Annotated in this window: 53 protein-coding genes and 1 tRNA gene (1 of these 54 only partly in view); 43 read left to right on the top strand and 11 right to left on the bottom strand. The window is 67.2% G+C overall.

Annotation, left to right across the window (positions count from 1 at the left end; all coding sequences use genetic code 11):
* The 8 genes in view from FWJ47_RS00265 to FWJ47_RS00230 are tightly spaced (at most 56 nt apart) and all read left to right on the top strand, a layout consistent with a single transcriptional unit that may run on beyond the window.
* Window positions 1-102: the 3' portion of a glycine--tRNA ligase gene (locus FWJ47_RS00265; protein ID WP_147102767.1), read on the top strand. The gene continues 1284 nt to the left of window position 1, outside the view; 102 of the gene's 1386 nt are visible here — the last part of the coding sequence; its start codon lies beyond the left edge, outside the window; it ends in the stop codon at window positions 100-102.
* 56 nt (window positions 103-158) lie between these two features.
* Complete coding sequence (locus FWJ47_RS00260) at window positions 159-1103, top strand: GNAT family N-acetyltransferase (protein ID WP_246126095.1); 945 nt, start codon at window positions 159-161, stop codon at window positions 1101-1103.
* Window positions 1087-2250, top strand: coding sequence for a tRNA dihydrouridine synthase DusB (gene dusB / locus FWJ47_RS00255; protein ID WP_147102764.1), 1164 nt, complete (start codon window positions 1087-1089; stop codon window positions 2248-2250). Before FWJ47_RS00260 ends, dusB begins: the two co-directional genes overlap by 17 nt.
* 50 nt (window positions 2251-2300) lie before the next feature.
* Window positions 2301-3623, top strand: a complete 1323-nt coding sequence (locus FWJ47_RS00250) for a deoxyguanosinetriphosphate triphosphohydrolase (protein ID WP_425465985.1) — start codon at window positions 2301-2303, stop codon at window positions 3621-3623.
* 3 nt (window positions 3624-3626) lie between these two features.
* On the top strand, window positions 3627-4169 hold the full coding sequence (locus tag FWJ47_RS00245) for a TetR/AcrR family transcriptional regulator (RefSeq protein WP_147102762.1): 543 nt from the start codon (window positions 3627-3629) through the stop codon (window positions 4167-4169).
* Window positions 4170-4179: 10 nt separating this feature from the next.
* Window positions 4180-4824 carry a biotin transporter BioY gene (locus FWJ47_RS00240; protein WP_147102760.1) on the top strand — a complete coding sequence of 215 codons (645 nt, stop codon included), beginning with the start codon at window positions 4180-4182 and terminating at the stop codon, window positions 4822-4824.
* Window positions 4825-4831: 7 nt separating this feature from the next.
* Window positions 4832-5530, top strand: a complete 699-nt coding sequence (locus FWJ47_RS00235; protein WP_147102759.1) for an energy-coupling factor ABC transporter ATP-binding protein — start codon at window positions 4832-4834, stop codon at window positions 5528-5530.
* Complete coding sequence (locus FWJ47_RS00230; protein WP_147102758.1) at window positions 5527-6204, top strand: energy-coupling factor transporter transmembrane component T family protein; 678 nt, start codon at window positions 5527-5529, stop codon at window positions 6202-6204. The genes FWJ47_RS00235 and FWJ47_RS00230 overlap by 4 nt, the downstream gene beginning before the upstream one ends.
* Here the strand turns inward: FWJ47_RS00230 and FWJ47_RS00225 are convergent.
* Entirely contained in the window at window positions 6197-6694 is a 498-nt protein-coding gene (locus FWJ47_RS00225) for an aminoacyl-tRNA deacylase (RefSeq protein ID WP_170228410.1), read from the bottom strand. The genes FWJ47_RS00230 and FWJ47_RS00225 overlap by 8 nt on opposite strands.
* Window positions 6695-6752: 58 nt before the next feature.
* On the opposite strand from FWJ47_RS00225, the gene dnaG reads away from it, so the two are divergent.
* The 20 genes from dnaG to FWJ47_RS00125 all read left to right on the top strand — a co-directional run bounded on the left by dnaG (window position 6753) and on the right by FWJ47_RS00125 (window position 31828).
* Window positions 6753-8666 carry a DNA primase gene (gene dnaG, locus FWJ47_RS00220; protein ID WP_147102754.1) on the top strand — a complete coding sequence of 638 codons (1914 nt, stop codon included), beginning with the start codon at window positions 6753-6755 and terminating at the stop codon, window positions 8664-8666.
* Window positions 8667-8742: 76 nt separating this feature from the next.
* Complete coding sequence (locus FWJ47_RS00215; protein WP_147102753.1) at window positions 8743-11421, top strand: phosphoenolpyruvate carboxylase; 2679 nt, start codon at window positions 8743-8745, stop codon at window positions 11419-11421.
* A gap of 104 nt (window positions 11422-11525) precedes the next feature.
* On the top strand, window positions 11526-12533 hold the full coding sequence (locus FWJ47_RS00210; RefSeq protein ID WP_147102751.1) for an ATP-binding cassette domain-containing protein: 1008 nt from the start codon (window positions 11526-11528) through the stop codon (window positions 12531-12533).
* Window positions 12530-13396: an ABC transporter permease gene (locus tag FWJ47_RS00205; protein WP_147102749.1), complete on the top strand. Its 867-nt coding sequence runs from the start codon at window positions 12530-12532 to the stop codon at window positions 13394-13396. Before FWJ47_RS00210 ends, FWJ47_RS00205 begins: the two co-directional genes overlap by 4 nt.
* Window positions 13397-13425: 29 nt before the next feature.
* Window positions 13426-14205, top strand: a complete 780-nt coding sequence (locus FWJ47_RS00200) for an SIR2 family NAD-dependent protein deacylase (protein WP_147102746.1) — start codon at window positions 13426-13428, stop codon at window positions 14203-14205.
* A gap of 42 nt (window positions 14206-14247) precedes the next feature.
* Window positions 14248-14622 carry a DUF4870 domain-containing protein gene (locus FWJ47_RS00195; protein WP_147102744.1) on the top strand — a complete coding sequence of 125 codons (375 nt, stop codon included), beginning with the start codon at window positions 14248-14250 and terminating at the stop codon, window positions 14620-14622.
* Between the two features lie 5 nt (window positions 14623-14627).
* Complete coding sequence (locus FWJ47_RS00190; RefSeq protein ID WP_147102742.1) at window positions 14628-14909, top strand: acylphosphatase; 282 nt, start codon at window positions 14628-14630, stop codon at window positions 14907-14909.
* A gap of 11 nt (window positions 14910-14920) precedes the next feature.
* Window positions 14921-15877, top strand: coding sequence for a superoxide dismutase family protein (locus FWJ47_RS00185; RefSeq protein WP_147102741.1), 957 nt, complete (start codon window positions 14921-14923; stop codon window positions 15875-15877).
* 162 nt (window positions 15878-16039) lie between these two features.
* The gene (locus FWJ47_RS00180; protein ID WP_147102739.1) at window positions 16040-19030 is read left to right on the top strand and encodes a DUF4040 family protein; all 2991 of its coding nucleotides are present in this window, start codon (window positions 16040-16042) and stop codon (window positions 19028-19030) included.
* The gene (locus tag FWJ47_RS00175) at window positions 19027-19602 is read left to right on the top strand and encodes a sodium:proton antiporter (RefSeq protein WP_147102737.1); all 576 of its coding nucleotides are present in this window, start codon (window positions 19027-19029) and stop codon (window positions 19600-19602) included. Before FWJ47_RS00180 ends, FWJ47_RS00175 begins: the two co-directional genes overlap by 4 nt.
* Entirely contained in the window at window positions 19599-21203 is a 1605-nt protein-coding gene (locus FWJ47_RS00170; protein ID WP_246126094.1) for a monovalent cation/H+ antiporter subunit D family protein, read from the top strand. The genes FWJ47_RS00175 and FWJ47_RS00170 overlap by 4 nt, the downstream gene beginning before the upstream one ends.
* A complete protein-coding gene (locus FWJ47_RS00165; RefSeq protein ID WP_147102734.1) occupies window positions 21203-21616 on the top strand; it encodes a Na+/H+ antiporter subunit E in 414 nt (137 codons plus the stop codon). The genes FWJ47_RS00170 and FWJ47_RS00165 overlap by 1 nt, the downstream gene beginning before the upstream one ends.
* Window positions 21613-21879, top strand: a complete 267-nt coding sequence (locus FWJ47_RS00160; protein ID WP_147102732.1) for an MrpF/PhaF family protein — start codon at window positions 21613-21615, stop codon at window positions 21877-21879. The genes FWJ47_RS00165 and FWJ47_RS00160 overlap by 4 nt, the downstream gene beginning before the upstream one ends.
* A complete protein-coding gene (gene mnhG / locus FWJ47_RS00155; RefSeq protein WP_246126093.1) occupies window positions 21879-22256 on the top strand; it encodes a monovalent cation/H(+) antiporter subunit G in 378 nt (125 codons plus the stop codon). The genes FWJ47_RS00160 and mnhG overlap by 1 nt, the downstream gene beginning before the upstream one ends.
* A 67-nt stretch (window positions 22257-22323) precedes the next feature.
* Window positions 22324-23547, top strand: a complete 1224-nt coding sequence (locus FWJ47_RS00150) for a YihY/virulence factor BrkB family protein (protein ID WP_147102729.1) — start codon at window positions 22324-22326, stop codon at window positions 23545-23547.
* A 444-nt stretch (window positions 23548-23991) separates the two neighbouring features.
* Window positions 23992-25851: an ABC transporter substrate-binding protein gene (locus tag FWJ47_RS00145; protein ID WP_147102727.1), complete on the top strand. Its 1860-nt coding sequence runs from the start codon at window positions 23992-23994 to the stop codon at window positions 25849-25851.
* 135 nt (window positions 25852-25986) lie between these two features.
* Window positions 25987-27510 carry an ABC transporter permease gene (locus tag FWJ47_RS00140; protein ID WP_147102725.1) on the top strand — a complete coding sequence of 508 codons (1524 nt, stop codon included), beginning with the start codon at window positions 25987-25989 and terminating at the stop codon, window positions 27508-27510.
* Complete coding sequence (locus tag FWJ47_RS00135) at window positions 27507-28658, top strand: ABC transporter permease (RefSeq protein ID WP_147102723.1); 1152 nt, start codon at window positions 27507-27509, stop codon at window positions 28656-28658. Before FWJ47_RS00140 ends, FWJ47_RS00135 begins: the two co-directional genes overlap by 4 nt.
* Window positions 28655-30619 carry an ABC transporter ATP-binding protein gene (locus FWJ47_RS00130; protein ID WP_246126092.1) on the top strand — a complete coding sequence of 655 codons (1965 nt, stop codon included), beginning with the start codon at window positions 28655-28657 and terminating at the stop codon, window positions 30617-30619. The genes FWJ47_RS00135 and FWJ47_RS00130 overlap by 4 nt, the downstream gene beginning before the upstream one ends.
* 15 nt (window positions 30620-30634) lie before the next feature.
* Window positions 30635-31828, top strand: a complete 1194-nt coding sequence (locus FWJ47_RS00125; protein ID WP_147102721.1) for an amidohydrolase — start codon at window positions 30635-30637, stop codon at window positions 31826-31828.
* Between the two features lie 3 nt (window positions 31829-31831).
* Here FWJ47_RS00125 and FWJ47_RS00120 read toward each other — a convergent pair whose 3' ends face one another.
* The gene (locus tag FWJ47_RS00120; RefSeq protein ID WP_147102719.1) at window positions 31832-33898 is read right to left on the bottom strand and encodes a S9 family peptidase; all 2067 of its coding nucleotides are present in this window, start codon (window positions 33896-33898) and stop codon (window positions 31832-31834) included.
* 43 nt (window positions 33899-33941) lie between these two features.
* Window positions 33942-35447 carry an SLC13 family permease gene (locus FWJ47_RS00115; protein WP_211358936.1) on the bottom strand — a complete coding sequence of 502 codons (1506 nt, stop codon included), beginning with the start codon at window positions 35445-35447 and terminating at the stop codon, window positions 33942-33944.
* Window positions 35448-35579: 132 nt separating this feature from the next.
* On the opposite strand from FWJ47_RS00115, the gene typA reads away from it, so the two are divergent.
* The 5 genes from typA (at window position 35580) to FWJ47_RS00090 (ending at window position 40884) form a co-directional block, all read left to right on the top strand.
* On the top strand, window positions 35580-37505 hold the full coding sequence (gene typA / locus FWJ47_RS00110) for a translational GTPase TypA (protein WP_147102717.1): 1926 nt from the start codon (window positions 35580-35582) through the stop codon (window positions 37503-37505).
* Window positions 37506-37511: 6 nt separating this feature from the next.
* Window positions 37512-37964 (top strand): hypothetical protein, encoded by a 453-nt coding sequence (locus FWJ47_RS00105; RefSeq protein ID WP_147102715.1) that lies wholly within the window; start codon window positions 37512-37514, stop codon window positions 37962-37964.
* A 45-nt stretch (window positions 37965-38009) separates the two neighbouring features.
* Entirely contained in the window at window positions 38010-38336 is a 327-nt protein-coding gene (gene fdxA / locus FWJ47_RS00100; protein WP_147102713.1) for a ferredoxin, read from the top strand.
* 101 nt (window positions 38337-38437) lie between these two features.
* Entirely contained in the window at window positions 38438-39571 is a 1134-nt protein-coding gene (gene dapC, locus FWJ47_RS00095; RefSeq protein WP_147102710.1) for a succinyldiaminopimelate transaminase, read from the top strand.
* A 32-nt stretch (window positions 39572-39603) separates the two neighbouring features.
* A complete protein-coding gene (locus FWJ47_RS00090; RefSeq protein ID WP_147102708.1) occupies window positions 39604-40884 on the top strand; it encodes a citrate synthase in 1281 nt (426 codons plus the stop codon).
* Window positions 40885-40989: 105 nt separating this feature from the next.
* Here the strand turns inward: FWJ47_RS00090 and FWJ47_RS00085 are convergent, their stop codons facing one another.
* Genes FWJ47_RS00085 through FWJ47_RS00070 form a run of 4 tightly spaced genes read right to left on the bottom strand, consistent with a single transcriptional unit; the run spans window position 40990 to window position 46345 of the window.
* Window positions 40990-42087, bottom strand: coding sequence for a hypothetical protein (locus FWJ47_RS00085; protein WP_147102706.1), 1098 nt, complete (start codon window positions 42085-42087; stop codon window positions 40990-40992).
* Window positions 42088-42095: 8 nt separating this feature from the next.
* Window positions 42096-43043, bottom strand: coding sequence for a 2,3,4,5-tetrahydropyridine-2,6-dicarboxylate N-succinyltransferase (gene dapD / locus FWJ47_RS00080; RefSeq protein ID WP_246126091.1), 948 nt, complete (start codon window positions 43041-43043; stop codon window positions 42096-42098).
* Window positions 43044-43086: 43 nt separating this feature from the next.
* Window positions 43087-45222: a TRAP transporter permease gene (locus FWJ47_RS00075; protein WP_211358935.1), complete on the bottom strand. Its 2136-nt coding sequence runs from the start codon at window positions 45220-45222 to the stop codon at window positions 43087-43089.
* A gap of 37 nt (window positions 45223-45259) precedes the next feature.
* Window positions 45260-46345: a TAXI family TRAP transporter solute-binding subunit gene (locus FWJ47_RS00070; protein ID WP_246126090.1), complete on the bottom strand. Its 1086-nt coding sequence runs from the start codon at window positions 46343-46345 to the stop codon at window positions 45260-45262.
* A gap of 256 nt (window positions 46346-46601) precedes the next feature.
* On the opposite strand from FWJ47_RS00070, the gene FWJ47_RS00065 reads away from it, so the two are divergent.
* Complete coding sequence (locus FWJ47_RS00065) at window positions 46602-47312, top strand: SDR family oxidoreductase (protein WP_147102701.1); 711 nt, start codon at window positions 46602-46604, stop codon at window positions 47310-47312.
* Between the two features lie 51 nt (window positions 47313-47363).
* Here FWJ47_RS00065 and FWJ47_RS11955 read toward each other — a convergent pair whose 3' ends face one another.
* Together FWJ47_RS11955 and purU are read right to left on the bottom strand one after the other, a co-directional pair.
* Window positions 47364-47513, bottom strand: a complete 150-nt coding sequence (locus tag FWJ47_RS11955) for a hypothetical protein (protein WP_170228409.1) — start codon at window positions 47511-47513, stop codon at window positions 47364-47366.
* Window positions 47513-48376 carry a formyltetrahydrofolate deformylase gene (purU, locus tag FWJ47_RS00060; RefSeq protein WP_211358934.1) on the bottom strand — a complete coding sequence of 288 codons (864 nt, stop codon included), beginning with the start codon at window positions 48374-48376 and terminating at the stop codon, window positions 47513-47515. The genes FWJ47_RS11955 and purU overlap by 1 nt, the downstream gene beginning before the upstream one ends.
* Window positions 48377-48436: 60 nt before the next feature.
* Here purU and FWJ47_RS00055 point away from each other — a divergent pair.
* From FWJ47_RS00055 to FWJ47_RS00045, 3 genes are all read left to right on the top strand, one after another.
* Window positions 48437-48508 (top strand) — tRNA-Asn (locus FWJ47_RS00055).
* Window positions 48509-48612: 104 nt separating this feature from the next.
* Complete coding sequence (locus FWJ47_RS00050) at window positions 48613-49185, top strand: LOG family protein (protein ID WP_147102697.1); 573 nt, start codon at window positions 48613-48615, stop codon at window positions 49183-49185.
* A gap of 66 nt (window positions 49186-49251) precedes the next feature.
* Window positions 49252-50082 carry a siderophore-interacting protein gene (locus FWJ47_RS00045; RefSeq protein ID WP_147102694.1) on the top strand — a complete coding sequence of 277 codons (831 nt, stop codon included), beginning with the start codon at window positions 49252-49254 and terminating at the stop codon, window positions 50080-50082.
* Between the two features lie 41 nt (window positions 50083-50123).
* On the opposite strand, the gene FWJ47_RS00040 is transcribed toward FWJ47_RS00045, so the two are convergent.
* Window positions 50124-50567 (bottom strand): hypothetical protein, encoded by a 444-nt coding sequence (locus FWJ47_RS00040; protein ID WP_147102692.1) that lies wholly within the window; start codon window positions 50565-50567, stop codon window positions 50124-50126.
* Between the two features lie 177 nt (window positions 50568-50744).
* On the opposite strand from FWJ47_RS00040, the gene FWJ47_RS00035 reads away from it, so the two are divergent.
* The 4 genes from FWJ47_RS00035 (at window position 50745) to FWJ47_RS00020 (ending at window position 54985) form a co-directional block, all read left to right on the top strand.
* Window positions 50745-52043, top strand: coding sequence for a YeeE/YedE family protein (locus tag FWJ47_RS00035; protein ID WP_147102690.1), 1299 nt, complete (start codon window positions 50745-50747; stop codon window positions 52041-52043).
* A gap of 113 nt (window positions 52044-52156) precedes the next feature.
* Entirely contained in the window at window positions 52157-52951 is a 795-nt protein-coding gene (locus tag FWJ47_RS00030) for a phage holin family protein (RefSeq protein ID WP_170228408.1), read from the top strand.
* Window positions 52952-52982: 31 nt separating this feature from the next.
* Window positions 52983-53771, top strand: coding sequence for a CDP-alcohol phosphatidyltransferase family protein (locus tag FWJ47_RS00025; protein WP_147102686.1), 789 nt, complete (start codon window positions 52983-52985; stop codon window positions 53769-53771).
* Window positions 53768-54985, top strand: a complete 1218-nt coding sequence (locus FWJ47_RS00020) for a glycosyltransferase (RefSeq protein WP_147102683.1) — start codon at window positions 53768-53770, stop codon at window positions 54983-54985. The genes FWJ47_RS00025 and FWJ47_RS00020 overlap by 4 nt, the downstream gene beginning before the upstream one ends.
* Here FWJ47_RS00020 and FWJ47_RS00015 read toward each other — a convergent pair.
* Complete coding sequence (locus tag FWJ47_RS00015; protein ID WP_147102681.1) at window positions 54967-56064, bottom strand: glycosyltransferase family 4 protein; 1098 nt, start codon at window positions 56062-56064, stop codon at window positions 54967-54969. The two genes, FWJ47_RS00020 and FWJ47_RS00015, sit on opposite strands and share 19 nt — an antisense overlap.
* 58 nt (window positions 56065-56122) lie before the next feature.
* Between FWJ47_RS00015 and FWJ47_RS00010 the strand changes: the two genes are divergently transcribed.
* Window positions 56123-57121, top strand: a complete 999-nt coding sequence (locus FWJ47_RS00010) for a zinc-dependent alcohol dehydrogenase (RefSeq protein ID WP_246126089.1) — start codon at window positions 56123-56125, stop codon at window positions 57119-57121.
* Window positions 57118-57531, top strand: a complete 414-nt coding sequence (locus tag FWJ47_RS00005; protein ID WP_246126088.1) for a 6-pyruvoyl trahydropterin synthase family protein — start codon at window positions 57118-57120, stop codon at window positions 57529-57531. The genes FWJ47_RS00010 and FWJ47_RS00005 overlap by 4 nt, the downstream gene beginning before the upstream one ends.

Below are 57531 nucleotides of genomic sequence, written 5' to 3'. Positions count from 1 at the left end.
GACCAGGCCGTCACCGTCCGCGACCGTGACGAGATGACGCAGGAGCGCGTGGCGCTGGATCAGGTCGAGAGCTACCTGGCCGCACGCCTTCTGGGCGCCTGACCCTTGGGTTCAATGGGGCCTGGCAACTGCATTTCCAGAGGAGTACACTCCTGCGAGTGTCTGCAATCCCTGTGGAACCTCGCCTGACCCTCGAAAACGGCTTCACCGTCCGCCCATGGCGCGACGGCGATGACCTCGCACTCCTGGAGATCTGGGGCGACCCCGAGAACCCCATGCACCACGCCGATCGTGCGCTGCTGCGGCCCAGCTCCAACGAGCCCTGGGCCCGGTGCGTGGTGGCTGAGTACGAGGATGTGCCCGTCGCCGCGGCCACGCTCTTTCGGTCAACCCTTCACCCGGACCGGCTCTCCTTCTACGCGGAGGTCGCCCCTGAGCATCGCCGCTCCGGGGCGGCCGTGCAGCTGCTGGAGCTGCTGCAGGCAGAGGCGCCCTCCTGCGGGGTGCAGTCCCTGAAGGCCCGCTGCGCGAAGGGCTCTGCGGCCCAGTGCTTCCTGAAGGACAACGGGTTCAGCAAGATCCAATGCTCCCGCAGCGTCATCGTCAGCCCCGGCTCCCTGCCTCTTCCTGATCTGGAGGGCTCCTCCCTGGAGCTGGAGGACCTGGCCACCGGGTCAGTCGAGCTCACCGAGCTGGTCGCCGACTTCTACAACGCGGTGCATGACTGGGACCGCTCCGAGATGACGATCGGCAAGGCCCAGCACATGCTGCTCTCGCCGGAGACGGGAGCCTCCGGCGCCGTCGTCCTGCGCGACTCTGCCCAGGACGACCGGATCCTCGCCTTCGCGGTCAGCTACACCGCCGAGCAGACCGACGATCCCGCTGACGTGCTCCTCGGCTGGGACCCGAAGCTGACCGAGGATGAGGCTGAGGCTGCCGCCGGGGACCTGCTCGCCATGGCCGCCGCCCGCTTCCCCGTCCGCCTCGAGGTCGACAACTCGATGGGGCCGCTGAAGCGGATCACCGATGCGCTCGTGGAGAAGGGCGATGCCGAGGCCGACTTCGAAGCCCTCATCTACGCCCGCGATGCAGACGCTGAATAAGCTCCTCCCGCCCCTGCAGCTGGGCCCCATCGTGGTCGACACCCCGGTGGTGCTGGCTCCCATGGCCGGAATCACCAACACCGCGTTCCGGCGCCTCTGCCGCGAGCACGGCGGCGGCCTCTACGTGAACGAGATGGTCACAGCCCGCGCCCTGGTGGAGCGGCGTCCGGAGTCCCTGAGGATCATCAAGCATGAGCCCGACGAGGTGCCACGCTCCGTGCAGCTCTACTCCGTGGACCCGGTCACCACCGGCCACGCGGTGAGGATGCTGGTCGAGGAGGACCATGCCGACCACATCGACCTGAATTTCGGCTGCCCCGTCCCCAAAGTCACCCGCAAAGGAGGCGGCTCCGCCCTCCCGTGGAAGATCCGCCTCTTCGAATCCATCGTCTCCACCGCGGTCCGGGAGGCGTCCCGGGCGAACATTCCGGTGACGGTGAAGATGCGCAAGGGCATCGACGAGGACCACCTCACCTTCATCGAGGCGGGCAGGGCGGCCCGTGACGCGGGGGCGGCGGCTGTCGCCCTGCACGGCCGCACCGCGCGCCAGCACTACTCCGGCACAGCCGACTGGGAGGCGATCGCACGCCTCCGGGACTCCCTGACTGACATCCCCGTGCTCGGCAACGGCGACATCTGGTCCGCGGAGGACGCTGTGAGGATGGTGGAGCAGACCGGGGTCGACGGCGTCGTGGTCGGCCGGGGCTGCCAGGGCCGCCCGTGGCTCTTCGGGGACCTGCAGGCGGCGTTCGAGGGCCGTGACGACCGCCACCGTCCTGACCTGCCGATGGTCATCGAGACCCTGCTGAAGCACGCCCAGATGCTCATCCCGTACTTCGACGGGGATGAGCGCAAAGCCATGCAGGACATCCGCAAGCACGTCGCCTGGTACTTCAAGGGCTACCCGATCGGCGGCGAGCTGCGCTCTCAGCTGGTCACCGTAGAGACCCTCGCTCAGCTGGAGGATCTGCTGGGGCGGCTCGACCAGTCCATCGGCTACCCCGGCGAGCCCGCCGAAGGCCCCCGCGGCCGCGCCGGCTCTGCCAAGAGGGTCCACCTCCCGGAGGACTGGCTGGCCTCCCAGGAGCTCAACGAGGACCAGCGTCAGATGATCAGAGCAGCAGAAGTGGACATCTCCGGCGGCTGACGCCGAAGCGGCTGGGGTGCCGGCATCGTGCGCCCGGTAGGCTGATCCTTGTGAGTGCGAGGAATGTGGAGCGGATCGAGGGGGACTACTCCGCCCTGCCGCCTGGCTATGCGGAGGCGGATGAGGACCGGTGGGTCCCTGAGCACGGCAAGTCGGTGTACCGCTCAAGCTTTGAGCGGGACCGGGCCCGGCTGCTGCACTCCTCGAGCCTGCGTCGCCTGGGCGCGAAGACCCAGGTGGTCTCCCCGGATATCGATGACTTCTCCCGGACCCGGCTGACGCACACGCTGGAGGTCGCCCAGGTGGGCCGGGAGCTGGGCCGGCAGCTGGGGTGCGACCCGGACGTCGTCGACGGCGCATGCCTCTCCCACGACTTGGGCCACCCGCCGTTCGGGCACAACGGGGAGAAGGTCCTCAACGAGCTTGCCGCAGGCATCGGCGGGTTCGAGGGCAATGCGCAGACGCTGCGGATCCTGACTCGTCTGGAGACCAAGCGGTTCCACCCGGACGGGCGCTCGGCGGGGCTGAACCTGACCCGGGCCTCGATCGATGCGGCGGTGAAGTACCCGTGGCAGGCGCATGAGGCCCCGCTGAACGCGAACGGCGCCCGCAGCCCGAAGTTCGGCGCGTATGAGGGTGACCTGGAGGTCTTCCGGTGGATGCGCGGCACCGTCGGCGGGATGCGCACTCCGATGGAGGGCCAGGTGATGGACGCCGCGGATGACATCGCCTACTCGGTCCACGACGTCGAGGACGGGATCGTCTCCGGCCGCTTCCAGCTGGGGTTCCTCGACAATGATCTGCAGCGGGCCCGGGTCATCCAGACCACTCAGGAGTGGTATCTGCCGGACACCCCGGAAGACAGGCTGGACGCTGCGATCGCTCGGCTCTCCGCCACGGATTTCTGGGTGCGTGAGTCTGACGGCTCCCGTCGCGCCCTGGCGGGGCTGAAGAACATGACCTCGGAGCTCATCGGCCGGTTCTGCCGTGCGATCTACGCGGCGACCCGGCAGGCGCACGGCAGTCAGCCGCTGGTCCGGCACGAGGCGGACCTGGTGGTGCCCGCGGAGACGCTGGAGGAGATCCAGCTGATGAAGGGCATCGCGGCGAACTACATCATGGCCTCCCGCGAGCAGATGCCGGTCTACACCCGCCAGAAGGACGTCCTGACTGACCTGCACAGCCTGCTGATGGACACCGGGGACCGGTTCCTGGATCCGCAGTTCCAGGCGGACTATCGGGCAGCCGACGACGACGCGGCCCGCCACCGTGCCATCATCGATCAGGTCGCCTCCCTCACAGACGGCGCCGCCCTGGAATGGTACGCCACCCTGGTCCATGGAAAACCCGTGGTCAACCGTCTTTTCGCCTGAACTATGGTGCTCACGCGGGACCGAATAGTGGAAGCGGCCTATGGGCTGCTCCGGGAGTATGGGCTGCAGGACATCTCCATGCGAAGAATCTCATCCTCGCTCGACGTCCGGCCCGGGGCTCTCTACTACCACGTGCCGAACAAGCAGGATCTGCTGCGGCTGGTCGCCCGGCGGGCGCTCGCCCCGCTTCAGGATGCTCCGGAGCCTCCCTTCGAGCTGATGCTCAGGCTGCGGAGCACCCTGCTGTCACTGCGTGACGGTGCTGATCTGGTGCTGATCGCCTACGCTCTCGATCCGGAGCTTCCGCCCGTGCCGGCGCTCGTCGAAGGTCTGCGGGCTGATGGTGCCGGAGCCGTTCAGGCCGGGGAGCGGGCGGCGGTGCTGATGCGGTGTGCTCTCGGCCTGGCAGCGGTGGAGCAGAACGCCCGCCTGTTCAGCAGCTCCGCCGCGGATCAGGGGGAGACCCTGTACGCACAGGCTGTCCGAGCGGTGCTGGAGCACGACCCAGAGCCCCAGTGTTTTGAACACCGTTCAACGGCGGTATAGGCTCCTGTGCATGCCCGATGAACACCGTTCAAATATCGCTGCCCCTCCCCGCGACGGCGAGGCTGCACCGGTTCGCCGAGCCCGCGCAGCCAACCCGGCGACGGATGCCGCACTGGTCGGAGTCTTTGCCGCGCTGATCGCCGTGCTGACCTTCGCTCCGCCGATTCCGGTCGGCAACGCCGGGGTGCCGATCACCCTGCAGACCCTCGGCGTCGCCCTGGCCGGGCTCACCCTGGGACCATGGCGGGGTGCGGCCGCCGCGGGCCTCTACGCTGCGCTGGGCCTGCTCGGGCTTCCGATCCTCGCCGGCTTCACCGGGGGCCTCGGCGCGCTGGCCGGCCCGTCCGCCGGCTACCTGCTCTCCTTCCCCGTGACGGCCCTGGTCACCGGCCTCATCGCCCGCGGTGTCCTGCGTCGCACGTCGGCCGGCTGGTGGGTGCCGCTGCTGTTCGTTGCCGCGGCGGCCGGCAGTGTCCTCGTCAATCACCCGATGGGGATCGTCGGCATGATGATCAACATGGAGCTCTCCTTCGGCGAAGCGTTCCTGGCCGACATCGTCTTCTGGCCCGGCGACCTCGCCAAGTCGCTGGTCGGCGCGGCGGCAGCCGCCCTGATCCACCGGGCGTTCCCGGACCTGCTGGTCCGCCGCCGGTGATGCCCGCATGACCGATGCCGTCGCCTTCGACCGGGTCCGGGTTCTTGCCGGGCACCGTGAGCTTCTGCGCGTGCCCCATCTGGAGCTGACCGAGCAGCGAGTCAGCGTGATCGGCCCGAACGGCGGAGGGAAGTCCACACTGCTGCAGCTGGTCAACGGCCTGGTCGACCCCTCAGAGGGCTACGTCACCGTGGAGGGGAAGGACACGGTCGACGACGGCGCACTGGTTCGCCGGCGGGCGGGCTTCGTCTTCGCGAACCCTCCCGCTCAGCTGGTGATGCCCACCCCGCTGGAGGATGTGGAGCTGTCCCTCCGGCGCAGCGTGAAGGGCCGGAGGGACCGGCGGGAGCAGGCTCTGCGGTGCCTGGATGAGCTGGGGATCACCGAGCTTGCCGAGCGCAGCTCCCACGAGATCTCCGCGGGGCAGCAGCAGCTGGTCGCCCTCGCCACGGTGCTGGTGCTGCGCCCCCGGATCCTGCTGCTGGATGAGCCGACCACCCTGCTGGACCGGGTCAACGCCCGCCGCTTCACCGCCATGGTGGATCGCATGCGTGCCGCCCACGGCATCCGGGTCATCACCGCCACCCATGACCTGGATCTTGCCGCACAGGCTGAGCGGTGCCTGCTCGTCCAGGACGGTGAGATCACCGCCGACGGTGAGCCCGCAGAGATCGTCGCCGAGTACATCAGGCGCACCGAGGAATGAGCGCCCCGGCCCCCGGAGCCCCGGAGGAAGGGCCGAGGCGCCGGTCCCGGCCGATCCGTCCGCGGGATCAGGTCTTCGGGCAGAGGGCGCCCGGGCACGGCTTCCTGCACCGCACCCCGGCAGGGACGAAGGTCGCAGCATTGGCGGGGATCGCCGTCGTCGTCATGGTGGTCCGCAGTCCGGCGGTGAGCGCGGGCGTGATGGCGGCCGTCATCCTGCTGGCTGCGACGGCCCGGGTGCCGCTGGGGATGCTGCTCGTGCTGCTGCGCCGGGTCTGGCTGCTGGTGGCCGCTGTGCTCGTCGCGCAGCTGATCTTCAACGACGCGGCCACCGCGGTCGAAGTGATCACCCGGGTCCTGGCGGGTGTACTGGCCGCCCAGCTGATGATCCTGACCACCACTGTCCCCGAGCTGCTGCGGGTGTTCTCCGCGCTGCTTCGCCCCCTGCGCCTGGTCGGGATCGGGCCGGGCCGGATTGTGCTGGCGGCGATGATCATGCTGCGAGCGATCCCGTACCTGGCCGACCAGTTCCGTGCCGCGGAGCAGCAGGCCCGTGCCCGTGGCCTGGAACGGGATCTGCGCGCCCGCACCGTCCCGGTGCTGCTGGCCGCGGTCGCCTACGCTCGGGACACCGGGCGGGCACTCTCAGCCCGCGGAATCGATGAGGTCAGCTGAGGGACTGCCTGGTGATGTCTCCGGTGGTGACGCCGAAGCTCTCGAAGAGCTCCGCGGACTCCACGCAGAGGTTGAGGTCCGGCTCCCCCGCACCCATGGCGATCCGGCCGCTGATGCTCTCATCCGCATAGACGGGCAGGGTCGACGTCGTTCCGAAGGGGTTGATGGAGCCGGGGCGGTAGCCGGTGGCCTCCAGGCCCTCCTCAGGGGCGGCCATCGACATCTTCTTGAACCCGGCGGCCCTGCGCAGCTTGGCCCAGTCCACCGCCCTGTCCCCGGGGATGAGAACCAGCACAAGCTCAGCCTCCGAGGCGGACTGGGTGCGTTTGGCCCGGGCCACCAGGGTCTTGACGATGTCGCCCGGCTCCACGCCGAGAGCGGCCGCCGCCTCCTCGACGGAGCGGGCGGGGCCCCGCCCGGCGAACTCGATGCTCACCCCCCGCTGGTCGGCGTCCTGCTGCACACGCTCGCGTCCGGAAAGCTCAGTCATGCGGTTCAGCTTTTCACAGTCGGGACGATGATGCCGGGGTCGTGGGAGCATGTATCCCGTGGCAGGGCTGATCAGACGCGAGGACATCGACGCCGTGCGCGAGCGTGCCGATCTGCGGGAGATCGTCGAGCAGTACGTCACCCTGAAGAAGGCCGGTGTGGACTCCTACAAGGGACTCTGCCCGTTCCATGATGAGCGCACGCCGTCGTTCCACATCCGTCCTCAGATGGGCACCTACCACTGCTTCGGCTGCGAGGAGTCCGGGGACGTGTTCGCGTTCATCCAGGGGACGGAGCACACCAGCTTCGCTGAGACGGTGGAGCGGCTGGCGAACAGGTACGGGGTGGAGCTGCGGTACGAGGACGGCGGCTCCGGGCCGGACAAGCAGGAGGCGGGCCGCAGGCAGCGGCTCCTCGACGCCCATAAGATCGCCGCAGAATTCTTCGCCCAGCATCTGAACTCGCCCGAGGCGCAGATCGCCCGTCGGGAGCTGACCTCCCGAGGCTTCACCCGCGAGCACGCGGTCCAGTTCGGCGTGGGCTACGCCCCCAAAGGGTGGGACAACCTGCTGGGGCACCTGCGCACCAAAGGCTTCAAGGACGAGGAGCTCAGGCACACCGGCCTGTTCTCCGAGGGGGGGCGGGGCTTCTACGACCGGTTCAGGGGCCGGCTGATGTGGCCGATCAAGGACATGGCCACCAACACGGTCGGCTTCGGCGGCCGCCGCCTCTACGACGACGATCAGGGCCCCAAGTATCTGAACTCCCCCGAGACGCCGGTCTACAAGAAGTCCCAGGTCCTCTACGGGATGGAGCACGCCAAGCGGAACATCGCGAAGAAGCGGCAGCTCGTCGTCGTGGAGGGGTACACCGACGTGATGGCCTGCCACATCGCCGGGGTGGACACCGCGGTGGCCACCTGCGGCACCGCCTTCGGCGAGGGCCACATCAAGATTGCCCGCAGGCTGCTCTCCGACGACGGCTCCCCCGCTGAGGTGATCTTCACCTTCGACGGCGACGAGGCCGGTCAGCAGGCGGCGATCCGCGCCTTCAACGAGGCCAGCCAGTTCAACGCCCAGACCTACATCGCCGTCGGGCCGGAGGGCATGGACCCCTGCGACGTCCGCCAGCACCGCGGCGATGATGCCGTGGCCCATGTGATCGAGTCCAAGACGCCGCTGGTGGAGTTCGTGCTGCGCCGTCGGCTGCGGGACTGGGACCTGGCTGCCGTGGAGGGGCGGATAGGCGCCCTGCGCGCAGCGGGCCCGGTGGTCGCCGGGATACGCGACGCCGCGCTGCGCTCGGCCTACACCCGTGAGCTGGCAGGCTGGCTCGGCACGGACGTATCCGAGGTGGACGCCGCGGTCCGGGCTGCGGCCAAGGGCGGTTCGCCCCGCGCCAGGCAGAGCGGGCAGCCCGGCCAGGAGGCCCCCTCCCGCGGGCAGCGCAGCGGCGTCCCCGAGGCCGCCGGGCCTGCGGAGCTCACTGAGCCGCGGTTCCAGCGCCCGGACACCCGTGATCCCGCCGTGCTGATGGAGCGGCAGGCCTTGGAGGTGATCCTCCAGCACCCGGCCCGGCTCACCGCAGAGCAGTGGGAGGAGGTCTTCAGCGTCCGGTTCACCGCCGCCGCGCACCAGGCGCTGCATGACGGCATCCGGATCGCCGCCGCGAAGGCGACAGATCCGCGCTCCTGGGTGGAGACCGTTCGGCAGGAGGTCCCCGAGCCTCTGCGTCGCCTGGTGGGGGAGCTGGCGGTGACCTCCCTTCCGGCGACCACTGAGGACAGCTTGGACCGGTACTGCCGGGAGATCCTCAATCGGCTCGTCGAGCTGAAGATCCAGCATGAGAAGGCCAACCTGCTCGGCCAGCTGCAGCGGATGGCCCCCACCGAGCAGCCGGAGGAGCATCGCCGTCTCAACGAGGAGCTCATGGTGCTGGAGCGGCGCCGTCGTGCCCTGCGGGCCGTGGACTGAGCTTCGCGCGTCCACCCGCTGAGACCGCATTCACATGTGACCTGCACCACTGTTCACCGCTGTTAGTGTGTGATCTATGACTCAGGATTCTTCCCGTACCGCCGCCAGCCATGAGGTCCCGGAGGATATGCGTCGCGACGTCGGTCTCCTCGGCGGGCTGCTCGGCCAGGTGCTGCAGGAGTACGGCACGGAGAGCTCCAGCCCGGCCAGCCTCTATGACGACGTCGAGAAGCTCCGCGGGCTGTGCATCGCCGCCGTCCAGGATGAGACCGACGAGACCCTCGCCGAGGCGGAGGCGTTCGTGGAGTCCCTGGACCCTGAGCGGGCCAAGGAGGTTGCCCGCGCCTTCACCTGCTACTTCCTGCTGGCAAACCTTGCCGAGGAGCAGCAGCGCATCCGTGCGCTGCGGGCCCGTGATGGGGAGATCCCCCTGGAGGAGCAGTCCGCTGCTGACTCCGTGGCCGCGGCCTTCACCCACCTGGCCGAAGAGGTCGGCCAGCGGGAGGCTGAGCGCCGCCTGAAGGAGCTGCGCTTCCAGCCCGTCCTGACCGCTCACCCCACGGAGGCCCGCCGCAACGCGGTCACCGCCTCCATCCGCCGCATCGGCCACCTGCTGGACGTCCGGGATGATCCGCGCACCGGGCCCGCCGCGGAGGCCCGCAGCACCCGCGAGCTCTTCGAGGAGGTGGACAACCTGTGGCGCACCGCCCAGCTGCGGGTCTCCAACCCCTCGCCGCTGGACGAGGTCCGCACTGCCCTCGGCGTCTTCGACAACTCGTTCTCCACGGTCTTCGCCGAGGCCTACCGACGCATGGACGACTGGCTGCAGGCTGACCGGGCGGGATCTGCTGCCCCCAAGGCCCCCGCATTCATCCGGCTGGGCTCCTGGATCGCCGGCGACCGGGACGGCAACCCCAATGTCACCGCCACCATCACCCGCAGGGCCGTCTCCCAGATGGCTGACCGGGTCCTCACCGACCTGGAGGAGCGGGCCCACCGGCTCGCCCTTTCGATGACCCTCGACGAGCGGTACACCCCGCCGAGCGAGAAGCTCACCGGCCTGTGGAATCGGCTCAAGCAGCTCTCGGAGGAGCTGACGACCACCGCCGCAGAGCACTCTCCGCGTGAGCCGCACCGGCAGGTGCTGCTGGCGGTCTCCGGGCGGATCGAAGCCACCCGGCTGCGCAACGCCGACCTCGCCTATGACGTTCCCGAGCAGCTGATCGAGGACCTCAGATGCGTGCAGGCTTCACTGGCTGAGGCGGGTGCCGGGCGCGCTGCCTACGGAGACCTGCAGGAGCTGATCTGGCAGGTCGAGACCTTCGGGTTCCACCTCGCCGAGCTGGAGGTCCGCCAGCACTCGGCCGTGCACAGCCAGACTCTGCAGTGGATCCAGGACCCGGAGTCCGTGGAGAAGATGGCGGTGCCGGGGGAGGAGGTTCTGGAGACCTTTCGCGCGGTCGCCTCGGTGCAGAACCGGTACGGCTCTGACGCCGCACGCCGCTACATCGTCTCCTTCACCCAGTCGGCCCAGAACCTCGCGGACGTCTACGAGCTGGCCGCCCACGCCCTCGGCGGGGAGGAGAGCGCCCCGGCGATCGACGTCATCCCGCTCTTTGAAACCTACGATGACCTGCAGAACGCCCCTCGCATCCTGGAGGAGGCGCTGACCCATCCCAAGCTGCAGGAGCGGCTGGAGCAGACGGGGCGCCGCATGGAGGTGATGCTGGGGTACTCGGACTCGTCCAAGGACGTCGGACCGGTGGCCGCGACCCTCGCCCTCTACGAGGCGCAGGAGAAGATCGCCGCCTGGGCGATCGACAACGACATCACCCTCACCCAGTTCCACGGCCGCGGCGGCGCGCTCGGCCGCGGCGGCGGGCCCGCCAACCGGGCGATCCTGGCCCAGCCGCCGCATTCTGTGGACCTGCGGTTCAAGGTCACAGAGCAGGGTGAGGTGATCTCGGCCCGGTACGGCAACCCGGAGATCGCCCTGCGGCACATCGAGCAGGTCGCCGCCGCCACCCTGATGGCCTCGGCTCCCTCCACGGAGAAGCGCAACGCGGAGGCCGCTGAGCAGTTCGCCCCGCTGGCCAAGGAGCTCGACGACGCCTCCCGCGCCCGCTTCCACTCGCTGATCAGGGCGGACGGGTTCGCGCCCTGGTTCGCCCAGGTGACTCCGCAGGACGAGATCGGCCTGCTGGCGATCGGCTCCCGCCCGGCCAAGCGCGGCCTGTCCGTGGAGTCTCTGGAGGATCTGCGGGCGATCCCGTGGAACTTCGCGTGGTCCCAGGCCCGCATCAACCTCACCGGCTGGTACGGCCTCGGCACCGCCCTGGAGGCGGTGGGAGACGTCGAGCAGCTGCGCCGGGCGTACGCGGACTGGCCGCTGTTCCGCGCGATGATCGACAACGTCGAGATGTCCCTCGCCAAGACGGATGAGCGGATCGCCAAGCGCTACCTGGCGCTCGGAGACCGGCCGGAGCTTTCCGAGGCGGTGCTGGAGGAGCTGCACCTGACGGTGAAGTGGGTGCTGGCCATCACCGAGCAGGAGCGGCTGCTGGAGAAGCACCAGGTGCTGGGCCGCGCCGTCCAGCTGCGCAACCCCTATGTGGATGCGCTGAGCCTCATCCAGCTGCGTGCCCTGAAGAAGCTCCGCTCCAAGGACCTGCAGGAGGATGAGATCGAAGATCCCCGCAATCTCCTGCTCCTCAGCCTCAAGGGAGTCGCAGCCGGTCTGCAGAACACCGGGTGAGGGATCTCGGGCCTGGCACGCGCTGACCAGGTGTGACACCACGGCGCCGAGGGAGTGCCGTTCTCAGCAGCCCTCGCCCGTCAGCATGCTCTAGGCTTGGGGGTATGACTTCTCTTTCCCCTGACCTTGCGGTGCGTACGCACGGTCTGGTCAAGCGCTTCGGCAAGAAGGCTGCGGTCGACGGCGTGGACCTATCCATTCCTCGCGGGGGCATCTACGGTGTGCTCGGCCCCAACGGCGCCGGCAAGACCACCGCCATCCGAATGCTGGCCACGCTGCTGCGCCCTGACGAGGGAGAGGCCCACGTATTGGGCCACGATGTGTTCGCCGAACCGCGCGCCATCCGGGAGAAGATCGCTCTGACGGGGCAGTTCGCCTCCCTGGATGAGGATCTCACCGGGCTGGAGAACCTTATCCTGCTGGGCCGGCTGCTCGGGTTCTCCAAGCCCGCCGCCCGCTCCCGAGGCCTGAACCTGCTGGAGGCCTTCGGGCTCTCCGACGCCTCCGGGCGCCAGGTGAAGAACTACTCCGGGGGCATGCGGCGCCGCCTGGACATCGCCGGCTCGCTGATCGTCACCCCGGAGCTGATCTTCCTCGACGAGCCGACCACCGGCATCGATCCGCGCTCCCGCAACCAGGTGTGGGACATCATCCGCACCTTGGTCGACGGCGGGGCGACCATCCTGCTGACCACTCAGTACCTCGAGGAGGCCGATCAGCTGGCTGACCGGCTCGCTGTCATCGACCATGGGAAGGTCATCGCGGAGGGCACCCCGGGTCAGCTGAAGGCCCAGGTCGGCGCCGGCGCGCTCAAGGTCCGGGTGGCCGACCCGGCAGACCGTGAGCAGGCGGCTTCGGTGCTGGCCCAGTCCCTCGGCGTCGAGGTGGTCCGTGAGGCCGACACTTCCGCGCTGAGCGCCAGTCTCGTCGAGGGGCAGTCGGCCGCGCCGGGCCTGAGCGCCCTGGACGCCGAGCAGATCAGCCTTGAGACCTTCGCCCTGGGCCAGCCCAGCCTGGATGAGGTCTTCCTGGCGCTGACCGGCCAGCCCACCGAGGACTCCGCAGACGTGAAGCCCAGTGCCGGAACCAGCTCTGAGGAGGTCACCGCATGAGCACCGAGACCCCTGCCCGCAGCGAGTCCCAGGCCATCCACTCCGTCCTGCTTCCGCGGGACCAGCGTCCGGCGCCGGCCAATCCGGTCAGCTCTTCGCTGGCCTTCGGCTGGCGGGCGATGCTGAAGATCAAGCACATCCCCATGCAGCTCTTCGACGTCACCGTCTTCCCGCTGATGATGACGGTGATGTTCACGTTCATCTTCGGCGGCGCGATGGGAGCGGTGGTCTCCGGGACTGGGGAGACCGGCGGTGCGGCGATCAGCGAGTATGTCCAGTTCTTCATCCCGGGGATCTTTGTGCAGACCCTGATCATGGTGACCATGTACACGGGGATAACCCTGAACAAGGATGTCTCCAAGGGCATCTTTGACCGGTTCCGGTCTCTGCCGATCTGGCGGCCGTCCCAGCTGGTCGGTGCGCTGCTGGGCGACCAGGTTCGCTACATGCTGGCCGGGATCATCATCCTGGGGGTCGGGTTCGCCGTCGGGTTCCGTCCGGAGAACGGAATCACCGGGGTGATCGGTGCCTTCGCCCTGCTGCTGGTGTTCTGCTTCTGCCTGTCGTGGGTGTGGACCACAGTCGCTCTCCTGCTGCCGAACGAGGAGGCGGTGATGGGGGTGTCGATGACCATCATGATGCCGCTGACCTTCGCCTCGAACATCTTTGTGCCCACGGAGACCATGCCCGACTGGCTGCAGCCGGTGGTGGATGCCAACCCGGTCTCGATCGTGGTGGCCAGCATCCGTGACCTGATGCTCGGCACCGACCAGGGAAGCCTGGGCCTGGTGGCGCTGTGCTGCGTGGTGCTGGTGGCTGTCTTCTCCCCGCTGTGCATGGTGCTCTACAACCGCAAGAGCTGAGGCTCGACGACGTCGCTAGGCTGGTGAGTATGCCTGCTGTTCATGCTGCTGGTCAGATTCCCGACGACGTTGTGCGCCTGGTCGCTGAGTCCCGCCGCCCGGTGGTGCTGACCGGTGCGGGGATAAGCGCCGAGTCAGGAGTTCCTACGTTCCGCGAGGTGCAGACGGGGCTGTGGGAGCGGTTCTCCGCCCAGGACCTCGCCACGCCGGAGGCGTTCGAGGCTGACCCTGCCCTGGTATGGACGTGGTACCGCTGGCGGCAGTCGCTGATCCGTGCCGTGGAGCCCAACCCCGGGCATCATGCAATCGCCCAGTGGCAGCAGCGGGACGGAGTCGAGCTGACGGTCTCCACCCAGAACGTCGACGACCTGCATGAGCGGGCTGGCGCGGCGGTGCTCGCGCACCTGCACGGCAGCATCTTCGCTCACCGCTGCTATGAGTGCGGCATTCCGGCGCAGCTGCCGGATGCTGAGTATGACGGCTTCGAGTCCCCGCCCGAGGCGGAGGGGCCCCCTCAGTGTGAGCACTGCGGAGGATGGATCCGCCCCGGGGTCGTCTGGTTCGGAGAGATGCTCCCGGCCGACGCTTTCGAGCAGACCGCGGCGGCCGTGCGGGCCGCAGACCTGGTCCTGGTGGCCGGCACGTCCGGGATTGTGCAGCCGGCGGCGTCGCTTCCGCTGCTGGCCCTGGAGCGCGGCACCCCGCTGATCGAGGTGAATCCGGAGGAGACGGAGCTCTCCGAGGTGATGGACCACTGCGTGCGCGGCCTGAGCGGCGATGCTCTCCCCACGCTGGTGCGCAGCCGCTAAGGTGTTGAGGAGCAAGGCACACGATCATATGGAGGGAAGGCCATGACTGAATACCCGCCGCAGAGCTCCGCCCCCGGCCCGCAGCCGGTGAGCCCCGAGGACGAGAAGACCATGGGCATCCTGATGCACGTGCTGGCGATCTTCTTCGGGTTCCTCTCGCCCCTGATCTTCTGGCTGATCTTCAAGGACCGCAGCTACGTCCTGGACCAGCAGGGCCGCACCGCGCTGAACTGGAACATCAGCGTCATCATCTACTACGTCGTCTCACTCATCCTGGCGTTCATCCTCGTCGGGTTCCTCCTGATGCTTGCCCTGGTCATATGCCATCTGGTCTTCTCCATCATGGCCGCAGTGAAGGCCAGCGAGCGGACCATCTGGAAGTACCCCCTCTCCATCCCGTTCCTGAAGCTGGCCTGAGCATCATGGCTGCAGTGTTCGCCCGCATCACCGGCAAGGTCCAGGGCGTCTCCTACCGGGCCTCCGCCCAGGAACAGGCGCAGAGCCTGGGCCTGGCCGGATGGGTCCGCAACACCTCTGAGGGCGCCGTGGAGCTGCTGGCCTCCGGCCCCGACGACGCGGTGGCAGCCCTGCTGGACTGGTGTCGGCAGGGACCCGGCGGGGCACGTGTGGAGAGCGTGGAGACCCGCGCCCCGGAGGAGCCGGAGCTCAAGGACCTGCCGGAAAGCTTCGACGTCCGACGGTAGAGTGGTTCGCTATGAACGCTCGGAACACACGAGGCGGCACGCTCGCGGCCGCGGCTGCGCTTGCCGCGCTGATGGTCACCTCCTGCGACCTCATCCCCGGCGGGGACGATGAGCCCGCGCAGGAGGAGCAGAACGGCACGGGGAACGGCGCAGCGGACAACGGCGAGGACCCCGGCCAGGACGGCGCGGCCGGGCCGGAGGAGGACGGCGCGACGCCGGGCGAGCCGGATGAGGAGGCCTTCGCCTCCGCCGAGATCAGCGACGTCGTCGGCAACAGTGTGGGCGAGGCCCGCTTCAGCGAGGCCGGCGAGGACGGTGTGCTCGTTGACGTGGAGCTCTGGGACGTCACTCCGGGCTTCCGCGCCCTGACCATCCATGAGGCCGGCGTCTGCGAGCCCCAGTCCCACAACGAGGCCGGCGAGCTCGGGGACTACTACTCCTCCGGTGACGTGCTGGCAGGGGCCGGGTCGGGGGAGACCGGCGTGGTCGAGGGCGAGGACGAGCTGGAGACCGAAGACCCCGACGAGGGCGACGAGGATCCGGACGACGCCGGGCCGGACGGTCTCGACAACGGTGAGGGGACCGACGCCGACGGCACGGGCACCGGGGACGACGACGCCGGGACCAGCCTCGATGACTACCCCGAGGGCACGGTCGAGGGACAGGCCGTCGGGCAGATCACCGGCACCGAGCAGGCCGAGGAGGAGGATGAGATCCTCCACCCGGAGCGCGCCGGCGACCTCCCCAATGTCTTCATCATGGAGAGCGGGGACGCACAGATGAGCTTCGTCACAGACCGCCTCAGCGAGGGCCTGATCACCGGTGATGAGGGCACCTCCATCATTCTGCGCGGAGAGCCCACCCACCACGGCTCCCTGCCGGAGCGGTACGCTCCCTACGGTCCGGACCAGATGTCTCAGGCCACCGGTGACCTTGGCGCTCGCACTGCCTGCGGCGTGATCGAGTGAGGATTTTGCGCACACAGGTCCGTCGCACATACGATCTCTTCTTGGTGCGCCGGGAAGACGGGTCGGCAGATGTAGGATGCTTCTACCTCCTGTAGAAGTCTTCCTCCATCGTTGTTGAGAGTCGTCTGCCCAAGTTCGCGCCACTGAAGAGGAGGACCACCGATGAGCCTGATGGTCCTGGTCCTTCTCACCCTTCTTCTGGTGCCCGCCGCTTCGGCCGTGCACACGGTGCTGGGACGGAACACCGGCTGGTTCGCTGCGGCAGGCCTCGCGGTCCTGGGCACGGCTGCAGTGACCTGGATTCCCGGGGTGCTGGACGGCGAGACTCCCTCCGAGCACCTTCCCTGGATCCCCACTGCGGTCGACGTCGGCATCTCGCTGCGGCTCGACGGCCTGGGCCTGGTGTTCCTGCTGCTGGTGCTCTTCATCGGCGCCCTGGTGATGGCCTACTCGGCCCGCTACTTCAGTCCCAAGAAGAAGACCAGCGACTTCTACCTGTGGATGCTGCTGTTCGTCTTCGCCATGTCCGGCATGGTCCTGGCGGACGACATGATCCTGCTGTTCGTCTTCTGGGAGTTCACCACTCTCTGCTCCTTCTTTCTGATCAACCGCAGCGGCGACAAGGCGCCGGCCCCTGCCCAGCGGACCCTGCTGATCACGATGGCCGGCGGCCTGGGCCTGCTGACCGCGGTGCTGTGGACGATCGTGGAGACCGGTACGACCAGCCTGTCGGAGGCGCTGGAATCTGACGTCTGGGCGGAGAACACCACCTTCACCTCGGTGGTGGCGGTGCTGATCGCCTTCGCCGCGTTCACCAAGTCGGCGCAGTTCCCGTTCCACCTATGGTTGCCGGACGCGATGGTCGCCCCCGCACCGGTCTCGGCCTACCTGCACGCCGCGGCGATGGTGAAGGCCGGCATCTACCTGCTGCTGCGCTTCTCCCCGGTCTTCGAAGGGGTCGTCATCTGGCAGACCCTGCTGATCGTCTGCGGCCTGCTCACCGCGCTGATCGGTGCCCTGTTCGCGCTGCAGCGCCATGACATCAAAGAGATCATGGCCTACTCCACGGTTTCCCAGCTCGGCTTCCTGGTTGCGGTCATCGGAGTGGGCACTCCCACGGCGATCGCCGCGGCGATCATCCACGTGGTGGCCCACGCCCTGTTCAAATCGGCGCTGTTCATGATGGTCGGCATCATCGAGCACGAGTCCCACACCAGAGACATCCGGGTGCTGAACGGGCTGCGGAAGACCATGCCGGTCAGCTTCGCCATCACCCTGGTGGGCTGCCTGTCCATGGCGGGGATCCCGCCGCTGTTCGGCTTCGTGTCCAAGGAGAACCTGCTCAAGGGCTTCCTCTCTGCGGGGGAGGACCCGGCAGGCTTCGGAGCAGGCCTGACCTGGACTGTCACGATCCTCGGCGTGCTCGCGGCGGTCGGCACCTTCGCCTACTGCGGCCGGATCGTGCTGGGCGCGTTCACCAGCTACCGCGGGGTCGGCAGGAAGGACGCCGGCTACGACGACGGCGAGCACCCGCTCATGGATGAGCACGGTGCTCATGAGGCCCCCGCCTCCTTCTACCTGCCGGCGCTGATCCCTGCGTTCGCGGGCGCGGTGCTGGGCTTCATCCCGTTCGTCTTCGACGACCTGATCACCCAGGCGACCCAGGCGGCCAGCACCTCAGACTACGAGCCGTACTTCTACCTCTGGGGCGGCATCAGCACCGACCTGATGCTCTCGGTGGCCATCATGGGCATCGGTGCCGTGGTGGTGCTGGGCCGCACTCGGGTGGACAGCCTGGTCCCGCGCACCATCCTGCCCTGGACGGGTGTGGCCGTCGCGGAGAAGATGCGCACCGGATCCATCGCCATGGGCCGGAAGGTCGGCGACCTCACCCGCACTGATGTGCACGGCGTGCACCTGACCGTGCCGGGCATCTTCCTCTTCGCGATCTTCGTGGCGGGCCTGGTCCATGTCGGCGACGTCGGCAGCTTCGACCCGGGCCACACCGTCATGGCTGACTGGGTGCTGCTGGGCCTGCTGGCCATCTTCCTGCTGGGAACCGTGCTGACCTCCTCCCGCACTGCCGCTGCGGTGCTGGCCGGCGGCGCCGGCTTCGTAGTGGGCGCCTGGTACTTCTCACTGGGCGCGGTCGATGTGGGCATGACCCAGCTGCTGGTGGAGATCCTCACCGTGGTGGTCCTGGTCCTGGTGCTGCGCAAGCTTCCGCGAAAGTTCCACAGGGTCTCCCGCACCCGCACCGCGATCTCCGCGGCGGTCGCCCTGGCCTTCGGCCTCATGGCGTTCATCGCCGCGTTCGCCCTGACGGGCCGCAGCGGTCAGTCGGATGCGGGCGAGTGGTACCTGACGGAGACCTACGAGGCAGTCGGCGCCCTGAACACGGTCAACTCGATCCTGGTGGACTTCCGGGCTCTGGACACCTTCGGGGAGCTGGTGGTCCTCGGCGTGGCCGGCTTCGCGATCCTGGCGGTGCTGAACTCCGCCTTCTCCACCACCGACAGCGAGCCGACCGAGGCGAAGCGCTGGGAGGGCACAGCCCTGGGCGACTCGGAGAACAACACGGTGGCGATGCGCACCGTCTTCAAGTGGATGACGCCCTTCATCGTGCTGCTGTCGCTGATCCTGCTGCTGCGCGGCCACTACGAGTCCGGCGGAGGGTTCATCTCGGCGCTGGTGCTGGGCGGCTTCTTCGCTCTGCGCTATCTGGTGGCTCCCTCCGACTCCTCGGTGAAGCTGCGCTTCGACTACGCGATGATCATCGTCGGCGGTATCCTCGTCGGTGCGGCCACCGGCTTCTTCGGGTTCATCGAGGGCTCCTACCTGCGGCCGATCGTCATCGCTGAGGGCCTGACCTGGATGCCGTGGGGCACGGACGCGGGCTTCGCCCTGACCACGGCGCTGGTGTTCGACGTCGGCATCTACCTGGCCGTGGTCGGCACCGTGCTCGTGGCCCTGGACCGGCTGGGCCAGGCGCAGCGCTACCCCGCGGACCTGCTGCGCAAGCACATGCGGGCCCAGGGGCAGCGCGACGAGATCGCAATGCATGCGGGTGCTGACCCAGGCGACCCGCCTCTCGAGGCCCAGGCGGAGCACGCACATAAGGCACCGTCCCCGAAGGCGGGTGATCAGGCATGAGCGTCGCCATCGCTATCGGGCTGCTCACCACCGCTGCGGTCTACATGGTCATGCAGCGCGGCATGGTGCGGATCATCCTCGGGTTCATCCTCGCCTCCCACGCGGCGAACCTGATGTTCTTCGCAGCCGGCAACACCGCCTTCCGCGGCGTCCCGTACATCGGAACCTCCGAGTACGGAGAGGGCGCTGACCCGCTGCCGCAGGCTTTCGTGCTGACCGCGATCGTCATCGCCTTCGCCATCACCATGTACATGCTGTCGCTGGCGATCACCACCATTCGCGACGACGACACCGAGGACGACGAGCAGTCGGCCGTGAAGATCCTCGGCCCTGCCGGGGCCGCTCCCTCGGCAGCCGCTGAGCGCAACATCGACTACCGGGACGATGACTTCCCCGACCGCGGTGACGAGTCCGACGTCGCGGGATCCAAGCTGGACATCACAACCACCGGCGCGGCCGGCGCCGGAACCGGGGGAGCAGACGCATCCCCAGCCAGCCCCGTCCACGACTTTGAGGGCGACATCGACGCTGACCCGAACGCAACCACCACCCAGAGGGAGGAGAACCGGTGACCGCTGAGCTCGCTGAGATCCTCCCGCCGCTGCTGCCGGCGCTCGTCGCCGGCCCGCTGATGCTCGGCGGCATCGGCGCCGTCCTGCGCAAGCATGTCGGCATCCGGCACGCCATCAGCCTGGTCACGCTGTCCCTCATGCTGGCGGCGTCCATCCTGCTGCTGATCGCCACCCATGACGGCACAGTGCTGGCCCACCAGGTCGGCGGCTGGGACTACGGGATCTCCATCCCGTTCGTGGTGGATCAGCTGTCCGCGGCGGTGCTGATGATCATCAGCATCCTCGGCATTGCTTCGTCGCTGTTCGCCATGGCCACCCATGAGGCGCGAGCCCGGTTCTTCCACCCGTTCGTGCTGATTCTCATGGCGGGTGTGGCCGGTGCGCTGATGACCGGCGACATCTTCAACTTCTTCGTGTTCATCGAGGTCATGCTGCTGCCCAGCTACGGGCTGCTGGCGATGATGGGTGCCAAGCTCGGCGCCCACGGGGCCCGGGTCTACGTCTCGGTGAACCTGATGGCGTCCACCCTGCTGCTGGCCGGCATCGCCCTGATCTACGCCACAGCCGGCACTGTGAATCTGGCGGAGCTGCACGGCGCCGCTGCGGAGGACCCGGCAGTGGCTGTGGCCGGCGGCGTGGTGCTGACCGCGATCAGCATCAAGGCTGCCGTGGTCCCGGTGCACGGCTGGCTGACCCGCACCTACCCGATGACATCCCCGGCGGTCACCGCCCTCTTCAGCGGCATCCACACCAAGGTCGCGATCTATGCGCTGTACCGGTTCTACTCGGTGATCTACGACGGCGATGACCGCTTCCTCTGGGTAGCGCTCCTGGTCACGTCGATGACGATGCTCGTCGGTGTGCTGGGCGCGATCGGTGAGAAGTCCACCCGGTCCATCCTCGTCTTCCACATGATCAGCCAGATCGGCTACATCCTCATCGGCATCGGTCTGTTCACCGGGCTGGGCCTGACCGCCGGCATCTTCTACCTGCTGCACCACATGATCGTGAAGGCCAGCCTGTTCCTCTCCACCGGCGCGATCGAAGAGACCTACGGCTCGTCCCAGATCGAACGTCTCGGCGGGATGCTCAAGCGGGAGCCGCTGATCGCGGTCACCTTCATGATCGCCGCGCTCTCCCTGGCGGGCCTGCCTCCGTTCTCCGGGTTCGTGGCGAAGTTCGCGATCATCCAGGCCACCCTGGAGCAGGCCCATTACTGGGTGGCCGCCGTCGCGGTGCTGGTCTCTGTGTTCACCCTGCTGTCCATGCTGAAGATCTGGACCGGGGTGTTCATGGGCAAGGCTCCGGATGATCTGGAGGACCGCGCCATGGCGTACCAGGAGCGGATGCACGGCAAGCGGTACCTGCGCAGCGAGGCTCAGGCGGAGACCCCGACGCTGACCATCATTCCGCCGGAGGACCCCACCACCCAGCACGGCCGGGTGAAGGTCCCGATGAAGCTGATCGTCCCGGGCATGCTGCTTGCAGCTGTGACGGTCTTCTTCGGCATCGGCGCGGAGCTGCTGATGAGCATCTCTGAAGTCGCCGCGGAGAACCTGCTGAACCCTGAGAGCTATGTGGATGCGGTGAGCGGAGCCTGATGAGCGCTAAGAATCCTTCCTCAGCCAGCTGGCCGCTGCGGTTCCTCTCCTTCGCCCTCTGGTACGTCAAGGAGTTCTTCCTGGCGAACCTGCAGGTCACCATGGACGTGCTGCGGCCCAAGCAGCGTATGAGCCCTGCGATCGTGGCCGTGCCTGCGGCGTCCAAGACTGATGCGGAGTGGGCGATGATCAGTATCCTGGTCACCCTGACCCCGGGCACCATGACGATCGCCATCTCCAAGGAGGAGAGCGTGCTGTACGTGCACAGCATGTTCGCTGAGACCCGGGATGCGGCCGCGGAGGAGATCCAGGAGATGGAGAACCGGATGGTGCGCGCGATGCGCCGCACCCCGGGGGATCTGACCCGTCCGCTGGCCCCCGCGGCGGCACCTGAGGGAGGCGGGGACCAATGATCACGGAGTTCGCTCTCGAGATTCTGCTGATCCTGCTGGGCGTGGGGATGCTGCTCGCCGCCATCCGTGCCTACCTGGGGCCGCGCATCACTGACCGCGCGGTCGCCGCAGACCTCATCTTCTTCGCGTTCATCGGCTTCATCGCGCTGATCGGCCTGCGCATCGAGATTGAGGCGCTCTTCGACATCATCCTGATCGCCACGCTGCTGGGCTTCATGTCGGCGATCTCCATGGCCCGCCTCGGACTGGGAGGGAAGCGCTGATGGACCAGATCTTCACCGATACCAGCACCAGCGGGCTCATCATGAGCAGCGTCGGGGTGTTCTTCATCCTGCTGGGCATCGGAACCATCATCGTGGCCGGCATCGGCCTGTTCCGTCTGCCGGACCTGTATCTGCGCGCCTCCGCCGTGGGCACCTCCGCTGGCTTGGGCGTGGCCAGCATTGTGGTGGGTGTGCTGCTGATCGACTTCAGCACCGCCAACCTGATCAAGGCGGTGCTGGCGATCGTCGCTCAGCTGCTGACCTCCGCGGTGGGCTCGATGGCGATCGCCCGCTCCGGCTATCTCAATGGCTCCCGGCCGGCGTCAGTGACTCACACGGACGAGCTGTACCTGACGAAGCGCGACGACGCCGCATAATCCGCCGCGCTCGACATCCACGTTTCGCCCAGGACGCGCCCAGGCTTCCCGCCGATAGTGTGGACATATGAGCGATGAGAGCCTCGAGCCGCACCAGGCCGCGGAGCATGACGCGGGAACGCACGATGTCTTCGACGAGACGGCCACCTATGACGACGCCTCCCGTCCTGGCACTGTCGCCGCCGCCGCCGACCAGCCCTACCTGGTCAAGGCCCGCCAGCGGGAGGAGGTGTCGGACCGCAGCCGGCCCGAGGCTCAGGACCCCAAGGCCAGCTCCCCGCTGAAGCTGACCGGGGGGACCTGGAAGTACAGCCTCAAGCGTACGCTCGCCGAGTTCGGGCGCGACCAGTGCACCACTCTGGCCGCCGCGCTCACCTACTACACGGTGCTGTCGATCTTCCCCGCGCTCATCGCGCTGGTGTCCATCCTCGGCCTGATCGGCGAGGGGGAGCGGGTGGTCGACTTCTTCGTGGACACGGTCGATGATCTCACCGGGGGCGACGAGGACATCATGGCCACTGTCGACACGATCGTCGGCAACATCACCACCGCGGAGGGCGCCGGCTTCGGTCTGCTCATCGGTATTGCGGTGGCCCTGTGGACGGCGTCGAACTATGTGACCCAGTTCTCCCGGGCGATGAACCGGATCTGGGAGGTGGAGGAGGGTCGCTCCTTCCTCCAGCTGCGCCCGATGCTCTACCTGGTCACGGTCCTGATGATCCTGCTGGTGGCCGCCGCCGGTCTGATGCTGGTGATCTCCGGACCCATCGCTGAATCGATCGGCAGCACGATCGGCATGGGGGAGACCGCGGTGTCCCTGTGGAACTGGGCCACCCCGGTGGTTCTGATCCTCGTCGCCGCCGCGGCGGTGGGGCTCCTGTACTTCGCGACGCCCAACATCCGTCAGCCGGGATGGAAGTGGACCTCGGCGGGCGCACTGGTCACGATCGTCGTGGCTCTGCTGACCACGGGCGGCGTGGCGATCTATGTGATGAACTTCGCCAACTTTGACGCTACCTATGGCTCCCTGGCGAGCGTGATCATCTTCCTCTTCTGGGTGAACATCATGAACACTGTGCTGCTCTTCGGCGCGGAGCTCGATGCGGAGCTGGAGCGCGGCCGTCAGCTGCAGGCAGGCATCGAAGCGGAGCGGACCATCATGCTGCCCCCGCGGGAGACCAAGGCCGCGGATAGGAAGCAGCAGAAGTATGAGGGCATGGTCGCTGCCGGCTACGCCCTGCGCATGTCCAAGGGCGAGACGTCCGACCCCGATCAGCTTTGGCGTCGCTAGGGACGGTCTTCGACCGACGTTTCCGTCACACTTCGTCATATTTCAAATAATGAGAAATGTTGGAGCGGACTTGGAATCTGGCGAAAGTGTTGCGGCTATGTTTCGAGCGCGGACTGGATAGTGGCGCCCTGCAGGACCCTGAAGTTTACCTGGAGTAAACCTGGGTGCCGAACTCCCGCGAATTCGTGCGGGACGCTTCGTCCAAAGGTGCCGGACAGTGTGTCCAGGGCATGTTTCGGCCATGTTGTCCGCTCCGACTTGACGTGCACATCAGAACATCTTCCCCAGGTCAGTCCGGCCTGACGGGTGCGATAACGATCTGGTGACGGCCCACAAAAGCTTGCCCCTTCGGCGAAATTTCCTCGTACTGTAGTGGTCACCATCACGCCGGAGATGTGTTCTGCATCACCGGTTTACTCGCATCTACTCTGACGAGGAGCACACGTGAAACAGCAGCGTCTGTCTGCAGCTGTGGCCGTTCTGGCCGGCAGCGCATTCATCCTGTCCGCATGCACGCCTGGTGACGACGGCGACAATGGTGACGCCGAAGGAACCGAGGAGAACGGGGCCGCCGAGAACGGAGAGGCCGGCGATGTCGACCCCGGCGATGCGGAGGGCCAGGAGCTCACCGAAGAGCCTGAGGACGGCGGCAAGGCCGACCTGGGCGAGGACTTCGAGACGGACGAGGACGAGGTCCGCGTCTCACTCGGGCCTCAGCCGTTCACCAGCTACAACAACGACAAGCCCGAGCACTACAACGTCTACAACTCCACCATCGTGGACCGGGTGCTCGACAGCTTCTACTACGTCGGCACTGATCTTGAGGTCTACCAGAACGATGACTTCGGCTCGTACGAGGTCATCGAGGAGGAGGACCCCTTCACCGTCGAGTACACCATCAACGAGGAGTCGGTGTGGTCTGACGGCACCCCCGTCACCGCGGCCGACTATGTCCTGGACTGGGGAGCTTCCGCCTACCTGGGCGAGGGCCAGTTCGACGGCCTCTCTCCCAACTTCGGCACCTATGTCCCCGAGGGGCCCCAGTTCGAGAACTACGACGACCAGTCCTTCACCGTCGAGTTCCCCGACGGGGCCTACGCCGACTGGGAGATGCTGATCGGCTCCGCTCTCCCCGCCCATGTGGTGGCTGAGGAGACCGGCATGGAGCTCGAGGAACTCGTCACCGCCATCATCGACGGCGACGAGGACGCCATCGAGGACATCGCCGAGACGTGGAACACCATCTGGGAGACCGATCCGGGCACCCTTCCTGACGAGGAGCTCATCCCCGCCAACGGGCCCTACATCCTGGACGAGTGGGCCGACGGCGAGTATGTGAGCCTGCGGGCCAATGACGAGTACGGCGGCACTCCTGCCGGCGTCTCCACCCTGGTCTTCCAGTTCGTGGACAACGCCCAGCACATCCAGGCCCTGGAGAACGGCGACCTCCACGCGGTGGTCCCCACTGAGACCGTGGATACCCGCCAGGAGCTGGAGTCCCTGGTCGAGGCCGGCCAGCACGCATCCCACATCGGTGACAAGGCCACTTGGGAGCACCTTGACATCCAGTACGGCGAAGGCAGCCCCTTCGCCGAGACGCCCGAGCTCGCCGAGGCCTTCGCCCTCTGCGTGCCCCGCCAGCAGATCCTCGAGAACCTGATCCACCCGATCAACGAAGACGCCGAGCTGCTCAACGCCCGTGAGGTGCTGAACTTCGAGCCCGCCTACGAGGACATCGTCGCCGAGAGCTACGACGGACGCTACGACGAGGTCGATGTCGAGGCCGCCACTGAGATCGTTGAGGAGCACGATGCAGAGGGCACTGAGATCCGCATCGGGCACAACGGCCAGGAGCGCCGCCACGACACCGTCGAGCTGATCCAGGCTTCCTGCGCCGACGCGGGCTTTGAGATCGTCGACGAGGGTGACACTGAGATCGACATCGCCGCCGGCGAGTGGGATGTTGCCCTCTTCGGCTGGTCCGGCTCCGGACAGGTCGCATCCGGTCTGAACATCTACGGCTGGGACCGTGACGCTGACGAGCCTCGTCCGCAGAACTGGAACAACTACAACAACGATGTCGTCTCCGACGCCTTCGAGACCATCGCCACCAGTGTGGACGAGGACGAGGTGCAGGAGGAGATCATCACCCTCGAGCAGGAGATGTGGGATGACCTGCACGGCCTGCCGCTCTACGTCCACCCGGGCATGACCGGTTGGGACTCTTCCATCGCCAACATCCGTCCGACCCCCGCTCAGACCCAGCTCGTCTGGAACGCTGAGCAGTGGCAGCGGGCGGAGTAACCCCCGGAGACGTCTCCGACGCATGAGATGACGGGACACCATCCCACACACGGTGGGGTCTGAGCTGGTGACCTTCCAGCTCGGGCCCCACCGATGCGTCCGGCGTCGTGGAACGGAAGGCGAACCCTTAGAACCGTGCTGAAATACATTCTCAAGCGCCTGGGCAGCACTGTGCTGGTCCTCTTCGGCGCGACCATCCTTGTCTTCGCGATCCTCGTCAACACCGGCGACCCGTTGGCGGACCTGCGCGAGATGCAGGGCGACAACGTCGAATACCTGATGCAGGAGCGGATCGACCGCATGGGGCTGGACCAGCCCTGGTACGTCCGCTACTGGGACTGGCTCTCCGGGATCCTGGGCTGTTTCGTCGGAAGCTGCGACTTCGGCGTCACCATGAGCGGCCAGCCCGTCACCCCGCTGATCGCCGCGGCCGCCGAGCAGTCCCTGCGGCTGATCTTTGTGGCCACCGTGGTCGCCATCGTCGTCGGCGTGCTCACCGGAATCGTCACCGCGATGCGCCAGTACTCCCTGCTGGACTACACGATGACCTTCTTCGTGTTCCTCTTCTTCTCGCTGCCGGTCTTCTGGGCCGCAGTCCTGGCGAAGGAGTGGCTGGCCATCGAGTTCAACAACTGGATGCTCGAGCCGCACTTCACCTGGGCCAACATCCTGGTGATCGCGCTGCTGCTCGCATTTGTCGTCCCCTTGGTCCTAGGCGGTGACGTCAAGCGCCGCCTCATCACCGGCGGCATCATGTTCGCGTTCGTCTGTGCGGTCCTGCCCTGGATGAACGCGGTGAACTTCATGACCCACCCGCGGCTGGGCGCGCCCATCATCCTGATCGGCTCCCTGATGCTGGCCCTTGGCCTGACGGCGCTGATCGCCGGGGTGCGGAACCGTCGGGTGCTCATCGCCGCGCTGACCGTGGTGGCGCTCGGCATGGCCGCCTACTACGGCACCTGGGGGATCCTCCAGGATCCGCCCGGCGGCTGGTTCTTCCTCGGAGCGCTCTTCGTCCTGACCATTGCGATCTGTGTGGTGGTGGGCCGCAGCATCGGCGGCTACGCGCGGGGACAGGCCACCGCGGCCGCAGTCCTGACCGGCGTGCTGATGTCGGGGATGATCCTGCTGGACCACTTCATGCACCACTGGCCGCAGCTGCTCTCCCTGAAGCCCCGGCCGGTGCGCACCATCGGCTCACACACCCCCAACCTGGAGGGCGACTTCTGGGTGACTGCCCTGGACCAGATGACTCAGCTCTGGCTGCCGTCGCTGCTGATGGCGCTGCTGTCCCTGGCCACCTACACGCGGTACACCCGCTCCTCGATGCTGGAGGTTCAGAAGCAGGACTACGTGCGCACCGCCCGAGCCAAGGGCGTGCCTGAGCGCACCGTCATCCTGAAGCATGCCTTCCGCAACGCCATGATCCCGCTGGTCACCATTGTGGCCTTCGACTTCGCGGCGCTGATCAGCGGTTCGGTGGTGGTGGAGAACGTCTTCGGCTGGAACGCCATGGGCAACCTCTTCATCACTGGCATCCAGCTGTCCGACCCTGCGCCGGTCATGGCCTTCATCATCGTCACAGGAGCAGTGGCCGTACTGTTCAACCTGATGGCCGATATCCTCTACGCCGTCCTCGACCCAAGGATCCGAGTATGAGCAGCGAACAGACCCCAGACCCCAACGAGCAGCAGATGGTGGAACTCGCTGAGGTCGAGGACGCCAAGCTGGAACGTGACACCCGCTCCTATTCGCAGGGGCAGCTGATCCGACGCCGGTTCTTCAGCCACCGTCCCGCACTCATCTCGCTGATGATCCTGGGAGCGACTGCCCTGCTGGCCTTCTCCTCCATCGGGTTCGGCCCCGTGCCCGGCTGGTGGGACAAGCACTTCCAAGCCACGGGCTCCATCATCGACGGCGGTCGACCCACGATGCTCCAGGACGGGAACATCCTGGGTGAGCATCCCTTCGGGCAGGAGAACGTGGGCCGTGACTACTTCGCCATGGTGATGCGGGGGACCCAACAGTCCCTGATCGTCGCCTTTGTGGCCACCTTCGTCTCCAGCGTGCTGGGCATCGTGCTGGGCGCCGTTGCCGGGTACTTCCGGGGGTGGGTCGAGTCGGTCATCATGCGTATGACGGATCTCGTCATTGTCATTCCCACCCTGGTCTTCGCAGCTCTGGTGGGGCCTCTGGCCGGTGGCAGCGTCTTTATGCTGGGCGTGCTGCTGGGTTTGGCGACGTGGACAGGTATGTGCCGTCTGGTGCGGGCTGAGGTTCTGAGCATCCGTGAGAAGGAGTACGTCTCTGCGGCGGTGGCCATGGGTGCCTCACCTGCGCGGATCATCGGCAGACACATGATTCCGAACAGCATCGGCGTGATCATCGTCAATGCGACCTTCTCTCTGGCCGTCGCGCTCCTGCTGGAGACCACGCTCTCCTTCCTGGGGCTCGGCGTCTCCCGGCCGGAAGTCTCCCTGGGCCTGCTGGTGGACCAGTACCAGAACGCGCTGGGCACTCGTCCGTGGCTGTTCTGGTTCCCCGGCCTGTTCATCATCGTGATCGCCCTGACCGCCAACTTCATCGGTGACGGGCTCCGTGACGCCTTTGACCCGCGGCAGAAGCGCAGCGGTGATTCCCGGCCTTCGCTCGCAGGAGTGCTGGGCCTGCGCGGGGTGCAGAAGGTGTTCTCCCCCAAGCAGCAGGAGATCGGGCAGTCTGCCGCCGGCGGCCCCGGCGGGGCTCAGATGCCCGCTGGGCAGAACGATCCCCATGGCAACACTATGCGGTTCAGGAGGAAGAAATGATGCTGGCACAGCTCCTGCAGAGGACAGCCGGGCTCGTCGGGGCCGCGGATCCCAACTATGACGACCTGCTCGATGAGGCCGACCAGACGGGCGAGGGGCTGTCCGCCGCTCCCCTGTTCGTCCTCGGCTTCGCCGTGCTGGTGATTCTCGGGTACGTGCTGGCTGCGTACCTGATCCGGCGAACCCGAGGAGGGGTGACTGCTGCGGATGCGCCGGAGATTCAGCGCGCTGAGTTCGAGACGGACACCGCCCTGCGCTTCGAGGACGTCAAGGTCAGCTTCTCCACCGAGTTCGGCACCGTGGAGGCCGTCAAAGGTGTCAGCTTCGAGGTCAAGCCCGGTGAGGTCGTCGCCGTGGTCGGCGAATCCGGCTCCGGCAAGTCCGTCACCAGTTCGACCGCTATGGGGCTCATGGCGGAGAACGCCGCGCTCTCGGGGAAAGTCTTCCTCGACGGCAAGGAAGTCACCGACTTGTCCCCGGCCAAGCTGCGCGCCCTGCGCGGCGACGAGGTCTCCATGGTCTTCCAGGAGCCGATGACCTCGCTGAATCCGGTGCTGAAGATCTCCGACCAGTTGGTCGAGGCCCTGCAGGTGCATGACCAGGCCTTAGGCGAGGAGGCGCTCGCCCGCGCGATCCAGCTGCTGCACCAGGTCGGCATTCCGGAGCCTGAGAAACGTATCCACGAGTACCCGCACCAGTTCTCCGGCGGTCAGCGGCAGCGCATCGTCATCGCCATGGCGATCGCCTGCAACCCCAAGATGATCATTGCGGATGAGCCGACGACTGCCTTGGATGTCACCGTCCAGGCGGAGATCCTCGACCTGCTGCGCGGGCTGAAGGAGAAGCTCAACACCGGCATTATGCTCATCACCCACAACATGGGGGTGGTCGCGGATATGGCGGATCGTGTGGTCGTCATGTTCCAGGGCGAAGTGGTGGAGACCGGCACCGCGGAGGAGATCCTGCTCCACCCCCAGCACGCATACACCCGCCGTCTGCTGGAGGCCATGCCCAAGCTGCGCGATGCTGATGCCTCCGCGCTTGAGGAGGCGCCAGCATCTTCCGCGCAGGGAGCCGCCGGGATTGCTGGGGCCGGCGAGGCGAAGGGGGCCAGCGGCCCCACCGAGGAGTTCGCCCTTCAGGCCCGGAACCTGGCCCTGGCCTATAGGGTGCGGGGGAAGAACAAGCGAGTGGTCGAGGGCGTGAACTTCGGGGTCCGCCCCGGGGAGATTCTCGGCCTGGTGGGGGAGTCCGGCTCCGGAAAGTCCACCGTCGCCAAAGCGGTCCTCGGGCTGCTAGAGGTCGATGCCGGCGAACTGTACATCCGCGGCAAGAATCTCCCAGCTCTTTCCGGCGCGGAGCGCAAAGCCCTGCGGAAGGACATCGGGGTTGTCTTCCAGGACCCCGCCGCTTCGCTCGACCCCCGGTTCCCCATCGGTGATGTGATCGCCGAGCCGATGGTCGTCCACGGGGTGGGGGACAGCGCCAGCCGCACCGCCCGGGCCGAGGAGCTGCTGGATGCGGTGAAGCTGCCGCGCTCGGTGATCAACCGGTACCCGCATGAGCTCTCTGGCGGGCAGCGGCAGCGCATCTCCATCGCCCGGGCGCTCAGCCTGGAGCCCTCCATCCTCATCGCCGACGAGCCCACCTCCGCCCTGGACGTCTCCGTGCAGGCCAGGGTCCTGGACATGTTCGCCGAGCTGCAGCAGCAGTACGACTTCGCCTGCCTGTTCGTCACTCACGACCTGGCCGTCGTCGACCAGCTCGCCGACCAGATCATGGTCATGGAGAAAGGCGCCGTGGTGGAGCAGGGCTCCAAGGAGCAGATCCTCAGGCACCCTCGCGAGGACTACACCAAGCGGCTCCTTTCCGCCGCCCCGGTGCCGCACCCGCAGCAGCAGCGCCAGCGCCGCGAAGCCCGCCGTGAGCTGCTCGCCTCCCACGGCCTCCGCCTCGACTGAGAAGGACATTCAACAGTGACTGAGAACGAGTCTGCCCAGAACCTCGTCATCGAGAACGCGTGGATCGTCCCCATCGCAGGGGAGCCTTTCCACGGGAGCCTGCTCGTGACCGACGGGAAGATCGCCGACCTCGGCAAGAAGGTGAAGAGCCCGCGCGGCTATGAGACGGTCGACGCCGACGGCGGCTGGGTCACCCCCGGCCTCGTCGACGCCCACGTCCATCTCGGCACGCACGAGGAGGGCGAGGGGTGGGCCGGCGATGACACCAACGAGAAGACCGACCCGGTCACCGCCGCCGTCCGCGCCCTCGACGCCATCAACCCCGCCGACGTCGGCTTCGACGATGCCCTGACCGGCGGCGTGACCACCGTGAACGTGAACCCCGGCTCCGCCAACCCCATCGGCGGGCTCGCCGTCGCGATCAAAGTCCACGGACGCATCGTGGACGAGATGGTGCTGCGCTCACCCTCCGGGCTCAAAGCAGCCCTCGGCGAGAACCCCAAACGTGTCTACGGGGAGCAGAAGAAGACCCCCGCCACCCGGCTCGGCACCGCCTACACCATCCGGAAGGCCTTCGCCGAGGCGCAGGCATGGGCGGAAAGGGACGAGAAGGAGCGCGGCTCCCACCTCGTCAACGAGGCACTCGGCATGGTGCTCCGCCGCGAGATCCCTTGGCGGCAGCATTCCCACCGGGCCGACGACATCGCCACAGCTCTGCGCATGGCAGACGAGTTCGGCTACGAGCTCGTCCTCGACCACGGCACCGAGGCATACAAGATCGCCGACGTCATCGCGGAGAGGAACGTGCCCGTCCTCTGCGGGCCGATGATCGTCTCCCGCTCCAAGGCGGAGGTCCGGGGCCGGTCATCCAAGGGCCCTGGGATCCTCGCAGAGGCGGGAGTGAAGGTTTCCATCATCACTGACCACCCCGTGGTGCCCATCGACTTCCTCATCCATCAGGCTGCCCTCGCTGTGAAGGAGGGCATGGACCCGGTGGAGGCGCTGAAGGCCGTCACCCTCAACCCTGCCGAGGTGCTCGGCGTGGCCGACCGGGTCGGTTCCTTGGAGAAGGGCAAGGACGCCGACCTGGTTCTGTGGGACGGAGACCCCCTGGACACCCGCAGCCGCGCCCTGAGCACATGGATCGAAGGCCGCGAGGTCTACACCTACAACCAGGACACGCGCGAGGGCACGGTCGTCCCGCGCTGAAGGCTAGGCGTCCTCGGCGGGAGCGGTGAGGCCGAGCTCTGCCGGGAGCAGCTCGGAGCCCGCCTCGCCGAGGACGTGCTCAGCGAGGAACGCGAAGATCGCCTGGTACCAGACCTTCGCGTGCTGCGGCTTGAGAATCCAGTGGTTCTCGTCCGGGAAGTACAGGAAGCGGTGAACGGTGCTCCCGTCGGCCTCCATGGGCAGCCCTGACTTCTCCAGCAGCTCGTACCAGAGCCGCAGTCCCTCTCCGATCGGCACCCGATAGTCTTTGTCCCCGTGGATGACGAACATGGGGGTGCGGATGCTCTCCACAAAGCTGTGCGGTGAGTGCTTCGCCTCCATCTCCGCGTTGATCTGACGACGCCAGGAGCTCGACATGTCCGTGGTCGGGCCGAACTGGTCCAGCGCCCACAGGCTCGCATGCGTGACGATTGCCCGGAACCGGTCTGTGTGCCCGGCCACCCAGTTCGCCATGTACCCGCCGAAGGAGCCGCCCATCGCCGCCGTCCGGGCCCCATCGACGTCTTCACGGGCGACGACGGCGTCGGTGATGTCCATCAGGTCGGTGTAGGGCTTGTCGCCCCAGGAGTTCCAGCCGCGCTGGACGAACTCCTGCCCGTAGCCGGTGGACAGCGCCGGATCAGGAAGCAGCACCGCGTACCCGCGGGCGGCAGCGGCCCACGGGGTCCACCGCCATGACCAGGCGTTCCACGAGTTGAGGGGACCGCCGTGGATCCACAGCAGCAGCGGCGCAGGCTTCTCAGCGGAGGCGCCCTCGGGCAGCGCGAGCCATCCGCGCACCCGCACGCCGTCGCCGGCCCGAGTCTCCACCTCGGTGAGAGTTCCGGGGATCTCGGGGCGGTCCACCGGGTTCTGCAGCCGCTGCGCCTCACCCGTGGACAGATCCACGCGGACCGTCTCAGCGGGGAACAGGTAGCTGGAGCGCAGCCCGTAGGCGGTCTTACCGTCGGGGGAGACCCTCACGTCGGTGTAGGTCGCATCGTCGTGGGTGACCTGCACAGCATCACCGGTGGAGAGGCTCACCCGGAAGATCGGGCCGCGGCCGTCCGTGTCCCCGGTGGCCAGGAATTCCGAGCCCTCCGGGAGCCAGGCAGCCGGGCTCAGCCACAGGTCCACGTTGGTGCCCACCTGGGTCAGCTCACCGGTCTTCAGGTCGATGACGTGCATCTGCGGGATCATCGCCGCCTGAGGGGTGGGGCGGGTGGAGACGACGATCGCCGCACGGGTGCTGTCCGGGCTGACAGGTCCTGCCGAGAAGTTCCGCTCCGGGTCGTCCGCGAGAACGCGGCTCTCACCGGTGGCGAGGTTCACCACTGCGAGGCAGGAGCGCATGTCAGCCTTCGCCTCCGGGATGCGCAGGCCCACCAGCGCCCGGCTTCCGTCGGGAGTGAGGACGGCGTCGCTGAAACGGGCGCCCAGGTCCTTGGTGACTGCGCGAAGAGCCCGCCGTGCCGGCTCAGGCGAGTTCGCGCCGTCGTGCTCCTCCTCAGCCCCGAGGACGAAGAGCGTGGGCTCGGCAGGGCCCAGGTCGTGGTCCCAGAACCGCACCGGGTAGGAGCTGTGCAGGATCGCCTGCACGCTCGCCTCCTTCCGGCCCTTCTGCAGGGCGGCGTGGGCCTCCTCATCCTCAGCGCCGGGCAGCATCGGGCCGGTGGCAGCCACGGTGTCCGCCTGCTCAGCGGCGAGCACCCCGGTGACCCCGCCGGGACGCCGGTTCACCACATGCGCTTCGCCGCCGGCTGCGGGAAGGCACCAGAGCGCGGCGTCGTCCTTGCCGTCGGCCTCGTCGGGGCGGGCGGAGGTGAAGTACAGGTCCCCGTTCGCCGCGAACACCGGGCCGGACTCACCGTGGGCGCTGCGGGTGATCCGCCGGGCGGGGCGCTCGCCGGCGGGGTCGATCTCCCAGAGCGCGGTGACGTACTTGTCCCTCTTAGCGCTGAGGGTTTGGACGCCGGTCACCAGCCGGGCGCCGTCGGGGCTGAGCGCCAGCCCGCCGATCCGGGGGTATGAGGTGAACAGGTCCAGGTCCGCAAACGTGCCATGGCTCATACCCGCGATCCTTCCACAGCCGTATGACGCCGATTTTGCGGAGTCAGCTGCCTGAGGCCAGCACCACGGGCTGCCAGAGGAGCACGAACACACTGATCATGATGATTGCGGCGATGTTCATCCAGAACCCTGCCTTGACCATGTCATCCATGGAGAGATGATCGGAGCTGAAGACTGCCGCGTTCGGGGGAGTGGATATCGGCAGCATGAACGCGCAGGTGGAGGTCAGCGCGACGATCGCCATAATCGCGAACGGATCCACGCCCATCCCAAGCCCCAAGCCGACCGAGACGGGGATGAGCATGTTGGAGACCGCCGTGTTGGACATGATCTCCGTCATGAACAGCACGATGGCGGCAAGGGCGATGACGATCGCCACGTAGGGGAGCACGTCCAGGCCGCCCAGCAGCTCGCCGAACCAGGGGGTGAGCTCCGAGTCGTCGAAGGCCGCGGCCAGAGACAGGCCGCCGCCGAAGAGCAGCAGAATGCCCCAGGGGAGCTCCGTCATGTCATTCCAGACCAGGAGCCCCCCGCGCTCCTGACGGGCGGGGATCAGGAACATCAGCACCGCCCCGGTCATGGAGATGGTCGCATCGGAGAGAGGGAAGACCTCGAGCACGGCCTCGGGGATGAAGCCGACCACCATCCACATGGTGCCGACGGCGGCGAAGATCGCCAGCACGGCCTTCTCCTCATAGGACATCGGCCCCAGCTTCCGCAGCTGCTCCTTGGCGAACTCGGAGCCGATGTCAGGGCTGCCCTTCACCCGGAACGCCACGCGCGACATGTACAGGTAGAGGATTCCCAGCATCAGCACGGTCAGCGGGAAGGCGAAGGCGAACCACTGGGCGAAGGTGACGTTCTCATCCAGCAGCACATCCGCCTGGGCCACGAAGACCGCATTGGGCACCGAGCCGATGATGGTCGCCAGACCACCGATGGAGGCCGCATAGGCGATGGACAGCAGCAGCCCCTTGGCGAACTTGGAGAAGTCGGAGTCGTCGTAGAACCTCTTCTCCCGCACCTCCTCGATGAGCGCCAGGCCGATGGGCAGCATCATCAGGGCGGTGGCCGCGTTCGAGATCCACATGGACAGTGCGGCAGTGGCGATGATGATGCCCAGGGTCAGCCGCTGCCCCTTGGTGCCGACCATGCGGATGATGCTCATCGCGATCCGGCGGTGCAGGTCCCACTTCTGGATGGCCAGGGCGATGGTGAAGCCGCCCATGTACATGAAGACGATCGGGTTGGCGTAGGCGGTGGCCGCAGTGGATTCATCCGTGGCCCCGGCCAGAGGCAGCAGCACCAGCGGGATCAGGGAGGTCGCCGGGATCGGGAGCGCCTGGGTGATCCACCAGGAGGACACCCACAGGGTCACCGCCAGGGTGGCCCGCGGCGCGTCATCAAGCCCAGTCAGCGCGGGAACAAAGAAGATCAGGGCGAACAGCGCCGGACCGAGCACGAGCCCGATCCGGGCGCGCAGCTTGTTCTCCGAGCGGTGCTCACCCTTGGTCTGGACGTCGTTGCCGTGGACTTCGCGGGGGCTCATGGCGCCCAAGTGTCCCACGTCACGTGTGAGAGGAGCCACTTCGACGGGGGTGCGGAGGGCGCTGTCCGGTTTGGCGCCCACCCGTACACTGGTGAGGTTGGACCCGCATCTCTTCTGGAAGGCACCACCCGAGTGACTATCACTACCCGCAATGATCTGCGCAATGTCGCGATCGTCGCCCACGTCGACCACGGCAAGACCACCCTGGTGGACGCCATGCTCACTCAGACCAAGGCCTACGGCGGCCACGGCGAGAACGAGGAGCGGGTGATGGACTCCGGTGAGCTCGAGAAGGAGAAGGGAATCACCATCCTGGCCAAGAACACCACGGTGTTCTACTCCGGCCCCGCCGCACAGGAGAAGGCCGACGCCGAGCAGGTCACCATCAACGTCATCGACACCCCCGGCCACGCCGACTTCGGCGGCGAGGTGGAGCGGGGCCTGTCCATGGTCGACGGCGTCGTGCTGCTCGTGGACGCCTCTGAGGGCCCGCTGCCGCAGACCCGCTTTGTGCTGCGCAAGGCGCTCAACGCCTCCCTGCCGGTCATCCTGGTGGTCAACAAGACCGACCGTCCCGACGCCCGTATCGACGGCGTCGTCTCCGACACCATGGACCTGCTGCTCGGCCTTGCCTCCGACGTCGCCGAGGAGAACCCCGACCTGGACCTCGACTCCGTGCTCGACGTTCCCGTCGTCTACGCCTCCGGCAAGGCCGGCCGGGCCTCCACCGACCAGCCCGCTGACGGCGGCCTCCCCGAGAACGAGGATCTCGAGCCCCTGTTCTCCACCATCCTGGAGCACGTCCCGGCCCCCACCTACGATGACGAAGAGGTCCTCCAGGCTCACGTCACCAACCTGGACGCCAGCCCCTTCCTGGGTCGCCTGGCGCTGCTGCGCGTGCGCAACGGCACGCTGAAGAAGAACCAGCAGGTCGCATGGGCCCGCAAGGACGGCACCCACAAGACCGTGAAGATCACCGAGCTGCTGGCCACCAAGGGCCTGGAGCGCGTCCCGGCCGAGTCCGCGGGCCCCGGTGAGATCGTCGCCGTCGCCGGCATCGCCGACATCATGATCGGTGAGAGCCTCACCGACCTCGAGAGCCCCAAACCGCTGCCGAACATCGTGGTCGACGACCCCGCCATCAGCATGACCATCGGCATCAACACCGCCCCCACTGCTGGGCGGGTCAAGGGCGCCAAAGTCACCGCGCGCCAGGTCAGGGACCGTCTCGACCAGGAGCTCATCGGCAACGTCTCCATCAAGGTGCTTCCCACCGACCGCCCGGACATGTGGGAGGTCCAGGGCCGCGGCGAGCTCGCCCTGGCCATCCTGGTCGAGCAGATGCGCCGCGAAGGCTTCGAGCTGACCGTCGGCAAGCCGCAGGTCGTCACCAGGGAGGTCGACGGCAAGCTGCATGAGCCGATGGAGAATCTCACCATCGACGCCCCCGAGGAGTTCATGGGCGCCATCACCCAGCTGCTGGCTGCCCGCAAGGGGACCATGAACGTGATGACCAACAACGGCACCGGCTGGATCCGGATGGAGTTCATGGTGCCCGCCCGCGGCCTCATCGGCTTCCGCACCAAGTTCCTCACCGAGACCCGCGGCGCCGGCATCGCCTCCTCCTACGCGGCCGGCTACGAGCCCTGGAAGGGCGCCATCGAGTACCGGATCTCCGGCTCCCTGATCTCCGACCGGGCCGGCACCGCCACCCCGTTCGCAATGATCAACCTGCAGGAGCGCGGCACCTTCTTCGTCGACCCGCAGAACGAGGTGTACGAGGGCCAGGTGGTCGGCGAGAACTCCCGTGCCGACGACATGGAGGTCAACATCACCAAGGAGAAGAAGCTCACCAATATGCGTGCGGCCTCCGCAGACTCCTTCGAAGGCCTCACCCCGCCCACCAGGCTCACCCTTGAGGAGTCCCTCGAGTTCGCCAACGAGGACGAGTGCGTGGAGGTGACCCCGGAGGCCATCCGCATCCGAAAGGTCCTCCTCGACTCCTCCGAGCGGATGAAGGCGTCCCGCAGGAAGAAGCAGGCCGACGCGGCCTCCTGATCCGCTATGCCCAGAGCCGGACTGCTCGGCGCCTGCGCAGCCATCGGCGTCATCCTCGGAATCATCGGCACCGCCCTGCACGGCAACATCTGGATGCTGGGCGAGGTCGGCACCCTCGCCGTCGTGCCCTGGGGCGCGGCGCTGGGGCTGGCGCTGCTGCTGGCTGCCCAGCTGTGGGCCGGAACCACTGCTCGGGCCATGCTCGAGCCCATGGTCATGGGGATCGCGGCGTTCACGGTGGCGACGGCCGCCTACATCTGGCCCGGCCCGGACCAGCTGATGGTCCCCTACAACGAGCTGACCTGGGAGTCGCTGCCCGGGCCGGTGCTGGCCTCACTGATCTGGTGGGGCGGCACGGCGGTGATCACCTTCGCGGCGATGCTGCTGACCCAGGGGATCCTCGCGAAAGATGACCTCGCGCGTCGTCGTGCTGAGGCCTCACTTGATCACCACCCGTAGAATGTTCAACAGACGCACCTGCACTCTGCGAAACCGTGAGGACCCATGACTTACATCATTGCGCTTCCCTGTGTGGACCTGAAGGACAAGGCCTGCATTGACGAGTGCCCCGTCGACTGCATCTACGAGGGCGAACGGTCCCTGTACATCCACCCGGACGAATGTGTGGACTGCGGCGCCTGCGAGCCCGTCTGCCCTGTGGAGGCCATCTACTACGAGGATGACCTCCCCGAGGAATGGGACGAGTACTACCGTGCCAACGTGGAGTTCTTCGACGACATCGGTTCCCCCGGCGGCGCCGCCAAGATGGGCAAGATCGACAAGGACCACGACGTCATCTCCGCCCTGCCCCCGCAGGCCGAAGAGGAATAGACAAGGAGCGGCCCTGCCGGAGCGAAGCCCCAGAGGATTCCTTGCAGCGCCGCAGGCGCTGAGCGGAGAAGGGGCTTCACCCCGGCAGGCCGCGTTCATTCATGCTCAGCCTTCCTCAGTATCCGTGGGATGCGATGGCGCCCTACCGGGCTCAGGCCGCCGAGCACCCCGGCGGGGTCATCGACCTCTCCATCGGAACGCCCGCTGACCCCACACCCGCTGCGATTCGTGAGGCCCTGGCCTCTGCCGCGGATGCTCCCGGCTATCCGTCCACCCATGGCACGCCTGCGCTGCGTGAGACGGTGGCTGCCTGGTTCCGCCGGGTTCGTGGAGTGCCCGACGTCGATCCTGACACGGTCCTGCCGACTGTCGGGTCCAAGGAATTCGTCGCCTGGCTGCCCGCCCTGCTCGGGCTGGGCGCGGGCGATATCGTGCTGCGCCCCAGGATCGCCTACCCCACCTATGAGATGGGCGCTCAGATCGTCGGCGCGGAGCCGCTCGCCGTCGACGATCCGGCCGAGCTGGATGAGCAGACGCTGACCCGGGTGAAGCTGATCTGGCTGAACTCCCCGGCCAACCCCACCGGCCGGGTCGACGACGTCGCCCGGCTGCGCGAGTGGGTGCGCCTGGCTCGCAGGATCGGCGCAGCGGTGGCCTCCGACGAATGCTATGCGATGCTGCCGTGGGAGGCCGAGGAGGTCCCCTCGATCTTGGACCCACGAGTGGCTGAGGGCAGCCACGAGGGGCTGCTGGCGGTGTACTCGGCATCCAAGCAGTCCAATCTGGCCGGCTACCGGGCCGCCTTCGTCGCAGGCTGTCCCAAGCTGACCACGGGGCTGCTCAATGCTCGCAAGCACGCGGGAATGATCATGCCCGCACCCGTGCAGGAAGCCCTGACCGCTGCCATGTCGGATGACGAGCACGTCGCCGCTCAGCGCAGAATCTACGCCGCTCGCCGATTCCGGGCGAAGTCTGCGCTGGAGGCCGCAGGCTTCACCGTGGAGCACTCGGAGGCGGGCCTCTACCTCTGGTGCACGGACGGCTCCGGCGACACCTGGTCCCAGGTGGCACGAATGGCCGAGCGAGGCATCGTCGTCGGTCCCGGGACCTTCTACGGCGACGCCGGACAGGGCCGCATCCGTGTGGCCCTCACTGCATCAGATTCGGAGATTGCTGACGCCGCTGAGCGTCTCCGGTCACCATTGGCGCGTGTGGCTTGGAACACGGTAGGTTAGGGACGTCTTGCCCTAGCTTGAAGGAGAACCCTATGACTGAGCAGGCTGCCGCGAACCTGACGTATCAGGACCATGAGCTTGAACTCCCTGTGGAGAGCGCCGTTGAGGGCAATGATGGCCTCAACATCGGTCCGCTGCTGAAGACCACCGGTGCGGTCACCTATGACCCCGGCTTCATGAACACAGCCAACACCAAGTCGGCCATCACCTACATCGACGGTAACGAGGGCATCCTCCGCTACCGCGGATACCCGATCGAGCAGCTGGCGGAGAACTCCAACTTCCTGGAGGTCTCCTACCTGCTGATCTACGGCGAGCTGCCCACCCAGCAGCAGCTGGCCGACTTCGACCATGTGACCCGCCGTCACACCCTGCTGCACGAGGACCTGAAGGACTTCTTCTCCGGCTTCCCGCGCGATGCCCACCCCATGCCGGTGCTGTCCTCCGCAGTGTCCGCCCTCTCGACCTTCTACCAGGACTCCCTGGACCCGTTCGACGACGAGCAGGTGGAGCGCTCCACCTACCGCCTGCTGGCCAAGCTGCCGACCATCGCCTCCTACGCGTACAAGAAGTCCGTGGGCCAGGCGATGCTCTACCCGGACAACAACCTGGACCTGGTGGAGAACTTCATCCGAGGCTGCTTCGGCGTTCCTGCCGAGGGCTACGAGGTGGACCCGGACATGGCGAAAGCTCTGGATACCCTGCTGATTCTGCACGCGGACCATGAGCAGAACTGCTCCACCTCCACTGTGCGCCTGGTCGGCTCCGCTCAGGCGAACCTGTTCGCCTCCGTCTCCGCGGGCATCAACGCCCTGTTCGGCCCCGCCCACGGCGGCGCGAACGAGGCAGTCCTGCACATGCTCAAGGAGCTGCAGGCCTCGGACATGAGCCCGGAGGAGTTCATGACCAAGGTCAAGAACAAGGAAGCCGGCATCCGCCTGATGGGCTTCGGCCACCGCGTGTACAAGAACTATGACCCGCGCGCCCGCATCGTGAAGGGCCTGGCCGACGACATCCTGGGCAAGCTGGGCGGCGACAATGAGCTCTTCGAGATCGCTCAGCGGCTCGAGGCCGTCGCCCTGGAGGACGACTACTTCGTGGAGCGCAAGCTGTACCCGAACGTCGACTTCTACACCGGCCTGATCTACAAGGCGATGGGCTTCCCCGAGAAGATGTTCACACCCCTCTTCGCTCTGGGCCGCCTGCCCGGATGGATCGCCCAGTGGCGCGAGATGATGAGCGACCGCGGCACCAAGATCGGCCGCCCGCGTCAGATCTACACCGGCTACCAGGAGAGGCACTACCCTGCGTGAGCAGGGGGAGTTCCTCTGGGCGGGCGGTGAACGCCGCCCCGCCTGGTAGCTGAAGCATAGGAGTGCCCCGGCCGGAAAGGCCGGGGCACTCCTATGTCCGGCTGGTCAGTCCTCGTCCCAGTCCCGGTCGAAGCCGATGCGGACGGTGCCCTCTTCTGCGCTGCCGTGCTCGGGCTGGGTCCAGCGGGCATCGTCGCGGTCCCAAAGGTGTGAGCCGGTCTCGACGGTCTGAATGCCGTAGTCGTAGGCGGATGCCACGCCCCACTGGGCGATCATCCATCGAAGGTCGTACTCGGAGTCCAGGTGCTCAGGATCCGAGGGGTAGGTGATGGTCAGGACAGCGTCCTCGCCGGTGCCTTCGAGATCGACGAGGCCGTCAGGGATCGGCTCCGGCTCGAACTCGTCGGCCTCCTCGTCGTCCTCATCACCATCATATTCGGTGCTGGGGATTCCGAGGGCTGCGGGGAGGGTGCTGATGAGCTCGTCGGCGGCCGCCTCAGCGTCGGGGGAGGGGGTCTCGTCCTCGAGCTGGGAGAGGGTGCAGGAGAGATCTCGTTGGGACTGGCCGGTCAGCGGTGATACGAAGGCGCGGGCTCTGTCCTCGTGCTGCGGGTAGAACTGGGGGTTGTGGGGCCTGTTGAGGACCTCGGCAGCTTCGTCGAGGGGCATCTCCGGCTCCCAGCCTGAGGCATCATGCTCCTCGTCCTCTCCCTCTCCGTCCCCCTCGTCAGCTTCTTCTGCGGCTTCGAGCTGCTCGTCGAGGAGGTCGAAGAAGCCGTCGACGCTGATGGGGGTGTCTTCAGCGGGGCCGTCGTCAGCCCAGCTCCCGACGCCGCGGGCGAAGAGGACGCGGTCGCCGGCGTCGCCGTCGTCCTCGCGCAGCTCAAGGTCTGCCTCCTGCAGGGAGATCGCCGCTGCGTGGACCGCGGCCTCGACGGGGAGGCCGCGGTCGGCGGCGGCTGCGCTCAGCAGGGCTGCGTTGTGAGCCTGTTCCGGGCTGAGGCGCTGGGTCTCTCCTGCGACGATGACTTCGCACCGTTGGTCGAGCAGGTATTCATTCTCGTCGATGTACCGCCAGGCGCCGTAGGCGGTTCCGGCGATCAGCGCGCCTGTCAGCGCGAGGGCGGCCAGCGCCCGGCGGCGCCGCTTCCGGCGGGCCATCGGGCGGGTGGCGGCCTCAGGACGAGGCTGACGAGAGAACACAGAACGGCTCAGTTCTTGTGCAGTGCCGCGTTGAGCTCGACCTTCTGGCCCTTGCGCGGCTTTGCCTCCACCACGCCCGTGGTGGAGTTCCGCACGAACAGCAGGCCGGGCACGCCGGAGAGCTGGGAAGCCTTCACGACGTCGGTCACGCTGCGGTCGTCGTCGAGCACGGAGACCTTGGTGCCGGCAGTGATGTAGAGGCCCGCCTCGACCACGCAGTCGTCTCCGAGGCTGATGCCCACCCCGGAGTTCGCGCCGAGGAGGACACGCTCACCGAGGGCGATCTTCTCCTTGCCGCCGCCGGAGAGCGTGCCCATGATGCTGGCGCCGCCGCCGACGTCGGTGCCGTCTCCGATGACGACCCCGGCGCTGATGCGGCCCTCGACCATGGAGGTGCCCAGGGTGCCGGCGTTGAAGTTCACGAAGCCCTCGTGCATCACGGTGGTGCCCTCGGCCAGATGGGCGCCCAGGCGGACGCGGGAAGCGTCGCCGATGCGCACCCCCTTGGGGGTCACATAGTCGACGAGGCGGGGGAACTTGTCGATGGAGTGGACGGTGACGTGGCCGCGGGAATGGAGCTTCAGACGCGTGGTCTCGAAGCCGTCGACGGCGCAGGGGCCGAAGTTGGTCCACACCACGTTGGTCAGGTGTCCGAAGATGCCGTCGAGGTTGATGGTGTTGGGCTTGGCCAGGCGTGCGGAGAGCAGGTGCAGGCGCAGCCACACATCCTCGGTGGAGGAGGCCTCGGCGTCCAGGTCGGCCTCGGCGGAGACGGCCTTGGTCCGCACCCCGCGGGCGGCGTCAGCGGCCTCGGCCTGGCGCAGGGAGGCGAGCAGGTCGTCGTCGTGGTTCTCGGCCAGGGGCGACAGCACCGGGCGGGGGAACCAGGTGTCGAGGACGGTTCCCTCGTCGGTGACGGTGGCCAGGCCGTGTCCGGAAGCAGTGCGTGAAGTCATGCCGCCCATCCTATCCAGGAGGGCGTGCGCTCTCGCGCAGCAGTCAGGCGACGGGTGCTTCTTCGGCCTGCGCCGGAGCCCTGCGACGGCGAGCCAGCTGCATGATGACAGCCACACCCATGGCGACAATCCCGACCATGGAGACGAACATGTCCGGGTAGACGAGCAGCGCCCCGCCGACCATGAGCAGCACGCGTTCGATCACGATCGCCCGGGTGAGCAGATAGCCGCCCAGCCCGGAGGCCAGGCCCACCAGCCCCACGATTGTCATCGCCACGTAGCGGAGCGTCTCGTCCCAGGTGCCCTGCAGCAGTATTGCAGGCTGCAGGATGAAGGCGTACGGGATGATGAAGCCGGCGAAGGCAATCTTCAGCGCCGTCACACCGGCCGCCATCGGGTTGGCGTTCGCGATCCCGGCGCCCGCGTAGGCGGCCAGACAGACCGGAGGAGTGATGTCGGCGAGGATGCCGAAGAAGAAGACGAACATGTGGGCGGCGATCATCGGAACGTCGAAGTTCGTGTAGAGGATCGGCGCCGCGACAGTCGCTGTGACCACGTAGTTCGCAGTGGTGGGCAGGCCCATGCCGAGGACGATGCAGGCGATCATGACGAAGAAGAGGACGAGCAGGAAGTTTCCGCCCGCCAGCTGGATCAGCCCGGAGCCGAGCTGGCTGCCCAGGCCGGTAGAGGTCACGGTGCCCGCGACGATGCCTGCCGTCGCGCAGGCGGCGATCACCGGCAGTGCGGTGCGAGCACCGGCGATGAACATCTCAACCACTGCGTGGAGCAGTGCCAGCAGCAGCTTGGCGCTCTCAGCCAGAGGGCTGCGACCCTGCTTGGACGCCTGCGCGATCAGGGGGACGAAGTTCTCGAAGGTGGCGCGGAGCAGGCCGATCGCCAGAGCGGTGCCGATGCCGAAGAGGGCCGCACGCATCGCGCTCATTCCGGAGAGCAGCGTGGCGATGATGATCACCAAGGGCAGCAGCATGTCCATGCGCAGCAGCAGCGACCGCCAGCTCGGCAGCTCGGCAGGGTCCATGCCCTTGAGGCCGTTGCGCTTGGCTTCGAAGTGGATGGAGAGGAGCGCGCCGAGGAAGTAGAGGCCCGCCGGGATGATCGCGATGACGATCAGCTCGTTGTACTCCACCTCCGCCACGTTCTGGGCCATGATGAACGCGGCCGCACCCATGATCGGAGGCATCAGCTGACCGCCCGTTGAAGCGGTGGCCTCGGTGGCGGCGGCCACGTGCGGCTTGAAGCCGGCCTTCTTCATGATGGGGATGGTGAAGGACCCGGAGGCCACAGTGTTCGCCACCGAGGACCCGGAGATCATCCCCTGCAGGCCTGATGCTCCCACCGCTGCCTTCGCGGGGCCGCCGGAGTACTTGCCCGCGGCGCGGAAGGCGAGGTCGTTGAAGAACTGGCCGATGTTGGTGCGCATCAGCACCACGGCGAAGAACAGGAAGAGGAAGATGAAGTTCGCCGAGACCTGGATCGGCGTGCCGAAGATCCCCTGCCCGGAGCTGAGGAAAAGGTTGGTGGCGACTTCGTCCCAGTCCTGCCCCCGGTGGGAGAACATCGGCATGTTGTCGCCGTAGACGGCGTAGACGATTGCCAGTCCAGCGATGATCACGATCGGCAGGCCCACGCAGCGGCGAGTGGCCTCAAGCACCAGGGCCACGCCGACCAGCGCGACGAGGATGTCCTGATCCTCGAAGCCGACCAGCTGGACTCGATTGGAGACCAGGTGATCGTAGTTGAAGAAGATATAGGTGCTGCAGTAGACAGCCGCGCCGGCCAGCAGCACGTCATACCAGGGCACGCCGCGATGGCGCCCCACCAGCAGGCTGAGCGCCCTGCTGGTGCTCGTCGGCGTGCGCAGGAGCTTCTTGGAGGCCGGGTAGAGCAGGAAGATCAGGGCCAGGGCGCCTGCCACGTGCAGGGAGCCGTGCATCCAGGTGTTGTACGGCCGATAGAACGCGGAGTAGAGGTGGTAGGCGGTGAAGGCGACCGCGAGGCCCCCCACGAGCCATCCCCACCAGCCCAGCTCCGTGCGGAACCTGCTGGAGATGTCATGCTCGCGGAGGACCTCTTCGGCGCTCTCCTCAGCCGCGGCCCCGGGCTTCACGTCCTCTGGGAACGCTCCGGCCCGGGGCTGCTCTGCTGCTGTCCTGTTCACGGGTATGAGTATGCCCTAGGAGGGGGAGAGGCGGAGCTCACTCCTCCTCGTCGGTGTCCTCGTCCTCAGCGTCCTCGTCGGTCTCGCCGTCGATGTCGATGCCCTGCTCCTCGAAGTAGCGCTCAGCGCCGGGGTGCAGCGGGATGTCGCCGATCCCGTAGAGGGCCTCGTCGATGTCGATGCTCTCACCCTGGGCCACGGTGACGTCGTCGATGTTTTCGAACAGCGCAGCGGTGATGTCGTAGGCGAGATCCTCGCTGACCTGGGTCGTGGAGGCCACCAGGGCGGCGAACACCGACAGGGTGGTGACGTCCTCCTCGAGGAAGTCGTAGGCCTCGGCATCGATGGTGTACGCCTCGAACAGGCCGTCCTCGGCGATCTCCTCGGCATCCTCCTCGGGAAGGGAGATCAGCTCAGTGTCGGTGGACTGAGCGAGCTCAGTCAGGGACCCCACCGGCACGCCGACCACGAACATGGAGGCGTCGATCTGGCCGTCGGCCAGCATCTCGGTGGAGTCGCCGAACTCGGTCTCCTCGGTGGTGTAGTCGATCTCGTAGTGGTCAAGGATCGCGTCCGAGATGGCGCGGGTGCCGGATCCGACGTCGCCGACGGCGATGGTGGCCCCCTCGAGGTCCTCGATGGACTCGAAGCCGGAGTCCTCACGGACCACGATGTGCATGGCTTCGGGGTAGAGGTTGGCGATCCAGCCGAAGTTGTCGACCGTGATCAGCTCCTCATCCTCGTCGTCGTCGCTGATGTCGAGCTGACCGTTGACAGCATTCATGGCGGTGTCATTCTGGGACAGGGCCAGCTGGGCGGTCTCCTGCAGAATGCGGCCCAGGTTGTCCACGGAGCCGCCGGACTCGACATAGTTCACGGTGGCATCGGTCTCAGCCTCGAAGATGGACTGCAGGTCACCGCCCAGCGGGTAGTAGGCGCCGCTGGTGCTGCCGGTGGCGAACTCGAGGTCCTCGATGAAGTCCTCCTCATCGCCGACCTCAGCCTCGGCATCGCCCTCGCCGTTGTCTGCGGCGTCATCGCCGTTGCCGCAGGCTGCCAAAGCAGTCATCGCGGCGATAGCGGTCATTCCGGCGGTCAGCCGGGTCATTCGACGAACGCTCATAAGGTTCCTCCTGCAAGTGGTGGCGCGAGCTCGGCTGAACGCCAGCCGAGGCTTGGGTGCACACAGGCTATGCGACCCGCCCCGCCCACGACCAGCTCAAGAGTGACCCGAAACACAACCGTTACATGGCAGGGGGTGTGAGCCGCGCTGCCGGGACACGGCTCGGAGTGAGGAGACTCTCAGGGCTTGCGTGTTCACGTCCTCTCCGAGCCCACGGCCGCCTCGTCCCAAAGCCGGCTCCATTAGGGTGGACTCCATGGCTGAGAAGGTTGCACTCATCACCGGCGGAACCCGCGGCATCGGACGTGCGATCGCACGGGGCTTGGGCCGTGATCACCACCTGATCATCGGCGGCTCGAACCCCGATCGAGTCCAGGAAGCTGTGGAGACGCTCACTCAGGCGGGCGCCAGCGCCTCCGGGTGGACCGCGGACCTGCGGAAGGTGGAAAGCATCGAATCCGATGTCGCTGATCTGGGTCTGAAAAGGCTGGATGTGCTGGTGCACAGTGCTGGTGCGGCCTGGCTGCAGCCGGCTGCGGAAGCCACCCCGGACCAGTGGCAGGAGATGTTCAGCGTGAACCTCTTCGCCGTCGCGGAGCTGACCCGGGTCACTCTGCCCCTGCTGCGCGAGTCCGCGGGGCAGGTCATCTCCATCAATTCCGGGTCTGGATTCGTAGCCCGGGTGAACAGCGCCATGTACTCGGGCAGCAAGTTCGCCCTGCGCGCGTTCACCGACTCCCTCCGGGAGGAGGAGCGCGGGAAGGTTCGTGTCACCTCCATCCACCCCGGCCGGGTGGACACGGATATGCAGGTGGATCTGCAGAAGCAGTCCGGCAGCACCGACTACGACGGCAGCATCTACGTCTCCCCTCAGTCGATCGCGGAGACGGTCCGGACCGCCGTCGACCTCGACCCGGCCTCCACGGTGGAGGAGCTGGTCATCCGTCCCGTCGCCCAGAAGCGCTGACCTGATGGCACGGACCTGATCGTTACGCACCTCACTGAGGACGTCGGCCGATCAGTCGAAGCGGACGAAGCTGCGCAGGCTCGCGGTCTCCACATCGCGAAGCAGCCTGTTGGGGTCCTCCGTATAGATGGACCACCCGACGGCGTCGTACAGCTCCACCAGCTGATCAGTCGTGGGGACGACGTCGTCGCGGAGCTGCATCAGAAGACGATGGTGGTGCTGCCGTGGCGCAGAACCCGATCCTCGCAGTGCCACTTCACCGCGCGGGAGAGCACCGCCCGCTCGACGTCGGCGCCGTAGCGGGTCAGCTGTGCGACATCGTCCGCATGGGAGACGCGGATGACGTCCTGCTCGATGATAGGTCCCTCATCAAGGTCCTCAGTGACGTAGTGGGCGGTGGCGCCGATGAGCTTCACGCCGCGGTCCTTGGCCTTCTGGTAGGGGCCCGCGCCGATGAAGGCCGGCAGAAAGCTGTGGTGGATGTTGATCACCGGAGCGCCGACCTTCTCCAGGAACCTGGGGGAGAGGATCTGCATGTAGCGGGCCAGCACCACGAGATCAACGTTTCCCTCCAGCAGCTCAAGGTGCTTTGCCTCAGCCTCCTCCTTGGTGCCGGGCGTAGCAGGCACGTGGAAGAACGGGATGCCGAAGGTGCGCACGTCCTCTGCGAGGTCCGGGTGGTTGGAGACCACCATGGCGATGTCCATGGGCAGCTCGCCGCGGCGGTGGCGCCAGAGCAGGTCCAGCAGGCAGTGGTCGGTCTTGGACGCGAAGATCGCCACCCGTTTGGGCCTGGAGGTGTCGTGCAGGGACCACTCCATCCGGAACCGGTCCGCCAGCTGCTCCTGAATCGCTCTCTCCACCTGGGGGCGGGCGGCAGCCAGGCCGGGGAGGTGGAATACTGTGCGCTGAAAGAACTGCCCGCCCTCAGGGTCCGTGGAGTACTGGTCGAGGGTGATGATGTTGCCGCCCAGGTCCGCGATGGTCTGGGAGACTGCGGCCACGATGCCGGGCTGGTCCGGGCAGGAGATGATCAGGCGTGCGATATCGGCAGAGTCAGTCACAGCGGACCATCCTACGGTTTTTGCCTCCACGAGTTCCCTGCTAGACTCTTTGAGTCCTAATCCTCCATAGCTCAACGGCAGAGCACTCGACTGTTAATCGAGCGGTTGCTGGTTCGAATCCAGCTGGGGGAGCAGAAAAAGTGGAGGGCCCCAGTCACACACTGGGGCCCTCCACTTTTTTGCGCGCTTATGGCAGCTGCGGCCTTCCGTCCTGAGGAGAGCCTACGATTGAACGCGTGACCGACCTTCAGAAGCTCACTGTGTTCACCGGCAGCGCCTCTGGGGCTGACCTTGCCTATCAGCGGGAGACCCGCCGGCTCGGCGCCGCACTGGCCCAGTCCGGTGTCGAAGTCGTCTACGGCGGCGGCAAAGTCGGACTGATGGGGCAGATGGCCGACTCCGTGATAGAAGCAGGCGGTCGTGTGACCGGGGTGATCCCTGAAGTGCTCGTGGAGCGTGAGATCGCCCATCAGCGGCTCACGCAGCTCGAAGTCGTCGAGGACATGCATGCCCGCAAAGCCCGGATGGGGCAGCTGGGCGACGCGTTCCTCTCGCTCCCAGGCGGCATGGGAACCCTCGAGGAGCTCTTCGAGGTGTGGACGTGGCAGTACCTCGGCATCCACGCCAAGCCTGTGGCTCTCTACAACACCGCGGGGTTCTGGGACCCTCTGCTGAGCATGATCGACCACCAGGTCGCTGAAGGGTTCATCGCCGAATGGCGGCGCGATGCTCTTGTCATCGCAGACACCCCGGAGGGCCTGATCTCTCAGCTGCGAGCATGGAAGCCTCCGCGCGAAGACCTCACCTGATCGCGCCAGAAGCAGAGCCGGCTTTCCGGGCACGCTGGGATGCTCAATCTCAGTTAGGGTGGCCTTATGTCGGATAAGCCGCGCAAGCCCCGCCGCCAGACTCTGCTCTACGTGGTCCGCCGCGAGCAGCTCACGCCCCATATGGTGCGTCTGGTGCTCGGAGGCGAGGGCTTCCGGGACATCGAATTCAAGGAAGACACCGACCAGTACATCAAGGTGCTCTTCACGGACCCGTCACTGGGGCTTGAGCCCCCATACGACATGGACGCCCTGCGTGAGCAGCTGCCTCCTGAGCAGATGCCTGCCACCCGGACCTACACCATCCGGCACATCGACCGTGAGGCGGAGCAGATCTGGGTCGACTTCGTCGTCCACGGCGACGACGGCCTCGCCGGGCCCTGGGCTGCGCATGCTGAGCCGGGGGAGAAGGTGTGCTTCTTCGGGCCCGGCTCCGGCTATTCACCTCGTCCGGAGGCTGACTGGCATCTGCTGGCCGGTGACGCGGCAGCCCTGCCTGCCATTGCCTCCTCATTGGAGGCCATGGGTCCCGACTCCGAGGGGCTGGCCCTGATCGAGGTGCACGGCGAGGCCGAGCAGCAGCCGATCGCCGCGCCCGCCGGAGTGGAGGTCCGCTGGCTGCACCGCGGCGGCGACTTCGCCCCTGAGACAACCCTGCTCGCCGCAGCCATTGAGGAGGTTGAGCTGCCGCAGGGTGACGTGCAGGTGTTCGTGCACGGAGAGCGCGCACAGATGAAGACGATCCGGCGTCACCTCGTCAAGGAGCGGGGCCTGAGCCGCAGAGGCCTCTCAATATCCGCCTACTGGGCCCATGGCCGCAAGGAGCAGGAGTTCCAAGCCGAGAAGAGGACGCCCGCCGGTCAGATCGAGGAGGACTGAGCCGGTTCCGCGGGCGCGCACCTGCCTTCGCGCCCGGAGCTCTATCCGGCAACTCCTGAGCTGGTTCCCATCACCAGGGCCACCACCAGCATCCCGGCGAACAGCAGCACTGTGGCTGCCGCGCAGGGCCCGGCCCACTGGCTGTAGCCCTTGAGCTCGTGATCCTTCCTATCGCGCATCGTGCCGGAGAGCAGCAGGAACAGGTCGATGATCGTCCAGGCACCGGTGACCGACATGGTTCCGAGCGCCAGGCCCAGCTCGTCAATGGCGAAGAGCACCAGGGCGGCGCAGAACAGAAGGGTCTTCACCGCGGCGGTGGCAATGAGGCCCAGATACCAGCGCTGGGCACCGATGAGACCGCCGACGACGGCGGCAGCCCATGCGATCAGGAACTTCTTCTCGCTGATGGGCCGGTTCTCGTGGGCGCGCCGATCGTCCTCCGTATAGGTGTTGGCATACATCTCATCGAGGTCGTAGTCGCGCACGGCCCCAATGCTACGCCCGGGCCAGGCGGTGTCAGCCAGCGCACGTCTGTGAATGCGTGTGACATCATCCGGCGGCGGGTTCACTTCGGTCCCCTATTCTTTCTGGGCCGAAGAACCGTCCGCGGCGCACATCCGCAGCCCGGAGGGCCCGTCCCCACAAGGAGCTTCTCCTCAGCTATGGCGACCAGTCTCACCAAGATCGACAGCTCGGTCTTCAAACCCGCCCCAACCTGCGCGGCACCCCCGACGCCGGACCCGGCGAAGCCGCCGCAGCCCCGGAAGATCAGCATCTTCCTTCTGCTGGCGGCGGGCCTGCTGGCCTGGGTGTTCTTCTCGAACACGATGCGCGACGGCGTCGAGCAGGGCGTCTACTTCGGGGTTCTGCTGATCCTCGGCCTGGGGCTGGGCATCGCACTGTTCCACTCGAGATTCGGCTTCACCTCCGCGTGGCGGCAGCTGGTGGCGGTCGGCAACGGTCAGGGGCTGCGCAATCACGCGCTGCTGCTGGGCACCACGGCGACGATCTTCATGCTGCTCTTCGTCACCGGCTGGTCGGCATTCGGCAACGAGCCGACCCCGTACAGCGGAACGATCGGCGTGGGGCTGTTCCTGGGCGCGTTCATCTTCGGGATCGGCATGCAGCTGGGCGGCGGCTGCGCCTCCGGCACCCTCTTCGCCGTGGGCTCCGGGCAGTCAACGGTGGTGCCTACCCTGATCGGCTTCATCGCCGGCTCGGTCATCTTCACCACCCCGTGGTTCTTCGCACTGGTCCGGGACCTGCCGGGCATGGAGCCTGTGCTGCTCTCGGACCACGTCGGCTATGTCGGCGGCTGGGGCATCACGATCCTCGCCCTGCTGGCCCTGATCGGCATTTCGAAGGTGATCCAGGCCCGCCGCACCCCTCCGCCGGCAGGCACCCCGCCGACGGCGCGCGGCTGGGCCCGTGCGGTCCGGGGCTCCTGGCCCATGTGGGTCGGCGCCCTGGTGCTGGCCGGTCTCGGCGGCGCGGTGATGTGGGTCTCCGGCGGCATCTGGGGCGTGACCAACGCTCTGGCGCTGTGGGGCGCGAGGTTCCTGCAGCTGCTGGGCCTGCAGCCCGAGACCTGGGAGTTCTGGCAGCAGGACGGCTGGGCTGAGATGATCGCCGATCCGGTCCTGTCCCACCAGAACTCGCTGACCAACTTCGGCATCATGATCGGTGCCGCGATCGCCGCCGCCGCCGGCGGCTCCTGGGTGCTCAACCGGGACATCAGATGGAAGCACGTGGGCGTCGCGCTCTTGGGCGGGATCCTGATGGGAATCGGCGCCCGCCTGGCCGAAGGGTGCAACATCGGAGCCTACCTGGGCGGCATCGCTTCCGGCTCGGTCTCCGGCTGGCTGTGGGCGCTGGCGGCGCTCGCAGGCACCTGGGCGGGGCTGAAGTGCCGCTCCTTGGCGGGACTGGCCAACCCGCGGCCCACCGACTCGGTCTGCTGACCGACAGCGGCTGACCAGGGGCGTCGACCCTGCCGCCCCGGTGCAAGGGAGACGGTGGTGATAGTTTGGAGCAGACTGACCAGCACGTTCCTCACCGGATGGAGGCACCCACCGTGGCAGAGCACGCTGCGCCGAAGAGCAAGCCCAAGACCTCGATGGTCGATGTCGTGAAGCTCCTGCTGCGCCTGGGGCCCAAGCAGATCAACGACGAGATCGGCGTCGCCGTCGCCCAGATGAAGGCCAAGGGCGTGGCAGCCGGGATCGCCGCGGCCCTGATGGTGATCGGACTCGTGTTCGTCATCTTCCTGGCGGTGGCGCTGATCGTGGCCGCCATTGCCGGCCTCTCCCTGATCTTCGAGCTGTGGGCCGCCGCCCTGATCGTCGGCGCCGCCTTCCTGCTCATTGCGCTGATCTTTGTGCTGGTGGGCCTGTTCAAGCTCAAGTCCGCCATGCCCCTGAAGCCTGAGGACGCCATTCGAGGGTTCCGCCTGGATCTGGGAACGGTGCGCGAGGGCAGCAGCTTCGACCCGGCCCGCTTGGACCGGGCCGATGAGCGGAAGCGTCAGGCCAAGGCGGAGGCCAAGCGACAGGCCGCTGAGCAGCGGAAGAAGCCGGGCACGGGCGAGCCGGAGAAGCCGAACTACACCGAGCTGCTGCGGCGCACGGCTCTGCGCCGTGAGCACATCGCCGGGCTGCAGGACCAGATTGCGGCCCGCCTGCCCAAGGGCAGGGCAGCCGAGGACGAGCTGGCCTCCAGCCCCGTGGAGCCGAATCCTGCCGCCCAGCAGGAGAGCCGCAGGGCGGACCAGGCCCGTGAGTTCGTCTCTGAGCGCTGGAAGCCGCTCTCGGTGGCTGCCGGCGCCACCGCGGCAGGCGCGGTGTTCCTGCGCGAGCTGGTCAGGCGCTGACCGCTCACCGGCGCGCAGTAGACTTTCCTCCGTGAGACTCATCGGTGCCGGGACCAGGGACGGTTTCGAGTACACCGTGCGCGAGACCTTCTGGACAGCGCCCAACATCGTCACCGTCCTGCGGTTCCTGCTGGTGCCGCTGTTCGTCTGGTTCGTGCACGACGGTGCCTACATGGCCGCATTCTGGACTCTGGTGGTCCTCGGCGTCACCGACTGGGTCGACGGGTTCGTCGCCCGTGCCTTCGACCAGATCAGCACCGTGGGCCTGTGGCTTGACCCGCTGGCAGACCGGGTGGCGATGATCATCATTGCCCTGACCCTGGTGGGCTACGGGGTGGTCCCCGTCTGGGTGCTGTGGACCATCCTGATCGCAGACGCCCTGCTGCTGGTCACGGGGCTGTCCCTCTTCCGCGGGTCTCCCCAGCTGAAGGTCTCCCCGGTGGGCAAGGTCCGCACCGCGCTCGTGATGCTCGCCTTCCCTCTGAGCCTGCTGGTCCCCGCGGAGCGCTTCGACACTGACGTGCTGCCCTTCATCGTCGAGTCCGCGCTGCTCGCCGCCTGCGTGCTGCACGCTGTTGCCTGCCTGGACTACATATGGCAGCTGTGGGCCAAGTTCCTCCGGCTGCGCCGCCAAGGCATCAGCAGCTGGGACCGCAGCGCCTGGGTGGTCCCAGCCACCGCTCCCATCCAGATCGTGGACCCGGAAGACCTCATCGACCCTGAGGATCTGGAGCCTGTAGACCCGGCCGTCCTGTACCCGGGGGCTGTGCCTGAGGCCCAGGCCGGCGAGACAGCGCCCCGGAGGGCCAGCACCCCGTGAACGACCCTGCGCCTGAGCCTGACCGTGCCCCGCTGCGGGTGCTGATCGTCGCCGACACCTACCCGCCGGACGTCAACGGCGCCGCCGTCTTCGGCCACCGGCTGGCCAAGCACATGGCATCGCGGGGCCACGAGGTGCACATCGCCGCTGCCCGGCCCGGGCCGGGCCGGGACACTGTGGAGGAGAGCCCCGAGGCCACCATCCACCGGTTCCGCTCCTTCAAAGCTCCCACCCATGAGTACTTCCGACTCTGCCTGCCATGGACCGTGGAGCCTGCCATGCGGCGGCTGGTCGACGAGATCCGGCCTGACGTCATCCACGTCCAGTGCCACTACATGATCGGCAAGGCGGGGATCCTGGCCGCCCAGCGCCGCCGGATCCGCCTGATCGCCACCAACCATTTCATGCCGGAGAACCTGGACCCGTTCCTGCCGTTCCCCCAGTGGTTCAAGAACGTTGTCTCCCGGAACTCGTGGAGGGACATGAGCAGGCTGATGGGCCGAGCCAACGTGGTCACCACCCCAACCCCTCTGGCCGCGGAGACGATGAGGGAGAAGGCGGGGTTCGAACGGGTTCTGCCGCTGTCCAACGGCATCGATGTCGACTACTACGCCCTGCGCCCCGGTGAGCAGAAGCCGGTGAGGGAGCACCCGACAGTGCTTTTTGTGGGCCGTCTCGCGGTGGAGAAGAACGTGGACGTGCTGATCGACGCGATCGCCAGAACTGACCCTGCCCTGAACATCAGGCTTGAGGTCGTCGGAGATGGGGAGCAGCGCGATGTGCTCCGCGAGCAGGTCGATGAGCTGGGGCTCGCCGGCAGGGTGGATTTGCGTGGGCACCTCGAGGAGGACGAGCTGCGGCGGGCCTACCTGGCCGCGGATGTGTTCTGCCAGCCGGGAACAGCAGAGCTGCAGTCGCTGGTGTCCTTGGAAGCGATGAGCGCGGCCAAACCGGTGGTGCTGGCCGACGCCCTGGCTCTGCCTCACCTCGTCTCAGAGGGGCAGAACGGGCATCTGTTCACCCCCAACGACTCCGAGGACCTCGCTGAGCAGCTGGAGAAGGTGCTCCGGCGCCCCGCCGCTGATCGGGAAGCGATGGGACAGGCCAGCCGGGAGAGGGCCGGTCAGCACGACATCGGAAAGATCATGGCCGCCTATGAGGGGCTTTACTGCGGGGCTGACTGGTGGGACACCGGTCAGTTCTTCGACGACTGAGCTGATGCCGCCGCGGCCAGCAGACGCTCCGCCGAATCCTCCCAGGAGTAGGCCGCAGAGCGTCTCCGGGCAGTCTGGCTGGCCTCGGAGAAGATGTCCGGGGCCTCCAGCCTGCGCACCGCGGAAGCCAGCTCCTCCGTATTGGTGACGACCTGAGCGGCGGGGGTGCCGGCGGCGTCGCCGGCGATCTCCCGGAAGATCGGCAGCTCGGAGACGATCACGGGGGTGCCGTGGCTCATCGCCTCGATCACCGGCAGCCCGTACCCCTCTGCCTGGGACAGTGTCACCAGGGCGGCTGCCCTGTGCAGCAGCGCTCGGTACTCCTCCTCGGAGATCCCGTCGTGGAAGACCAGCTGATCAGGGTCTGCCGCCGATGCGATGAGCTCGCGCCGTCGCGCCCCGGTGAGCGGGGAGCACAGGTGAAGCCGGTATTCCGGCAGGCGGTTCAGCCCCTCAATGATGCCTTCCACGTTCTTGTACCCCATGAATGACCCCATGTAGAGAAGCTCCCGGGCTGGCAGGCACCCAGGGTCCCTGGGCCGGCTCACCGGCTGCGGGGCGTTGGGGATCAGGTGGATAGGCCGCTTGGTGAGCCGGTGCTGCGTGATCAGCCCGGCGGTGGTTTCGGACACGGTGGCGACGGCGTCGGCCCGGTTCAGCGTCCACCGCTGCGGGGCGTAGCTGAGGTGGTAGAGCCTCCACCCGGCCCGCACCGGGGCGGCCAGGTCCCGCGGGGGAGTGCGGTGCTGGTAGTAGATCAGGTCGTGCAGCGTGAGGATCAGCCGGTAGCGGCGTCCGGCGCTGCCCATGGTCTGCATGGGGGAGAAGACGACGTCGGGGGAGTGCGGGTTGATCTGCCGGGGCACCAGCGGCTCCCGGGGGGAGGTCGGGGAGCTGATTCGCAGGTGCGGCAGATCGGGCAGCATCGTCAGCTGTGCAGGATCACTGATCAGCATGGTCACCTGTGCCCGGGAGGCGAACGTGGGGGACCCAAGCGTCTCCACCAGGGAGGCGGTGTAGCGGGAGATCCCGTCGTGGACGCGGGTGCGCACGTACCGGCAGTCCACGAACAGTCGCATGCACGACATCATGCCGCATTCAGGCTGCGTCCGGTCTGACCTGGAACGATTCTGCCCGATGCGTACGCTCCAGTACTGGACCACCGGCCCCAGCACCTCCGAGATCCGTGAGACGGACGTGCCTGTGCCCGATGACGGTGAGGCGCTGATCGAGACGCTGGTGTCCGGGGTATCCCGCGGCACTGAGGGGCTGGTGCACCGCGGGGAGGTGCCCGACGCCGTCGCGCACCTGATGCGTGCCCCGAACCAGCTGGGAAACCTGCCGCACCCGGTGTCCCACGGGTACCTCAACGTCGGCGTCGTCCGTGAGGGGGCTGAGCATCTGGTGGGACAGCGGGTCTTCACCCTCTCCGGGCACCGGCAGCACGTGGTGATGAGCACGGAGGACTGCCACGTGCTTCCCGCCGGGATGTCGGCGGAGCGGGCCCTGCTGGCAGGGATCGCGGAGGTGGCGCTCAACGGAGTCTGGGAGGCGCAGCTCACCCTGGCCGACCGTGTCGCAGTGGTGGGGGCCGGGTTGGTGGGCCTCTGCGCGGGACTGCTGGCCGAGCGGGCGGGGGCCCATGTGCTGATGGTGGATCAGAACGAGCGCCGTCGCGCCCTGTGCGAGCGGCTGGGACTGGCTGCCGCGGCACCGGAGGAGGCCGGCGGGGATCAGGATGTCGTTCTCCATACCTCCGCGTCCGCAGCCGGACTGGAGACCGCGCTGCGGATCATCGGCGACGACGGCGCCGTCGTCGAGCTCTCCTGGTACGGGACAAGCGCCCCGCAGATTCCCCTGGGCTCCGACTTCCACGCCCGGCGACTCCGGATCCTGGGGGTGCAGGTGGGGGAGGTCGCCTCCCCCAAACGGCTTCGCCGCACCCGCACCGAACGTCTCGCCACCGCACTGGGCCTGCTGGCTGACGAACGCTTCGACGCGCTGATCACCGGGCGCTCGCCGCTCACACAGCTTCCGGCGGAGATGAACCGCCTTCTCGCCGACCCTGAGACGATCCTTCACGTGATTGACTATCCCGCACACCAGCATCCCATCGACCCAGGAGAGCATCTGTGACTGATTCCAGCACCGTCGCCCCCACCTTCCGGCTGACAGTCGATGATCATCTGATGATCGCCCATTCGCTGCAGCACGAGTTCTTCGGCCCCGCCCAGCAGCTGCACGGGGCGACCCTGAGGATCCGCGCCAGCTTTCAGAGGCAGGGTCTGGACGAGCACGGGGTCGTCATCGACATCGGCCAGGCCTCCGGGCTGCTCGCCCAGGTGCTGGAGCCGCTGCGGTACAAGAACCTGGACGAGCACCCTGACTTCGCGGAGAAGTTCTCCACCACCGAGGTGATCGTCCAGTACATCGCGCTGCAGCTCGCCGAGGCGCTGCCTGCCGGCCACGGGCTCAAAGCCTTGGAGGTGGAGGCTGAGGAGAACCCCGCGGCCCGGGCAGGCGTACGCATTCAGCTCGCTGAGTGA

The organism is Nesterenkonia populi (assembly GCF_007994735.1).
GTDB lineage: Bacteria > Actinomycetota > Actinomycetes > Actinomycetales > Micrococcaceae > Nesterenkonia > Nesterenkonia populi.
The sequence above is the reverse complement of the archived record's forward strand: the minus strand, read 5'-3'. Positions and strand labels throughout refer to the sequence as shown.

Coding starts and splice junctions, on each gene's coding strand:
- FWJ47_RS00185 (WP_147102741.1), top strand. CDS start 14,921: ATGAACGCTCGGAACACACGAGGCGGCACGCTCGCGGCCGCGGCTGCG.
- dusB (WP_147102764.1), top strand. CDS start 1,087: ATGCAGACGCTGAATAAGCTCCTCCCGCCCCTGCAGCTGGGCCCCATC.
- FWJ47_RS00010 (WP_246126089.1), top strand. CDS start 56,123: ATGCGTACGCTCCAGTACTGGACCACCGGCCCCAGCACCTCCGAGATC.
- FWJ47_RS00225 (WP_170228410.1), bottom strand. CDS start 6,694: ATGACTGAGCTTTCCGGACGCGAGCGTGTGCAGCAGGACGCCGACCAG.
- FWJ47_RS00210 (WP_147102751.1), top strand. CDS start 11,526: ATGACTTCTCTTTCCCCTGACCTTGCGGTGCGTACGCACGGTCTGGTC.
- FWJ47_RS00045 (WP_147102694.1), top strand. CDS start 49,252: ATGTCGGATAAGCCGCGCAAGCCCCGCCGCCAGACTCTGCTCTACGTG.
- FWJ47_RS00230 (WP_147102758.1), top strand. CDS start 5,527: ATGAGCGCCCCGGCCCCCGGAGCCCCGGAGGAAGGGCCGAGGCGCCGG.
- mnhG (WP_246126093.1), top strand. CDS start 21,879: ATGGACCAGATCTTCACCGATACCAGCACCAGCGGGCTCATCATGAGC.
- FWJ47_RS11955 (WP_170228409.1), bottom strand. CDS start 47,513: ATGCAGCTCCGCGACGACGTCGTCCCCACGACTGATCAGCTGGTGGAG.
- FWJ47_RS00135 (WP_147102723.1), top strand. CDS start 27,507: ATGAGCAGCGAACAGACCCCAGACCCCAACGAGCAGCAGATGGTGGAA.
- FWJ47_RS00120 (WP_147102719.1), bottom strand. CDS start 33,898: ATGAGCCATGGCACGTTTGCGGACCTGGACCTGTTCACCTCATACCCC.
- FWJ47_RS00215 (WP_147102753.1), top strand. CDS start 8,743: ATGACTCAGGATTCTTCCCGTACCGCCGCCAGCCATGAGGTCCCGGAG.
- FWJ47_RS00035 (WP_147102690.1), top strand. CDS start 50,745: ATGGCGACCAGTCTCACCAAGATCGACAGCTCGGTCTTCAAACCCGCC.
- dapC (WP_147102710.1), top strand. CDS start 38,438: ATGCTCAGCCTTCCTCAGTATCCGTGGGATGCGATGGCGCCCTACCGG.
- dapD (WP_246126091.1), bottom strand. CDS start 43,043: ATGACTTCACGCACTGCTTCCGGACACGGCCTGGCCACCGTCACCGAC.
- FWJ47_RS00150 (WP_147102729.1), top strand. CDS start 22,324: ATGAGCGATGAGAGCCTCGAGCCGCACCAGGCCGCGGAGCATGACGCG.
- fdxA (WP_147102713.1), top strand. CDS start 38,010: ATGACTTACATCATTGCGCTTCCCTGTGTGGACCTGAAGGACAAGGCC.
- FWJ47_RS00070 (WP_246126090.1), bottom strand. CDS start 46,345: ATGAGCGTTCGTCGAATGACCCGGCTGACCGCCGGAATGACCGCTATC.
- FWJ47_RS00245 (WP_147102762.1), top strand. CDS start 3,627: ATGGTGCTCACGCGGGACCGAATAGTGGAAGCGGCCTATGGGCTGCTC.
- FWJ47_RS00240 (WP_147102760.1), top strand. CDS start 4,180: ATGCCCGATGAACACCGTTCAAATATCGCTGCCCCTCCCCGCGACGGC.
- FWJ47_RS00160 (WP_147102732.1), top strand. CDS start 21,613: ATGATCACGGAGTTCGCTCTCGAGATTCTGCTGATCCTGCTGGGCGTG.
- FWJ47_RS00090 (WP_147102708.1), top strand. CDS start 39,604: ATGACTGAGCAGGCTGCCGCGAACCTGACGTATCAGGACCATGAGCTT.
- FWJ47_RS00175 (WP_147102737.1), top strand. CDS start 19,027: ATGAGCGTCGCCATCGCTATCGGGCTGCTCACCACCGCTGCGGTCTAC.
- FWJ47_RS00065 (WP_147102701.1), top strand. CDS start 46,602: ATGGCTGAGAAGGTTGCACTCATCACCGGCGGAACCCGCGGCATCGGA.
- FWJ47_RS00200 (WP_147102746.1), top strand. CDS start 13,426: ATGCCTGCTGTTCATGCTGCTGGTCAGATTCCCGACGACGTTGTGCGC.
- FWJ47_RS00205 (WP_147102749.1), top strand. CDS start 12,530: ATGAGCACCGAGACCCCTGCCCGCAGCGAGTCCCAGGCCATCCACTCC.
- FWJ47_RS00190 (WP_147102742.1), top strand. CDS start 14,628: ATGGCTGCAGTGTTCGCCCGCATCACCGGCAAGGTCCAGGGCGTCTCC.
- FWJ47_RS00130 (WP_246126092.1), top strand. CDS start 28,655: ATGATGCTGGCACAGCTCCTGCAGAGGACAGCCGGGCTCGTCGGGGCC.
- FWJ47_RS00195 (WP_147102744.1), top strand. CDS start 14,248: ATGACTGAATACCCGCCGCAGAGCTCCGCCCCCGGCCCGCAGCCGGTG.
- FWJ47_RS00105 (WP_147102715.1), top strand. CDS start 37,512: ATGCCCAGAGCCGGACTGCTCGGCGCCTGCGCAGCCATCGGCGTCATC.
- FWJ47_RS00015 (WP_147102681.1), bottom strand. CDS start 56,064: ATGCGACTGTTCGTGGACTGCCGGTACGTGCGCACCCGCGTCCACGAC.
- FWJ47_RS00165 (WP_147102734.1), top strand. CDS start 21,203: ATGAGCGCTAAGAATCCTTCCTCAGCCAGCTGGCCGCTGCGGTTCCTC.
- FWJ47_RS00235 (WP_147102759.1), top strand. CDS start 4,832: ATGACCGATGCCGTCGCCTTCGACCGGGTCCGGGTTCTTGCCGGGCAC.
- FWJ47_RS00115 (WP_211358936.1), bottom strand. CDS start 35,447: ATGAGCCCCCGCGAAGTCCACGGCAACGACGTCCAGACCAAGGGTGAG.
- FWJ47_RS00180 (WP_147102739.1), top strand. CDS start 16,040: ATGAGCCTGATGGTCCTGGTCCTTCTCACCCTTCTTCTGGTGCCCGCC.